This window comes from Pseudomonas sp. F9001, from assembly GCF_013385435.1.
Taxonomy (GTDB): Bacteria; Pseudomonadota; Gammaproteobacteria; order Pseudomonadales; family Pseudomonadaceae; genus Aquipseudomonas.
Genome location: NZ_JACAPX010000006.1, coordinates 242,933 through 300,603 on the forward strand (window position 1 = coordinate 242,933; position 57,671 = coordinate 300,603).

Annotated in this window: 46 protein-coding genes (2 of these 46 running past the window's edge); 28 read left to right on the forward strand and 18 right to left on the reverse strand. The window is 60.6% G+C overall.

Features of this window, described 5'->3' with window-relative positions; all coding sequences use genetic code 11:
• The 6 genes from HX818_RS05415 to gcl form a co-directional block, all read right to left on the reverse strand.
• Positions 1–622, reverse strand: partial view of an urea transporter gene (locus tag HX818_RS05415; protein WP_177019605.1) — the 5' portion only. 254 nt of this gene lie to the left of the window's left edge; the window shows 622 of its 876 coding nt (coding positions 1–622); it begins with the start codon at positions 620–622; the stop codon falls past the left edge of the window.
• 129 nt (positions 623–751) lie between these two features.
• Positions 752–2,167: a pyruvate kinase gene (pyk, locus tag HX818_RS05420; RefSeq protein WP_003210597.1), complete on the reverse strand. Its 1,416-nt coding sequence runs from the start codon at positions 2,165–2,167 to the stop codon at positions 752–754.
• A complete protein-coding gene (locus HX818_RS05425; RefSeq protein ID WP_003210596.1) occupies positions 2,157–3,452 on the reverse strand; it encodes a glycerate kinase in 1,296 nt (431 codons plus the stop codon). The genes pyk and HX818_RS05425 overlap by 11 nt, the downstream gene beginning before the upstream one ends.
• 152 nt (positions 3,453–3,604) lie before the next feature.
• Positions 3,605–4,495, reverse strand: coding sequence for a 2-hydroxy-3-oxopropionate reductase (locus HX818_RS05430; RefSeq protein ID WP_003210595.1), 891 nt, complete (start codon positions 4,493–4,495; stop codon positions 3,605–3,607).
• 163 nt (positions 4,496–4,658) lie between these two features.
• Positions 4,659–5,441: a hydroxypyruvate isomerase gene (gene hyi, locus HX818_RS05435; protein WP_003210594.1), complete on the reverse strand. Its 783-nt coding sequence runs from the start codon at positions 5,439–5,441 to the stop codon at positions 4,659–4,661.
• A 10-nt stretch (positions 5,442–5,451) separates the two neighbouring features.
• A complete protein-coding gene (gene gcl / locus HX818_RS05440) occupies positions 5,452–7,227 on the reverse strand; it encodes a glyoxylate carboligase (RefSeq protein ID WP_003210593.1) in 1,776 nt (591 codons plus the stop codon).
• A gap of 267 nt (positions 7,228–7,494) precedes the next feature.
• On the opposite strand from gcl, the gene HX818_RS05445 reads away from it, so the two are divergent.
• Positions 7,495–7,935 (forward strand): heme-binding protein, encoded by a 441-nt coding sequence (locus tag HX818_RS05445; protein ID WP_003210592.1) that lies wholly within the window; start codon positions 7,495–7,497, stop codon positions 7,933–7,935.
• A gap of 126 nt (positions 7,936–8,061) precedes the next feature.
• Here HX818_RS05445 and HX818_RS05450 read toward each other — a convergent pair whose 3' ends face one another.
• Together HX818_RS05450 and HX818_RS05455 are read right to left on the reverse strand one after the other, a co-directional pair.
• Positions 8,062–8,520, reverse strand: coding sequence for a transposase (locus HX818_RS05450; protein WP_010166218.1), 459 nt, complete (start codon positions 8,518–8,520; stop codon positions 8,062–8,064).
• Between the two features lie 211 nt (positions 8,521–8,731).
• Positions 8,732–9,337, reverse strand: coding sequence for a TetR/AcrR family transcriptional regulator (locus HX818_RS05455; RefSeq protein WP_003210590.1), 606 nt, complete (start codon positions 9,335–9,337; stop codon positions 8,732–8,734).
• Between the two features lie 241 nt (positions 9,338–9,578).
• Between HX818_RS05455 and HX818_RS05460 the strand changes: the two genes are divergently transcribed.
• The 7 genes from HX818_RS05460 (at position 9,579) to HX818_RS05490 (ending at position 22,385) form a co-directional block, all read left to right on the forward strand.
• Positions 9,579–10,706, forward strand: coding sequence for an efflux RND transporter periplasmic adaptor subunit (locus HX818_RS05460; RefSeq protein ID WP_008433882.1), 1,128 nt, complete (start codon positions 9,579–9,581; stop codon positions 10,704–10,706).
• A 13-nt stretch (positions 10,707–10,719) separates the two neighbouring features.
• Entirely contained in the window at positions 10,720–13,782 is a 3,063-nt protein-coding gene (locus HX818_RS05465) for an efflux RND transporter permease subunit (protein ID WP_177019606.1), read from the forward strand.
• A gap of 5 nt (positions 13,783–13,787) precedes the next feature.
• Positions 13,788–16,913 carry an efflux RND transporter permease subunit gene (locus tag HX818_RS05470; RefSeq protein ID WP_177019621.1) on the forward strand — a complete coding sequence of 1,042 codons (3,126 nt, stop codon included), beginning with the start codon at positions 13,788–13,790 and terminating at the stop codon, positions 16,911–16,913.
• Entirely contained in the window at positions 16,910–18,331 is a 1,422-nt protein-coding gene (locus tag HX818_RS05475) for an efflux transporter outer membrane subunit (RefSeq protein ID WP_177019607.1), read from the forward strand. The genes HX818_RS05470 and HX818_RS05475 overlap by 4 nt, the downstream gene beginning before the upstream one ends.
• 67 nt (positions 18,332–18,398) lie before the next feature.
• A complete protein-coding gene (locus HX818_RS05480) occupies positions 18,399–19,304 on the forward strand; it encodes a DUF808 domain-containing protein (RefSeq protein ID WP_177019608.1) in 906 nt (301 codons plus the stop codon).
• A 34-nt stretch (positions 19,305–19,338) separates the two neighbouring features.
• Positions 19,339–20,322 (forward strand): GlxA family transcriptional regulator, encoded by a 984-nt coding sequence (locus HX818_RS05485; RefSeq protein WP_177019609.1) that lies wholly within the window; start codon positions 19,339–19,341, stop codon positions 20,320–20,322.
• Between the two features lie 71 nt (positions 20,323–20,393).
• Positions 20,394–22,385: an FUSC family protein gene (locus HX818_RS05490; RefSeq protein WP_177019610.1), complete on the forward strand. Its 1,992-nt coding sequence runs from the start codon at positions 20,394–20,396 to the stop codon at positions 22,383–22,385.
• Positions 22,386–22,415: 30 nt separating this feature from the next.
• Here HX818_RS05490 and HX818_RS05495 read toward each other — a convergent pair whose 3' ends face one another.
• Positions 22,416–23,204 carry a VacJ family lipoprotein gene (locus tag HX818_RS05495; RefSeq protein WP_003210582.1) on the reverse strand — a complete coding sequence of 263 codons (789 nt, stop codon included), beginning with the start codon at positions 23,202–23,204 and terminating at the stop codon, positions 22,416–22,418.
• Positions 23,197–24,495 carry a hypothetical protein gene (locus HX818_RS05500; RefSeq protein WP_003210581.1) on the reverse strand — a complete coding sequence of 433 codons (1,299 nt, stop codon included), beginning with the start codon at positions 24,493–24,495 and terminating at the stop codon, positions 23,197–23,199. The genes HX818_RS05495 and HX818_RS05500 overlap by 8 nt, the downstream gene beginning before the upstream one ends.
• A gap of 236 nt (positions 24,496–24,731) precedes the next feature.
• Here HX818_RS05500 and HX818_RS05505 point away from each other — a divergent pair, with 236 nt between their 5' ends.
• The gene (locus tag HX818_RS05505) at positions 24,732–25,100 is read left to right on the forward strand and encodes a hypothetical protein (RefSeq protein WP_003210580.1); all 369 of its coding nucleotides are present in this window, start codon (positions 24,732–24,734) and stop codon (positions 25,098–25,100) included.
• Positions 25,101–25,198: 98 nt separating this feature from the next.
• On the opposite strand, the gene HX818_RS05510 is transcribed toward HX818_RS05505, so the two are convergent.
• A complete protein-coding gene (locus tag HX818_RS05510) occupies positions 25,199–26,752 on the reverse strand; it encodes a glycosyl hydrolase family 17 protein (protein WP_177019611.1) in 1,554 nt (517 codons plus the stop codon).
• Positions 26,753–27,082: 330 nt separating this feature from the next.
• Between HX818_RS05510 and HX818_RS05515 the strand changes: the two genes are divergently transcribed.
• From HX818_RS05515 to HX818_RS05525, 3 genes are all read left to right on the forward strand, one after another.
• Positions 27,083–27,934: a glycine betaine ABC transporter substrate-binding protein gene (locus tag HX818_RS05515; protein WP_008433997.1), complete on the forward strand. Its 852-nt coding sequence runs from the start codon at positions 27,083–27,085 to the stop codon at positions 27,932–27,934.
• Positions 27,935–28,173: 239 nt separating this feature from the next.
• Positions 28,174–28,485 (forward strand): DUF485 domain-containing protein, encoded by a 312-nt coding sequence (locus HX818_RS05520; protein ID WP_003210577.1) that lies wholly within the window; start codon positions 28,174–28,176, stop codon positions 28,483–28,485.
• Positions 28,482–30,140 carry a cation acetate symporter gene (locus tag HX818_RS05525; protein WP_003210576.1) on the forward strand — a complete coding sequence of 553 codons (1,659 nt, stop codon included), beginning with the start codon at positions 28,482–28,484 and terminating at the stop codon, positions 30,138–30,140. Before HX818_RS05520 ends, HX818_RS05525 begins: the two co-directional genes overlap by 4 nt.
• A 162-nt stretch (positions 30,141–30,302) precedes the next feature.
• Here the strand turns inward: HX818_RS05525 and gltA are convergent, their stop codons facing one another.
• On the reverse strand, positions 30,303–31,592 hold the full coding sequence (gltA, locus tag HX818_RS05530) for a citrate synthase (protein ID WP_003210575.1): 1,290 nt from the start codon (positions 31,590–31,592) through the stop codon (positions 30,303–30,305).
• A 363-nt stretch (positions 31,593–31,955) separates the two neighbouring features.
• Between gltA and sdhC the strand changes: the two genes are divergently transcribed.
• The 10 genes from sdhC (at position 31,956) to brnQ (ending at position 45,083) form a co-directional block, all read left to right on the forward strand.
• Positions 31,956–32,330 carry a succinate dehydrogenase, cytochrome b556 subunit gene (gene sdhC / locus HX818_RS05535; RefSeq protein WP_008433998.1) on the forward strand — a complete coding sequence of 125 codons (375 nt, stop codon included), beginning with the start codon at positions 31,956–31,958 and terminating at the stop codon, positions 32,328–32,330.
• Positions 32,324–32,692, forward strand: a complete 369-nt coding sequence (gene sdhD, locus HX818_RS05540; protein WP_003210573.1) for a succinate dehydrogenase, hydrophobic membrane anchor protein — start codon at positions 32,324–32,326, stop codon at positions 32,690–32,692. Before sdhC ends, sdhD begins: the two co-directional genes overlap by 7 nt.
• 3 nt (positions 32,693–32,695) lie before the next feature.
• Positions 32,696–34,471, forward strand: a complete 1,776-nt coding sequence (gene sdhA, locus HX818_RS05545; RefSeq protein WP_003210572.1) for a succinate dehydrogenase flavoprotein subunit — start codon at positions 32,696–32,698, stop codon at positions 34,469–34,471.
• Positions 34,472–34,482: 11 nt separating this feature from the next.
• Entirely contained in the window at positions 34,483–35,187 is a 705-nt protein-coding gene (locus HX818_RS05550; protein WP_003210571.1) for a succinate dehydrogenase iron-sulfur subunit, read from the forward strand.
• Between the two features lie 262 nt (positions 35,188–35,449).
• The gene (locus HX818_RS05555) at positions 35,450–38,281 is read left to right on the forward strand and encodes a 2-oxoglutarate dehydrogenase E1 component (protein ID WP_003210570.1); all 2,832 of its coding nucleotides are present in this window, start codon (positions 35,450–35,452) and stop codon (positions 38,279–38,281) included.
• Positions 38,282–38,325: 44 nt separating this feature from the next.
• Complete coding sequence (odhB, locus tag HX818_RS05560; protein ID WP_177019612.1) at positions 38,326–39,558, forward strand: 2-oxoglutarate dehydrogenase complex dihydrolipoyllysine-residue succinyltransferase; 1,233 nt, start codon at positions 38,326–38,328, stop codon at positions 39,556–39,558.
• A 95-nt stretch (positions 39,559–39,653) separates the two neighbouring features.
• Positions 39,654–41,090, forward strand: coding sequence for a dihydrolipoyl dehydrogenase (lpdA, locus tag HX818_RS05565; protein WP_003210568.1), 1,437 nt, complete (start codon positions 39,654–39,656; stop codon positions 41,088–41,090).
• Positions 41,091–41,304: 214 nt separating this feature from the next.
• Positions 41,305–42,471 carry an ADP-forming succinate--CoA ligase subunit beta gene (gene sucC / locus HX818_RS05570; protein ID WP_003210567.1) on the forward strand — a complete coding sequence of 389 codons (1,167 nt, stop codon included), beginning with the start codon at positions 41,305–41,307 and terminating at the stop codon, positions 42,469–42,471.
• Entirely contained in the window at positions 42,471–43,352 is an 882-nt protein-coding gene (gene sucD / locus HX818_RS05575) for a succinate--CoA ligase subunit alpha (RefSeq protein ID WP_003210566.1), read from the forward strand. Before sucC ends, sucD begins: the two co-directional genes overlap by 1 nt.
• A gap of 417 nt (positions 43,353–43,769) precedes the next feature.
• Complete coding sequence (brnQ, locus tag HX818_RS05580; RefSeq protein ID WP_003210565.1) at positions 43,770–45,083, forward strand: branched-chain amino acid transport system II carrier protein; 1,314 nt, start codon at positions 43,770–43,772, stop codon at positions 45,081–45,083.
• Positions 45,084–45,232: 149 nt separating this feature from the next.
• Here brnQ and HX818_RS05585 read toward each other — a convergent pair whose 3' ends face one another.
• Positions 45,233–45,475 carry a hypothetical protein gene (locus tag HX818_RS05585; protein ID WP_003210564.1) on the reverse strand — a complete coding sequence of 81 codons (243 nt, stop codon included), beginning with the start codon at positions 45,473–45,475 and terminating at the stop codon, positions 45,233–45,235.
• Between the two features lie 157 nt (positions 45,476–45,632).
• Here HX818_RS05585 and HX818_RS05590 point away from each other — a divergent pair, with 157 nt between their 5' ends.
• The 4 genes from HX818_RS05590 to HX818_RS05605 all read left to right on the forward strand — a co-directional run bounded on the left by HX818_RS05590 (position 45,633) and on the right by HX818_RS05605 (position 49,347).
• Positions 45,633–46,109: a PaaI family thioesterase gene (locus HX818_RS05590; RefSeq protein ID WP_003210563.1), complete on the forward strand. Its 477-nt coding sequence runs from the start codon at positions 45,633–45,635 to the stop codon at positions 46,107–46,109.
• Entirely contained in the window at positions 46,106–46,558 is a 453-nt protein-coding gene (locus HX818_RS05595) for a PaaI family thioesterase (protein WP_177019613.1), read from the forward strand. The genes HX818_RS05590 and HX818_RS05595 overlap by 4 nt, the downstream gene beginning before the upstream one ends.
• Positions 46,559–46,647: 89 nt before the next feature.
• Entirely contained in the window at positions 46,648–48,552 is a 1,905-nt protein-coding gene (gene htpG / locus HX818_RS05600; protein ID WP_003210561.1) for a molecular chaperone HtpG, read from the forward strand.
• A gap of 66 nt (positions 48,553–48,618) precedes the next feature.
• Complete coding sequence (locus HX818_RS05605; RefSeq protein WP_008434010.1) at positions 48,619–49,347, forward strand: dienelactone hydrolase family protein; 729 nt, start codon at positions 48,619–48,621, stop codon at positions 49,345–49,347.
• A 135-nt stretch (positions 49,348–49,482) separates the two neighbouring features.
• Here the strand turns inward: HX818_RS05605 and HX818_RS05610 are convergent, their stop codons facing one another.
• Positions 49,483–50,355 carry a pirin family protein gene (locus HX818_RS05610; RefSeq protein ID WP_177019614.1) on the reverse strand — a complete coding sequence of 291 codons (873 nt, stop codon included), beginning with the start codon at positions 50,353–50,355 and terminating at the stop codon, positions 49,483–49,485.
• 64 nt (positions 50,356–50,419) lie between these two features.
• The gene (locus tag HX818_RS05615) at positions 50,420–50,836 is read right to left on the reverse strand and encodes an OsmC family protein (protein WP_003210558.1); all 417 of its coding nucleotides are present in this window, start codon (positions 50,834–50,836) and stop codon (positions 50,420–50,422) included.
• A gap of 140 nt (positions 50,837–50,976) precedes the next feature.
• Between HX818_RS05615 and HX818_RS05620 the strand changes: the two genes are divergently transcribed.
• Together HX818_RS05620 and HX818_RS05625 are read left to right on the forward strand one after the other, a co-directional pair.
• The gene (locus HX818_RS05620) at positions 50,977–51,981 is read left to right on the forward strand and encodes an amidohydrolase family protein (RefSeq protein ID WP_003210556.1); all 1,005 of its coding nucleotides are present in this window, start codon (positions 50,977–50,979) and stop codon (positions 51,979–51,981) included.
• A 148-nt stretch (positions 51,982–52,129) separates the two neighbouring features.
• A complete protein-coding gene (locus HX818_RS05625; RefSeq protein ID WP_003210555.1) occupies positions 52,130–53,755 on the forward strand; it encodes a methyl-accepting chemotaxis protein in 1,626 nt (541 codons plus the stop codon).
• Between the two features lie 503 nt (positions 53,756–54,258).
• Here the strand turns inward: HX818_RS05625 and fabB are convergent.
• The 3 genes from fabB to HX818_RS05640 all read right to left on the reverse strand — a co-directional run.
• Positions 54,259–55,479 (reverse strand): beta-ketoacyl-ACP synthase I, encoded by a 1,221-nt coding sequence (gene fabB / locus HX818_RS05630; protein WP_003210553.1) that lies wholly within the window; start codon positions 55,477–55,479, stop codon positions 54,259–54,261.
• Between the two features lie 11 nt (positions 55,480–55,490).
• A complete protein-coding gene (fabA, locus tag HX818_RS05635) occupies positions 55,491–56,006 on the reverse strand; it encodes a 3-hydroxyacyl-[acyl-carrier-protein] dehydratase FabA (RefSeq protein ID WP_003210552.1) in 516 nt (171 codons plus the stop codon).
• A 248-nt stretch (positions 56,007–56,254) separates the two neighbouring features.
• Positions 56,255–57,671, reverse strand: the 3' portion of a protein-coding gene (locus tag HX818_RS05640) for an ATP-binding protein (RefSeq protein WP_177019615.1). 485 nt of this gene lie beyond the right edge of the window; only the last 1,417 of its 1,902 coding nucleotides appear in the window; the start codon falls outside the window, past its right edge; it ends in the stop codon at positions 56,255–56,257.

The following is a 57,671-nucleotide window of genomic DNA, read 5'->3' on the forward strand; positions in this document are numbered from 1 at the left end:
CCATCAACAGGGCGATCAACACGCCGAGGCTCGCGCCGGTCAGCGCCCACAAGGCCGCGCGGCGGCTGGCTATTACAAGACCGAGGGCGATCAGCAGGCCGGCGAGGGGTTGGTCCATCAGGATGACTTGGGCCAGACCTGTGAACGGCGCGCAGAGTAGCGCCCAGGTGCCGGGTTCGCTGGCGGCAAATGCGGCGGGCGCGGTGGTGCCCAGCAGCAGCCAGCCGAGTACCACAAACGGTGCGGTGTAGGCGGGCAGGTCATCGGGGTTGGCGGCGCGTTTGAGCCACTGGCGAGTGAGGATTGCGCTGAGGCCACCGCAGGCGAGAATCAACGGCGGCAGCAGTGCCGACCAGCTGAAGTGCTGGCTGATCAGCAAGCCGAGCAGCACGCCGTTGTAGCTATAGAGACCGGCCTGGCGTTCGGCCTTGGGATAGCCGCGGCGTTGGGCGGTCAGCAAGCCGGCGACACCGCCCAGCAGCGCGCCGCCGAGCAGGGCCGGGGCGCCGACCAGGATCGCCAGCAGGCAGAGCAGGCCACACAGCGGGTGGCGCTGCAGGAATATCTGGCTGAAGCCGTTGAGCAGGGCTTCGGCCCAGTCGGGGCAGGGTTGGTTGGGCATGATCAATAATCTGCAGGAAAGCGCCGAATCTTGTGGCGAGGGAGCTTGCTCCCGCTGGGGCGCGCAGCGGCCCCAAAAGATGGGCCTGCTGCGCAGTCCAGCGGGAGCAAGCTCCCTCGCCACAGGGGATTAGATCAATGTCTCGATCCGCAACGAATTGGTCGACCCTGGCTGCCCGAATGGCACCCCAGCAGTAATCACCAACGTATCCCCACGCTCCGCCATACCCTGTGCCTGGGCAATCTCCAACGCCGTGGAACACACCTCATCCACCTGCCGCAGCCGATCGTTCACCACCGAATGCACGCCCCACGCCACGCTCAAGCGTCGCGCCGTCGACAGGTTCGGTGTCAGGTTCAGAATCGGCACCGCCGGCCGTTCCCGCGCCGCCCGCAAGGTGGAGCTGCCCGACTCGCTGTAGTTCACCAGCACTGCCACCGGCAGGATGCTGCTGATACGGCGGATCGCACAGCTGATGGCGTCCGACACCGTGGCATCCGCCTTGGGCCGGCTGACGTCCAGCTGGGTCTGGTAATCCGGGCCATTTTCCACCTGGCGAATGATCTTGCTCATCATCAGCACGGCCTCCAACGGGTATTCACCGGAAGCGGTTTCCGCCGACAGCATCACCGCGTCCGCCCCTTCCGCCACTGCGTTGGCCACGTCGGTGACCTCGGCACGGGTCGGCGCCGGGGAGAAGCGCATGGATTCAAGCATCTGCGTGGCCACCACCACCGGTTTACCCAACTGGCGGCATACACCAATGATGTCCTTCTGGATTTGCGGCACACTTTCCGCCGGCACTTCCACCCCCAGGTCGCCTCTGGCGACCATGATCGCGTCGCTCAACTCGGCGATTTCCTGCAGGCGCTGCACCGCCGAGGGCTTCTCGATCTTGGCCATCAGGAACGCCTTGTCGCCGATCAACTCGCGGGCTTCACGGATGTCTTCCGGGCGTTGCACAAACGACAGCGCCACCCAGTCCACTCCCAGCTCCAGGCCGAAGCTCAGGTCGCGGCGGTCCTTGGCGGTCAGCGGGCTGAGCTCCAGCAATGCCTGGGGTACGTTCACGCCTTTGCGGTCCGACAGTTCACCGCCATTGAGCACGGTGGTGTCGATGGCATCGGCGTGCTTGGTGATCACCCGCAGGCGCAGCTTGCCGTCGTCCAGCAGCAGGTCCATGCCGGGCTGCAGGGCCGCGATGATTTCCGGGTGGGGCAGGTTGACCCGCCGCTGGTCACCGGGTGTCGGGTCCAGGTCCAGGCGCAGGGCCTGGCCGCGAATCAGTTGCACTTTTCCTTCGGCAAAACGCCCCACCCGCAGCTTCGGCCCTTGCAGGTCCATCAGGATGCCGAGGGGATAATTGAGCTGGCGTTCCACCTGGCGAATCCACTGGTAGCGTTGGGCGTGGTCGGCATGATCACCATGGCTGAAGTTCAGGCGAAAGATATTCACCCCGGCTTCCACCAGCTCGCGAATGTCGTCGATGCTGTCGGTGGCCGGGCCCAGCGTGGCGAGGATCTTGACCTTCTTGTCAGGCGTCATGTTCAGGGGACTCTCTTTCAGGGCTTTCAAGAATCAGAATGGCGCGGAAATCGTTGACGTTGGTGCGGGTCGGCTCGGTGATGATCAAGCCGTCGAGGGCCGCGAAGTAACCGTAGCCATTGTTGTTGTCCAGCTCGTCACTGGCGCTCAAGCCCAGGGCTTCGGCGCGGGCGTAGCTGGTGGGCGTCATGATCGCGCCGGCGTTGTCTTCCGAGCCGTCGATGCCGTCGGTGTCACCCGCCAGGGCGTAGACGCCGGGCAGGCCCTTGAGGCTGTCGGTGAGGCTCAGCAGGAATTCGGCGTTGCGTCCGCCACGGCCATTGCCGCGTACGGTGACGGTGGTTTCGCCGCCGGAGAGGATCACGCAAGGCGCCGCCAGCGGTTGGCCGTGCTGGATGATTTGCCGGGCGATACCGGCGTGCACCTTGGCCACGTCCCGCGCTTCGCCTTCCAGGTCGCCGAGGATCAGCGGGCTGAAACCGGCCTGGCGGACTTTCACCGCCACCGCTTCGAGGGATTGCTGCGGACGGGCGATCAGTTGGAAATGGCTACGGGCGAGCACCGGGTCCCCGGGCTTGACGGTTTCCGACTCCGGGCTTTGCAGCCAGGTGCGCACCGACGCCGGGATTTCAATCTGGTAGCGCTTGAGAATCGCCAGCGCCTGTTGCGAGGTACTGGGGTCGCCAACAGTGGGGCCGGAAGCGATGACCGTGGCCTGGTCGCCCGGTACATCGGAAATCGCGTAGGTGTAGACGGTGGCAGGCCAGCTTGCCTTGGCCAGGCGCCCGCCCTTGATCGCCGAGAGGTGCTTGCGCACGCAGTTCATCTCGCCAATGGTGGCGCCGGATTTGAGCAGGGCCTTGTTGATCGCTTGCTTGTCCGCCAGGGTGATGCCGGCGGCCGGAAGGGCAAGCAGTGCAGAGCCGCCGCCGGAGAGCAGGAAGATCACGCGGTCGTCTTCGCCCAGGTTGCTGATCAGCTCCAGCACACGCTTGGCCACGGCCTGACCTGCGGCATCCGGCACCGGGTGCGCGGCTTCGACCACCTCGATTTTCTTGCAGGGTGCGCCGTGGCCGTAGCGGGTGACCACCAGGCCCGAGACTTCGCCTTGCCAGCAGTTTTCCACCACCAGCGCCATGGCGGCGGCGGCTTTGCCGGCGCCGATCACGATGACACGGCCGCTGCGGTCGGCGGGCAGATAGGGTTCGAGGACTTGCCGGGGGTGGGCGGCGTCGATGGCTGTGGCAAACAGCTCGCGAAGCAGGTGTTGCGGATCGACCGACATAAGCGGGCTCCCGGGGATTCTTGTTATTAGGGGTGCATCAAATCGTTCCCACGCTCCGCGTGGGAATGAATCACTGGACGCTCTGCGTCCGCTGTTGTGACGCGGAGCGTCACGGCTGCATTCCCACGCAGAGCGTGGGAACGATCAGGGGGTTATTTATCGCGAATCGAAAAATTCGCCATATGTTCCAGGCCCTTGATCAGCGCCGAGTGGTCCCAGTTGCCGCCACCGATGGCGGTGCAGGTGCTGAACACCTGCTGCGTGCCGGCGGTGTTCGGCAGGTTGATCCCCAGCTCCTTGGCACCGGCCAGGGCCAGGTTCAGATCCTTCTGGTGCAGGTTGATGCGGAAGCCCGGGTCGAAGGTGCCCTTGATCATGCGCTCGCCATGCACTTCGAGGATTTTCGACGAAGCAAACCCCCCCATCAGTGCTTCACGCACCTTGGCCGGGTCGGCGCCGTTCTTCGAGGCGAACAGCAGCGCTTCCGCCACCGCCTGGATGTTCAACGCAACGATGATCTGGTTGGCCACCTTGGCGGTCTGGCCATCGCCATTGCCGCCCACCAGGGTGATGTTCTTGCCCATGGCCTGGAACAGCGGCAGGGCGCGTTCGAAGGTGTGCGGGTCGCCGCCGATCATGATGCTCAGGGTGCCGGCCTTGGCACCGACTTCACCACCGGACACCGGGGCGTCGAGGTAACGTGCGCCGGTCTCGTTGATCTTTGCGGCGAAGGCCTTGGTGGCGGTGGGCGAGATCGAACTCATGTCGATCACCACTTTGTTCGGCCCAAGACCTGCGGCAACGCCGTCGGCGCGGAACAGCACATCATCGACCTGCGGAGTGTCGGGCACCATGACGATGATGAACTCGGCTTCCTGGGCTACTTGCTGCGGGTTGGCCAGGGCCACCGCACCAGCGCTGATCAGTTCAGCCGGCGCCTTGCCGTGATGCTCGGAAAGAAACAGTTGGTGACCGGCCTTTTGCAGGTTGGCAGCCATGGGTTGGCCCATGATGCCGGTGCCGATAAATCCGATTTTAGCCATGACGAAAATCCTCTCTTTATTCGATGTGAGCGCTGCTTTTTGTGGGAGCTGGCTTGCCTGCGATGGCATCACCTCGGTTTAACTGAGAGACCGAGTTGCCTGCATCGCAGGCAAGCCAGCTCCCACACAAGCCCTGCTTTCACATTGGGTTCTGTGTTGTGGGTTAGATCGCGTTGTGGCTTTTGAGCCAACCCAAACCCGCTTCGGTGGTGGTCAACGGCTTGTACTCACAGCCGACCCAACCCTGATAACCAATGCGGTCCAAATGTTCGAACAGGAAGCGGTAGTTGATCTCACCGGTGCCCGGCTCGTTGCGCCCCGGGTTGTCCGCCAGCTGGATGTGGTTGATCTCACCCAGGTGCGCAGCCATGGTGCGGGCCAGGTCGCCTTCCATGATTTGCATGTGATAGATGTCGTATTGCAGGAACAGGTTGGCACTGCCTACCTGCTCGCGAATCGACAGGGCCTGCGCCGTGTTGTTCAGGTAGAAGCCCGGGATGTCGCGGGTATTGATCATCTCCATCACAAGCTTGATGCCCACCGCCTGCAGCTTGTCGGCGGCGTACTTGAGGTTGGCGACGAAGGTTTTTTCAAGCGTCGCGTCATCCACGCCGGCAGGACGAATCCCCGCCAGGCAGTTGACCTGGGTATTGCCCAGTACCTGGGCGTAGGCGATGGCCAGGTTGACCCCGGCACGGAACTCCTCGACCCGGTCCGGGTGGCAGGCCAGGCCGCGTTCGCCCTTGGCCCAGTCACCGGCCGGCAGGTTGAACAGCACTTGGGTCAGGCCGTGGGCATCGAGTTGCGCCTTGATTTCAGCTGAGCTGAATTCATAGGGAAACAGGTATTCCACACCACTGAACCCCGCGTCGGCGGCGGCTTTGAAACGGGCAAGAAAGTCCTGTTCGGTAAACAGCATGGACAGGTTGGCGGCAAAACGCGGCATGGGGTTCTCCTTAATCGAGCAGTGAAATGGCAGTCGGCGCGTCGTTGCCCACCAGTGCCAGATCTTCGAATTCGTTGACGGCGTTGATCTCGGTGCCCATGGAAATATTGGTCACCCGCTCCAGAATAATCTCAACGATCACCGGAACCTTGAATTCTTCGATCATTTCCTGGGCCTTGCGCAGTGCCGGCTGGATCTGGCCCGGCTCGAACACCCGCAGGGCCTTGCAACCCAGGCCTTCGGCGACGGCCACGTGGTCGACGCCGTAACCGTTGAGTTCCGGTGCGTTGAGGTTGTCGAAGGACAGCTGCACGCAGTAGTCCATTTCAAACCCGCGCTGGGCCTGGCGGATCAGCCCCAGGTAGGAGTTGTTCACCACCACGTGGATGTACGGCAGCTTGAACTGTGCGCCCACGGCCAGCTCTTCGATCATGAACTGGAAGTCATAGTCGCCGGACAGTGCCACGACGTTGCGGGTCGGGTCCGCCTTGACCACACCCAGTGCCGCCGGAATGGTCCAGCCGAGCGGGCCGGCCTGGCCGCAGTTGATCCAGTGGCGTGGTTTGTAGACGTGCAGGAACTGCGCGCCGGCAATCTGCGACAGGCCGATGGTGCTGACGTAGCAGGTGTCTTTGCCGAACACCTGGTTCATCTCTTCGTACACCCGTTGCGGTTTGACCGGCACGTTGTCGAAGTGGGTCTTGCGGTGCAGGGTGGCCTTGCGCTGCTGGCAATCGTGGAGCCAGGCGCTGCGGTCCTTGAGCTTGCCGGCGGCTTTCCACTCGCGGGCCACTTCAATGAACATGGTCAATGCAGAGCCGGCGTCGGAAACGATGCCCAGGTCCGGGGTGAATACGCGGCCGATTTGCGTCGGCTCGATGTCCACGTGAATGAATTTGCGGCCCTCGGTGTACACCTCCACCGAACCGGTGTGACGGTTGGCCCAGCGGTTACCGATGCCCAGCACCACGTCCGATTTCAACATCGTGGCGTTGCCATAACGGTGGGACGTTTGCAGGCCGACCATGCCCACCATCTGCGGGTGATCGTCCGGGATCGTGCCCCAGCCCATCAGGGTCGGGATCACCGGGATGCCGGTCAACTCGGCGAATTCCACCAGCAGTTCGCTGGCGTCGGCGTTGATCACGCCACCACCGCTCACCAGCAATGGGCGCTCGGCCTGGTCCAGCAGGGCCAGGGCTTTTTCCACCTGGATGCGGGTCGCCAAAGGCTTGGCCAGGGGCAGTGGTTGGTAGGCGTCGATGTCAAATTCGATCTCGGCCATTTGTACGTCGAATGGCAGGTCGATCAGCACCGGGCCCGGGCGGCCGGAGCGCATTTCATAGAAGGCTTTCTGGAAGGCATACGGCACCTGGCCGGGTTCCAGGACGGTGGTCGCCCACTTGGTCACCGGCTTGACGATGCTGGTGATGTCGACAGCCTGGAAGTCTTCCTTGTGCATGCGTGCCCGTGGCGCCTGGCCGGTGATGCACAGGATCGGGATCGAGTCCGCCGAGGCGCTGTACAGGCCGGTAACCATGTCGGTGCCCGCCGGGCCCGAGGTGCCGATGCACACGCCGATATTGCCGGCCTTGGTGCGGGTGTAGCCCTCGGCCATGTGCGAGGCGCCTTCAACGTGGCGAGCAAGGACGTGATCGATGCCACCGACCTTCTGCAAGGCCGAATACAGCGGGTTGATCGCGGCGCCCGGGATACCGAAGGCGGTGTCGACCCCTTCACGGCGCATCACCAGGACAGCGGCTTCGATTGCTCTCATTTTGCTCATGGTTTTGGTGCCTCTTGCGTTTTGTAATTGTATACAAGTGGTGTTGGTCCGAAGTGTATTCACGGCGAGCGGGGCAGGTCAATCCATTTTCTTGGGTGGCCTTTACGTTCGTCGGAAGGCTTATGGACGGGAATATTTCGACGTGTGGTGCGTATGATTCGAAATATTGTATACAAAAAATAAATCTATTGTGTTCTATTTGTTTGATCGAGCTTCTGATCAGACAGAGCCCCACGGCTTTCCCATAACAAGATAAGGACGGCACCCATGAGCGCTTTAACCTTGAAAGTCGCAGTCAACCTGGCCAGCCACGCCATCGCGGCAGGCCGCACCATTTCGGCGGCACCGCTGACCGTTGCGGTACTCGACAGCGGCGGGCATTTGATAACGTTGCAGCGCGAGGATGGCGCGAGCCTGCTGCGCCCGCAGATCGCGATTGGCAAGGCCTGGGGTGCGATAGCCCTGGGCAAGGGCTCGCGGCTGCTGGCGCTGGATGCGCAGCAGCGGCCGGCGTTTATTGCGGCGTTGAATAGTTTGGGGCAGGGCAGCGTGGTGCCGGCGCCGGGCGGGGTGTTGATTCGGGATCAGGCGGGCGTGGTGCTGGGCGCAATCGGGATCAGCGGGGATACGTCGGATATTGATGAGCAGTGTGCGATCAGTGCGATCGAGGGGTTGGGGTTGTTGGCGGATGCGGGGGTTACTGCTTGATGTGAGGTGACTGGTCGGGCCTCTTCGCGAGCAAGCCCGCTCCCACATTTGACTGCATTCCAAGGCTGGAACTCGGTCAAATGTGGGAGCGGGCTTGCTCGCGAAAGGGGCGACTCGGTCCCGGACCTAAACCCAAACCGCATCCCACAGCGGATAGTCGCCAATCCGCTCCACCAACCCTGCTCTTAATGGGTTGGCCACGACATACCGAGCCATCTTCACCAGGTCATCGTCCTTGCGCAGTGCACGATCATGAAAGCTGGTTTGCCATAGCCGCCCTTTGCGGCCCGTAGCGCCATTAACGGTTCGAGTGCTTTTGGATTTCACCTGGCACATCAGGTCTCCCAATGAGCCTTTTTGCAGCTCAATCAACCAGTGAAAGTGGTCGGGCATGACCACCCAGGCCAGGGAGTTCGCCAACCCTTGGTATTGGGCGAGCCGGAATTGCCAGACCACCAGCCGACCCAGGTAAAAGTCACTGAAGATTGGCACACGTTCGTGGGTATTGGTGGTGATCAGGTAAATACGGTTGGATTCGCTGAATCGCCCGATGCGCAGGCGATGTGAAGCAGCTGGATCAGGCATTCCTTTGCCTCTCTTCAGGGGGGGTTCTGAGAGGCTAGATCGGGGAATCTGGAGATGATGGTTTGGCTTTGTGCAGGATGTGTCTGGGAGGGCGCTTTCGCGAGCAAGCCCGCTCCCACATTGGATCTGCGGCGTTTAAACAATTTATGTCTGGAACAAATTCAAATGTGGGAGCGGGCTTGCTCGCGAATCTTGAAGACGCTGCGGTCTATCAGTCCCGCTCACACCCCTTCAACACCAACCGAATAATCGTCTGCGCCGCCGCCTCATAATCCGCTTCATCCAACTTCGCCTTCCCGGTCACCGCCGAAATCTGCCAGTCAAAATCCGCATACGTCTGCGTCGCCGCCCAAATGCTGAACATCAGGTGATGCGGATCAATCGGCGCAATCAGCCCACGGTCCACCCAGCTCTGGATGCAGTCGATGTTGTGCTTGGCCTGGGCATTGAGCTGTTCCACCTGCTCGGGGCTCAAATGCGGGGCGCCGTGCATGATCTCACTGGCAAACACTTTCGAGGCAAACGGCAAATCCCGGGAGATGCAGATCTTCGAGCGGATGTACCCGCTCAGCACGGCCGAAGGGTCGCCATCAGGATTGAACGGTGTGGAGGCCGCCAGGATCGGCTCGATAATGCTTTCGAGCACCTCGCGATAGAGGTTGTCCTTGGACTTGAAGTAGTAGTAGACGTTGGGCTTGGGCAGCCCGGCCTTGGCGGCGATGTCGCTGGTTTTGGTCGCGGCGAAGCCCTTGTCGGCAAACTCCTCACTGGCAGCCCGCAGGATCAGTTCTTTGTTGCGCTCGCGAATGGTGCTCATAGACCAGGAGGTTCCTTGCCAAGACAGGCGGTCTGGCATGGTAGCACCGGCTTTGCGCAGGGCTCAAGAATCCCGCCGCAGCCCTTGCATGGCGGGGCGCCCAGCTGACTTTGTCTGTCTTGATGCTGAACGCATTCACGGTCGTACAGGCACAGCTCCAGCGCGCTGCTAGAGTTCAGGCAGCGAGCGGCCATTTAGCCTGGCCGCCCCTTCCTGTTTTCGGCGTTCGAGAGAGAAACCCGTGGAGAAAAGCAGACGACGTACGTTCGCCTGGGCCGTTGGCACGTTGTTACTGGTAGCGTTGTTGATTGCCCTGGGTTTGCACTTCTTTGCAGGCGGGCACAAAGGCCGGCCGGCCGTCACCGGCGAACCGGTGGCCGTGGTGCCGGTGGTGTTGCAGGACGTGCCGGTGTATATCGATGCCCTCGGCACCGTCACCCCCACCCGCAGTGTGACCGTGGTCACCCAGGTCGATGGCATCCTCAGCAGCGTGGAATTCAAGGAAGGCCAGCACGTCAGCAAGGGCCAGGTGATTGCGCGGATCGATGACCGTGCTCTCAAGGCCCAACTGGCCGTGGCCAAGGGTACCCTGGCCCACGACCAGGCTGTGTTGAGCAATGCCCAGCGCGATCTGGTGCGCTACCGCGAACTGGTCAAGGCCGGTTCTACCAGCCAGCAAACCGTCGACACCCAGGCGTCCTTGGTCCAGCAACAACTGGGCACCGTGGCCGCCGACCAGGGCAATGTGCAGAACCTTGAAGTGCAGGTCGGCTACTGCACCATCACTTCGCCGGTCGACGGTGTGGTGGGCCTGCGCCTGGTCGACCCCGGCAATTACGTCACCACCACCAGCACCACCGGCATCGTGGTGATTACCCAGATGAACCCGGCCACCGTGGTGTTCGCGGTCCCCGAGGACGACTTGGGCGCTATCAACCAGGCCCTGGGCCGTGGCGCCGTGACGGTGCTGGCCTACGACCGCAACAAGAAAGCCCTGCTGGCCACCGGCAGCCTGTTGGCCCTGGACAACCAGGTAGACACCTCCACCGGCACCATCAAGGTCAAGGCGCAGTTCGATGATTCGGGCAGTGCGCTGTTCCCCAATCAGTTCGTCAATGCGCGCCTGAAGGCCGACACCCTGGCCCAGGTTGCCGTGGTGCCCACCCGGGCGATCCAGCATGGCAGCAAGGGCGATTTTGTGTTCGTGGTGAATGGCGACAAGGCCAGCCTGCGCAACATCAAGACCGGCCCATCGATGGGCGATGTGTCGGCGGTGCTCGAGAACGGCGTCAAGCCAGGCGAGCAGGTGATCACCGAAGGCGCCGACAAACTGGATGACGGTTCGGCCGTGAAGGTCGTCGCCCAGTGAGGAGCTGCCGAGCATGAACATTTCGCGGCCCTTTATCGAACGTCCCGTCGCCACCACCTTGATGATGGTCGCGGTGCTGTTGCTGGGCATGTTGGGGTATCACCTGTTGTCGGTGTCGGCGTTGCCTGAAGTCGACTACCCGACCATCCAGGTCTTCACCCAATACCCCGGCGCCAGCCCGGACGTGGTCAGCTCCTCGATCACCGCGCCGCTGGAGCGCCAGCTCGGCGAGATGCCGGGCCTCAAGTCGATGAACTCCACCAGCTCCGACGGCGCTTCGGTGGTGACCCTGCAATTCGACCTGTCGCTGTCCCTGGATGTGGCAGAGCAGGAAGTGCAGGCCGCGATCAATGCCGCCGGCACCTTCCTGCCGGCCAACCTGCCGTACCCACCGGTGTACAGCAAGGTCAATCCGGCGGATGCGCCGGTGCTGACCCTGTCCCTGACCTCCGATGTGTTGCCGCTGACCAAGGTCGAGGACCTGGCGGATACACGGCTGGCGCAGAAGATCTCGCAGATCACTGGCGTCGGCCTGGTGACCATCAGCGGCGGCCAACGCCCGGCGGTGCGGGTCGAGGCGAATACCTCGGCGCTCAATAGCCTCGGCCTGTCCATTGATGACCTGCGCACCTCCCTCGGCACGGCCAACGTCAACCAGGCCAAGGGCAATATCGACGGCAAGTTCCAGGCGTATTCGATTGGTGCCAACGACCAGCTGCAATCGGCCGAGGAATACCGCGACCTGGTGATCGCCTATAAAAATGGCGCACCGATTCGCCTGTCGCAGATCGCCAGTTCCACCCAGGGCCCGGAGAACCCGCGCCAGGCAGCGTGGACCAACAGCACGCCGTCGATTGTGCTGAACATCCAGCGCCAGCCAGGCGCCAACGTGATCCAGGTGGTCGACCGCGTGCAGCAATTGCTGCCCAAGCTGCGGGCCAGTTTGCCGGGTACCTTGAAGGTCGATGTGCTGACCGACCGCACGCAAACCATCCGCGCCTCGGTCACCGATGTGCAGTACGAACTGGCGGTGGCGGTGCTGCTGGTGGTGATCGTGATTTTCATTTTCCTGCGCGACGTTGCGGCGACGGTTATTCCGGCAGTCACCGTGCCGCTGACGCTGGTGGGCACCCTGGCGGTGGCTTATGCGCTGGGCTTCTCCCTGAACAACCTGACACTGATGGCGCTGACTATCGCCATCGGATTCGTGGTGGACGACGCCATCGTGATGATCGAAAACATCACACGCTATATCGAGGCGGGCGACTCGCCGCTGGAGGCGGCGCTCAAGGGGTCGGAGCAAATCGGCTTCACGATTATTTCGCTGTCGATTGCGCTGATTGCAGTGATGATCCCGCTGCTGTTCATGGGCGATGTGGTCGGCCGGCTGTTCCGCGAATTCGCCATGACCGTGGCCGTGACCATCGTTATCTCGGCGTTCATCTCCCTGACCCTCACGCCGATGATGTGCGCGCGGATGCTCAAGAATAAGCACCAGGAACGCCGCGCGGATTTCTTCGACCGCATCAACACCCACTACGTGCGTGGCCTTGACTGGGTGTTGGCGCACCGCACCTTGACCCTGATCTCGATAGCGCTCACCGCCGCGCTGACCCTGATGATTCTGGTGATCATGCCCAAGGGCTTTTTCCCCGACCAGGACACCGGGCTGATCCAGGGTATTTCCCAGGCGGCGCCGACGGTTTCGTTCCAGCAGATGCAGACCGAACAACAGCGCCTGGCCGCGCGAATCCTCAAGGACCCGGCGGTGCAAAGCCTGTCGTCCTTTGTGGGTATCGACCAGACCAACCCGACCATCAACCAGGGCAACCTGCTGATCAACCTCAAGCCGCGCGGCGAGCGTGACAGTGCCACCGAGGTGATCCGCCGGCTCTCCGATGCCAACGCCGACGACGCCGGGATCCGCCTGTACCTGCACTCGGTACAGGACCTGACCCTCGACGCCACGGTGTCCACCACCAGCTACCGCCTGGGCCTGCAAGCCACCGATCCGGACGAGCTGGAAACGTGGACCACCAAGCTGCTGGCGGCGATCAAGCAAGACCCGATGTTCACCGACGTGCAAAGCCAGGCGATGCAATTCGGCAATCAGATCCAGCTGACCTTTGACCGCGCCACTGCCTCGCGCCTCGGTATCACGCCCCAGGCGATCGACGACGTGCTGTACGACGCCTTCGGCCAGCGCCAGGTTTCGACGATCTACACCCAGCTCAACCAGTACCACGTGGTGATCGCCACCGACCATCCGCCGCGCAACTTGCCGGACCTGCTCACCGGGTTGTACGTGGACATTCCCGGTGGCGGTGTGGCGCCGCTGTCGAGCATGGCGACCCTGCAGGTGGTGCGTACGCCCGTGACCATCAACCGCCTGGGTCAGTTTCCGTATGCCGACGTGTCGTTCAACCTTGCTCCGGGCCAGACCCTTGGCACGGCAGTGACGCGGCTCAAGGACATCGAGGCCAAGGTCGGCTTGCCGCTGTCGGTGCAGGCCAACCTCGAAGGCGCGGCGGCGACGTTCGAACAGTCGCTGTCCAACCAGGTATTCCTGGTGGTGGCGGCGATTGTGGTGGTGTACCTGATGCTGGGGATTCTGTACGAGAGCTTCGTGCACCCGGTGACGATCCTTTCGACGCTGCTCTCGGCAGCACTCGGGGCCTTGCTGGCGCTGCTGGTGACGGGCACGCAGTTCGACATCATCGGCCTGATCGGCATTGTGTTGCTGATCGGTATCGTGATGAAAAACGGCATCATGATGGTCGACTTTGCCCTGGAGTTGTTACGCGAGGGCGGCCTGAGCCCCACGGCCGCGATCCGCCAGGCGGCAGAGTTGCGGTTCCGGCCGATCCTGATGACCAGCATGGCGTCGCTGTTCGGCGCGGTGCCGCTGGCGCTCGGTACGGGGATTGGTTCGGAGCTGCGTCACCCGCTGGGCATCGCGATTATCGGCGGGTTGTTGCTCAGTCAGTTGCTGACGCTGTTTTCCACGCCGGTGATCTTCCTCGCCATGCACGGCCTGGGGCAGCGCTTCAGCCGCCGCCCGGCTGAAGCGGTCTGATGGCAATGAACCTCAGCGCGCCGTTTGTTCGCCGCCCGATTGCAACCACCTTGATGGCGGCCGGCCTCGCGCTGTTTGGCGCGCTGGCCTTCATGCTGTTGCCGGTGGCGCCGTTGCCGGAGGTGGATTTCCCGACCATCAGCGTCAGCGCCTCGTTGCCCGGCGCCGATCCGACCACCGTCGCCAGTTCAGTGGCCACGCCTCTGGAGCGCCAGTTCGGGCAGATCGCCGGGGTCACGCAGATGACCTCGTCCAGCAGCTTGGGCTCGGCGCGGATCATTTTGCAGTTCGACCTGAATCGCGACATCGACGGCGCCGCGCGGGATGTGCAGGCGGCGATCAATGCCGCCCGCAGCAACCTGCCCAGCGACCTGTCCGGCAACCCGACGTACCGCAAGGTCAACCCGGCGGATTCGCCGATTCTGATCATCAGCCTGACCTCCGACAGCGCCACGCCGGGGCAGATGTATGACGTGGCCTCGACCCTGTTGGAGCAAAAGTTGTTGCAGACCACCGGGGTCGGTGACGTGACGGTGGGCGGCGGCGCGCTGCCGGCGGTGCGGGTGGAATTGAACCCCGATCGGCTCAACCAGTACGGCGTCAGCCTGGAGCAGGTGCGCCAGGTGATCAACGCCTCCAACGTCAACTTGCCCAAGGGCAACGTGGCCATCGGCGACCGTAACTACGGCATTGCGGCGAATGACCAGTTGCTCGATGAAAAGGACTACGGGCCGCTGGTGGTCAAGGCCCACAACGGCGACCTGATCCATATCGCCGACCTGGGCTACGTGCGTGAAGACGTGCAGGACCTGCGCAACTTCGGCCTGTCCAACGGCAAGCCGGCGGTATTGCTGGTGGTGTTCAAGCAGCCGGGCGCCAACGTGATCGAAACGGTGGACGCGGTGAAAGCCTCGCTGCCGTTCCTGCAAAGCTCGATTCCGGCGACGATCAAGCTCAACCTGCTGATGGACCGCACCACCACCATTCGCGCCTCGTTGCATGACGTCGAGATCACGTTGCTGGTGTCGATCCTGCTGGTGACCCTGGTGACCTTCGGCTTCTTCCGCGACTGGCGCAGCACCCTGGTGCCGGCGATTGTGGTGCCGCTGTCGCTGCTCGGCACCTTCGGCGCGATGTACTTCCTCGGCTACAGCCTGAACAACCTGTCACTCATGGCGCTGACGATTTCCACCGGCTTTGTGGTGGACGATGCGATTGTGGTGGTGGAAAACATCATGCGCCACCTGGAGCGCGGCAAGACCCGGGTGGAAGCGGCGCTGGCCGGTGCCCAGGAAGTCGGCTTCACGGTACTGACCATCAGCGTGTCGCTGGTGGCGGTGTTTATTCCGCTGCTGCTGATGGGCGGGATTGTCGGGCGGCTGTTCCGCGAGTTTTCGGTGTCGTTGTCGGTGGCCATTGTGATCTCGATGCTGATCTCGCTGACGGTTACACCGATGCTCGCCAGCGTGCTGCTGCGCGCGCCGAAAGCGATTCATGAAGGCAGTGAACACCCGGACTCGAGCTTTCACCGCTTCTACGATCGCACCCTCGGTTGGGTGATCGACCATACGGTGCTGATGGGTTTTGTGACGGTGTTGGTGATCGTGCTCGCCGGCGTGTTGTACGTGCTGGTGCCCAAGGGTTTTTTCCCCCAGGAAGACACCGGGCGCTTGCAGGGCAGCATCCTGGCGAACCAGAGCATTTCCTATGGGGCGATGCAGAAGGACTTCACCGAGATCAACCGCAAGGTGATGAAAAACCCGAACATCGAAACCGTCGCCGGGTTTGTCGGCGGTGGCGGAGGGGGCGGCGGGGCGGTCAACAGCGCGCAGATGTTTGTATTGCTCAAGCCCCTGGGCGAGCGCAAGGACAACGCCACCGAAATCATCGGCCAGATCCGCCGCAGCCTCGGCGACTTGCCGGGCACCAAGCTGTATTTGCAGTCGGCCCAGGACATCACCGTGGGTGGCCGGCAAAGTGGCGCGCAATACCAATACACCCTGACCGCCGATGACCAGGAGTCGCTGGACGAATGGGTGCCCAAGGTGGTGGCGGTGCTGCGCAAATTGCCGCAACTCACCGACCTCAATACCGACCAGCAAGACAACAGCTTGCTGGCCAATGTGCAAATCAACCGGGATACGGCGGCGCGCCTCGGGGTGAGTGTCTCGGCGGTCGACCAGACGCTGTACGACGCCTTTGGCCAGCGCCAGGTCGCGACTCTGTATCGCGCGGCCAACCAGTACCACGTGGTGATGGAAATCGCGCCGGAATACTGGACCGACCCTTCCGCGCTCAAGGGCATTTATGTGCCGACGGGCACCCAGGCCACGACCACCAAGGGCACCACGGCGGCGCCCAACCTGACCACCGGGCAGACCCTGGTGCCACTCTCGGCACTGGCGGATAACACGGTGGCGCGCACTGCAATTTCCATCAGTCACCAGGGCACGTTCCCGGCGGTGACAGTCTCGTTCAACTTGGCGCCCGGCACGTCCATCGGCCAGGCCACGGCGATGGTGGACGATGCGGTGAAGCAACTGCGCATGCCCGCCAGTGTGGTCGGCCAGTTTGCCGGTACGGCCCAGGTGTTCCAGTCGTCGGTGGCCAGTGAGCCGCTGCTGATCGTCGCTGCGTTGCTGTGCGTGTATATCGTGCTGGGCATCCTCTACGAAAACCTGACGCACCCGCTGACCATTCTTTCGACCTTGCCCTCGGCCGGCGTCGGTGCGTTGATCGCCTTGCTGCTGACCGGCACCGAGCTGTCGATCATTGCGCTGGTGGGGGTGATTCTGTTGATTGGTATCGTGAAGAAAAACGCGATCATGATGATCGACTTCGCGATCACCGAGCGGCGGGAGTTCGGCCTCACGGCCAAGGAAGCGATTCGCCGGGCGTGCCTGATCCGTTTCCGGCCGATCATGATGACCACCCTGGCGGCGATCCTTGGCGCGCTGCCGCTGGTGCTCGGCACCGGCTACGGTTCGGAGCTGCGCCGGCCGTTGGGGATTTCGATTATTGGTGGCCTGCTGTTCAGCCAGGTGCTGACGCTGTACACCACCCCGGTGATCTACCTGTGGCTCGACCGGGCGTCACAGCGCCTGGGTCGGCGTAAGGAAGCAAGGTTATGAACGTGAAATACAGCGTGCTTTGCATCAGCCTGCTGCTCGGCGGCTGCATGGTCGGGCCCGATTACCAGAAGCCCGCCATGGAGCTGCCGCAGTCGTTCAAGGAAGGCGCGCAGTGGCAACGCGCGGCGGCCAATCCCCAGGGGGCAATGGACAGCCAGTGGTGGCTGGCCTATCAGGACCCGGTACTGAACGATTTGGTGGCGCGCTCGGCCAAGGCCAACCAGTCGATCATCGCGGCGGAGGCCGCGTACCGTTTGGCCCAGGCGCAGGTGGCGTCCAGCCGGGCCGGTTTGTGGCCAACGGTGGGCGTAGGGTTGTCGGGTTCGCGGGGAACGGCAGGCAGTGGTAGCGGCACGTCCACCACCGGTACCACGGCGGGCGGCGTGCAGAACAGTGTCAGCGCAACCTTGACCGCCAGTTGGGAGCCGGACCTGTGGGGCCTGGTGCGGCGCGGGATAGAGTCCAGCCAGGCGACGGCCCAGCAATCGGATGCGTTGCTGGCCGGGGTGCGGCTGTCCATCAGTTCCAGCGTGGCGAGTAACTACCTCGCCCTGCGGCAGATGGACATCGACGTGCGCCTGTTGCAGCAACAACAGAAGATCAACCAGCAACTGCTGGACATGATCCAGGTGCAGTTCACCCAGGGCGTCGCCACCAACGACCAGTTGCTGGTGGCGCAGGACCAGTTGACAACCTCGATTGCCGACTTGCAGACCTCCCTGCGCGACCGCGAGCAATACGAACACGCGCTGGCGGTGCTGGTGGGTGTGGCGCCGAGTGAATTCAGCGTGGCGGTGCGCAATGACTACAGCTTCGTGGTCCCGCGGCCACCGTTGACCTTGCCGTCGACCCTGCTGCAACGGCGTCCCGATGTGGTGGCGGCGGAGCGCTCGGCAGCGGCGGCCAACGCGAAAATCGGCGTGGCTGAAGCCGCATTCTTCCCGACCCTGGATCTTACTGCCGAGGCCGGTTACCGCGGCAGTGCGTTGGGCGGGTTGTTCTCCCTGCCCAATCGCATCTGGACGTTGGGCCCGGCGCTGGCGGAAACCCTGTTCGATGGCGGCGCCCGCGAAGCGGCGGTCAAGCAGGCCGAGGCCAGCTATGACCAGATCGCCGCGACCTACAAGGGTACCGTGCTCAGCGCCTTGCAGAACGTTGAAGATAACCTGTCGGCAATCAACCACCTGCAAACCCAGGCCGATGCGTTCCAGCAGGTGTACCAGCGTAATCAGCAACTGTTCGGCAGCCAGGAAGCACAGTTGCGCGCCGGCACTGTGAGCCAGGAGGCCGTGCTGACCCAGCAACTGGTGTTGCTGCAAGCCGAGCAGAATCTTCGCGACACCCAGGGCCAGCTCAGCCAGGGCAGTGTGGCGCTGATCCAGAGCCTTGGCGGGGGCTGGCAAACGCCTGCGCGCTGAACGGCTCGCTAACCCGGTGTGCGCCGCGTTATTCTCGGCGCACTTTGAATCACGGGAAGCCTGAGCCATGGCAGGAAGCAGTTTGCTGGTATTGATCGACGACATCGCTGCGGTGCTCGACGATGTAGCGTTGATGACCAAGATGGCCGCGAAGAAAACCGCCGGCGTGCTGGGGGACGACCTGGCGCTGAATGCCCAGCAAGTCTCCGGGGTGCGCGCCGAGCGGGAAATTCCGGTGGTGTGGGCGGTGGCCAAGGGCTCGTTCGTCAACAAGCTGATTTTGGTGCCGGCTGCGTTGCTGATCAGCGCATTTGCGCCGTGGGCGGTGACACCGCTGTTGATGCTGGGCGGCGCTTATTTGTGTTTTGAGGGCTTCGAAAAGCTCGCCCATAGCTTCTTCCACAAGCGCACCGAAGAGCAGGCGCACCTGGTGGAAGCCGTGGCGGATCCGGCCACGGACCTGGTGGCCTTCGAGAAGGACAAGATCAAGGGCGCGATCCGTACCGACTTCATCCTCTCCGCCGAAATCATCGCCATCACCCTCGGTACCGTGGCCGATGCACCGCTGATGCAGCAAGTGATCGTGCTGTCGGGTATCGCCATCGTCATGACCATCGGCGTCTACGGCCTGGTGGCGGGTATCGTCAAGCTCGACGACCTGGGCCTGTGGCTCACCCAGAAGCCCGGCCAGGCGGCGCGCAGCATTGGCGGGGCGATCCTGCGGGCGGCGCCGTACATGATGAAAAGCCTGTCGGTGATCGGTACGGCGGCGATGTTCATGGTCGGCGGTGGCATCCTGACCCATGGTGTGCCGGTGGTGCATCACTGGATCGAGACCGTGAGCCAGAGCACTGGCGGCCTGGCGTGGTTGATGCCGACGTTGCTCAATGCAGTGGCGGGGATCATTGCCGGGGCCGTGGTGTTGGCGGTGGTCAGCGTGCTGGGTAACCTCTGGAAGCGGGTGAGGGCATAGGCATTTGATCGAGCGACGGCAATTCAGCGGGGGCATGAAAGGCAAGAACCTCCGCTACCTGAATGAAAATCCCGGCGACGCCCGCCAGACGGTGCGTGCGGGATTTGTGTTGCTCGAACATTTCTCGCTGCCGGCGTTTACCCAGGCGCTGGATACGCTGATCACCGCCAACCTGCTGCGGCCCGCTTCTTTTTCTACGTCGACCTTCGGCTTGCGGGAAGGCGAGGTGATCAGTGACCTGGGGCTGGTGATCCGGCCCGATGCGCGGCTTGAGTCTTCGGTGCTTAAAGAGTTGGACCTGTTGGTGATATGCGGTGGCTATCGCACTGAACTGAAGGCTGCGGAGGAGTTTATCCACCTGCTGAAAAGCGCCTCGGAGCAGGGTGTGAGCCTGGCCGGTTTGTGGAATGGTGCGTGGTTCCTGGGGCGTGCGGGATTGCTGGGCGGCTACCGCTGCGCCGTGCACCCGGAACATCGCCCGGCCCTGGCCGAGTTCTGCAAGGCGACGCAGGTCAGCAGCGAACCCTATGTGATTGATCGCGACCGGCTGACGGCATCGAGCCCTTCCGGTGCGTTTCATATGGCGCTGGACTGGATCAAGGGGCTGTACGGCAAAGCGTTGGTGGAGGGAATCGAGGACATCCTGGCGTTTGAGGAGTCGCGCTACCGGCGGGTGAAACCCACGGAAAACGTGTGCTTGAGCGCACCCCTGCGCGAGGTGGTCAACCTGATGGACGCCAACCTCGAAGAGCCTCTGGAGCTTGAGCAACTGGCCGTTTATGCGGGCCGTTCCCGACGCCAGTTGGAGCGTTTGTTCAAGGAGCAGCTTGGCACCACGCCCCAGCGTTATTACCTGGAACTGCGCATCACCGAGGCCCGTCGGCTGCTGCAACACACCGAGCTGTCCCAGGTGGACGTGCTGGTGGCCTGCGGGTTTGTCTCGCCGAGCCATTTCAGCAAGTGCTACAGCGCCTACTTTGGCTACAGGCCATCCAAGGAAAAGCGCCTGGTCAAATAGCCTGAGATTGGCATTCGCCACAAATATAGATACGATGCTAATCATTAGCTTGCTATCTATATGTAGGTTTAATGAAATCCTCCACCTTCCAGCTCCCTGATTTCTGGCAGGCGACGTTGACCCCGTCCCGTAGCGATCTGCTGTTTGCCTTGCGCAACATGATCGCCGGCGGGGTCGCGTTGTACCTGGCCTTCTGTTTTGACTTGCAGCAACCGCAATGGGCCCTGACCACCGTATTTATCGTGGGCCAGTCCACCAGCGGCATGGTCCTGGCCAAAGGCGCCTATCGGCTGGTGGGTACGTTTGTCGGGGCCATGGTTTCCATTGCGATGATCGGCGTGTTTGGCCAGGCGCCGCTGCTGTTCCTGCTGTGCATGGCGCTGTGGCTGGCGTTCTGCACCACGGGGGCATCCTTGCTGCGCAATCATGCGTCCTATGGGTTTGTGCTGGCGGGTTACACCACGGCGATTATTGCGCTGCCCGCTACGGCGGCACCGCTGGGAGTGTTCGATGAGGCGGTGGCACGCTGCCAGGAGATCAGCCTGGGGATTCTTTGTGCCTCCATCGCCAGTACGATTCTGTGGCCGCGCCGGGTCGAGCAGGTGCTGGCGGTTCAGGCGCGCGCCGCCTGGCAGGCCGGGGTGCGGGCTGCCGCTTCGGAGCTGTTGGGTACCGACCAGCGTAAAGGCTTGCTCGAAGCATTGAGCCGCCTGGTGGCGGTGGACAGCCAGCGCGACCATGCCTGGTTTGAAGGGCCCAAGGGCCGGCGCCGCTCCCAGGCCTTGCGGGTGCTCAGCCGTGATCTGCTTAGCCTGCTGCGGGCGGCGCGGGGCGTGGCGCGACAGCGGATGATGCTCGATGAAACGGCGGCGGTCGGGCCACTGATTGAAGCGGTGGCTTCGGCGTTGCAGCAGGAGCGTCTTGATGAACTGCCCGAGTTGTCACAACGGCTTGGCCTGGCGTTGCAGGATCCGCAGCTTGGCCAGGAGGCGCACTTTTGCCTGGTGCAACTGGCGCAGGTGTTGCGCTTGATTGAGCGGGGTGCATTGACGCTGTCGGCGGTCGAGCAGGGCAGGGTGCCGCCCGGCGCACCGGGGGCGATGTCCTGGCACCGGGATATCGAGCAGGGGGTGCTTGGCGGGCTGCGCAGTGCGTTGGCGTTTCTGGCGGTCGCGGCGTTCTGGATCTTTACGGCATGGCCTTCGGGTTTGGGCGCGGTATCGATTTGTGGCGTGGTGTTGAGCCTGTTTGCAGCGCGGGAAAACCCGTCGGCCTCCAGCCTGAATTTCCTCAAGGGCATAGCGCTGTCGATCCCGGTGGCCGGTTTTGTGTGCTTCGTGCTGTTGCCCGGCTTCGATGGCTTTCCCCTGTTATGCCTGGCGTTGGGAGTGCCGCTGTTTTTCGCCTCGTTGTGCATGAGCCGCCTCAAGCTAGCGGCCACGGCCTCGGCGTTCTGCATCTTTTTCGTCAACAACGTCGGGCCCAGCAATGTGATGACCTATGACTTCGCCGCGTTCCTCAACAAGGCCATCGCGACGTTGGTGGGTGTCGGGATTGCCGTGGTGGTGTTTCGGCTGATCCAGCTCAATCCCGGCGAGCATCACTATCGGCGGATGTTCAAGGCTTCATTGTTCGACCTGGCGCAATTGACTTCCCGTCCCCTGGAGCAGGCTGAAAGCTGGTTTGGCGGGCGCATGGCGGACCGGCTGATTCGCTTGTCGCGCTACAGCGAAACCTTGCCTGCCGATCGCCGTGTCCACTGGGATAACGGATTGCTGGGGCTGGACCTGGGGGATGAGTTGCTGGAGTTGCGCGCCTGCCTGGCGGACAGCCGGGGTGCGTTGGCGATTGAGCGCGATCGCTATTTGCGGGCATTGGAGTCGGTGTTGGAGGAGGGTGGACCGAGCGTGGCGAATGAGTCGCTGATGGATGCGGCCAGCGTTGCGATGCTTGAAGCGCTTGAACAGCCTTCGGGATTGGCGGAGCAGGATCGGGAAATGGCCAGGGCGGCGGTGCTGCAACTGCGGTTTACGTGGCGTAAGTGGTGTCGGCGGGGGATGTAGGCGCTGGCAAGCCAGCGCCTACACGGGGCATTACTCGGCGATCTGCAACTTGCGCGCCTCGGTGTACACGTAGCGCACCTTTTCATACTCGAACGGCGAGTTCATCTGGCCGTAGCGGAAGCTGGTCTGGTAGCGCTTGTCGACGGCGCGCAGGGCCCAGATTTCCGGGTGGTTTTCGCTGACCTTGGACACGTTCAGGAAGTTGATCTCGGTCTCGGCGCCGTAGTCCACCAGCAGGCCGGTGGTATCCCGCAGGTTCGACGGACCAAACAGCGGCAGCACCAGGTAGGCGCCGCCCGGTACACCGTAGAAGCCCAGGGTCTGGCCGAAGTCTTCGCTCTGGCGCGGCAGGCCCATGGCGGTGGCCGGGTCCCACAGACCGGCGATGCCGATGGTGGTGTTGAGCAGCAGGCGGCCGGTGGTTTCCAGGGAACGATGGCCCTTGAGCTGCAGCAGGCTGTTCAGCAGGTTGGGTACATCCCCGAGGTTGTTGAAGAAGTTGCTGACGCCGGTACGCAGGAAGCTCGGGGTGACATAGCGGTAACCGTCCACCACGGGCAGGAACACCCACTGGTCGAAGCGGTAGTTGAAGTGGTAGACCCGGCGGTTCCACGACTCCAGCGGGTCGTAGACATTCAGCGCGTTGACCGACGAGCGCTCGAACTCACGCTGGTCCAGGCCAGGGTTGAACTTGAGGTGGCTCAGGGGCTCCTTGAAGCCGTCGGAGTCCACTACGGTCGGCGTGTGGGCCTTGCTGTTGTCGGCATTGGCCACGCCCGCGCACATCAGGGCGGCGAGCAGCAGAAGATATTTAGCCACGGAAGAACTCCAGCATGGCGTCGGCGTTGACGCGGTAGTTGAGGTTGCCGCAATGGCCGCCCAGGGGGTAGACGGTCAAGCGATCGCCGAAGGTTTTACGCAGGAAGCCAAGGTCGCCCGGGCCCAGGATCACGTCGTCGGCGTTGTGCATGACGGCAATTTTCGGGCTGTCGTGCAGGTAGTCCTTGAGGGCATACAGGCTGACCTGGTCAACCAGTTGCAGCAGGCTGCCGCCGTCGGAACGGGCGCGCCACATCGGGATCACCTGTTCGGTGAGGTAGCAGTCGAAGTCGCACTGCAGCGCACGCTTGAGGAACGGCGTGAGGCTGGTGCCTTCGCTGATCGGGTACTTGGGCGGGATGATCAGGCCGCGACGGTTGATCAGGTCCGAGGTGAAGGCAATGTCGGCCGCCGAGAAGCGGAACGAGGTGCCGATCAGCATCGCCATCTGTTCGTTGGTCAGGTGTTCCTTGGAGTTCTGGAAGTCGTAGAGCAGGGCATCGTTGAGGTCGATGTAGCCCTTTTGCTGGAAGTAGCGGGTCAGTTTGTTCAACACCAGCTCATAGAAGGTGGTGCTGTTGTTGATGCCCTTGACCTCGGTCTGCACCAGTTTGTCGAGGTTGGTGATCGAGGTATAGAGGTTGACCGGCGGGTTCAGCAGCAGGACTTTCTTGAAGTTGAAGCTGCGACGGGTTTCGTCCAGCTTGCTGACAAAGGCTGCGTCGAGGGCGCCGAGGCTGTAGCCGGTGAGGTAGAAGTCGGTCACGGGCAGCGTCGGGTTTTGCGCGCGTACGGCCTGCATCACGCGGTACATGTCTTCGGCGTCTTCCTGGCTGATGCCGGGAGTGGCGAAGCGCGAGGCGGCGGCGATGAAGTCGAAGCTGGTGGGGGACGACAGCTGGACGACGTGGTAACCGGCCTTGTAGTACAGCTTTTTCAGGTATTCGTTGATGGTGCTGTCAAAGCGTGCGCCGGTGCCGGCGATCAGGAAGATCAGCGGTGCGGCACGGTCCTGCTTGGCGATGCGGTAGGTGAGTTTCTTCACCGCCCAGAAGTTGTCAGGCAGGCTGAACTCGCGCTCGGGGCGCATCGTCAGGGTGTAGTCGGACTGATTGATTTGATCGTCCGATGGCAGTTCCGGCCGCAGGTTCGGCGGGGTGGTGGCGATGGTCGCTTCAAACGGGTTGGTCAAAGGGTAGCCATAGCTGGCCTGGTCGATATCGACCGCCAGTGCTGACGCACTCAGAAAAAGGCTGCCCAACAGGGCCGCACAGCGCAAGGAACGGAGCATGACTAAATCCCTAAGAGGAAAACGTGCTGAAGTGGAGTTCGCAGGCTATGACCACCGCGTTGCTGCCGAAGTGCCAGCCTTCGGCACTAAAAGTCGGAAAAAACGTCGGAATCGGGGTAATAGTAGCGAGACGATACACTTTGGCACGCCTTAATGAACACTTATCTGTTTGCAAAACTTGCCAACGGCCACCGGGGGATTAAGCTGGGCGCCGTTTTCGCCTATCGGAGTGCCCCATGTCCCGCCGTTTTCCGCTGATCCTGTTGCTTATTGCCCTGCCGCTTTGGCTGGCCGCCAGTTATGGCGCGCGTTACGGATTCATGGAGGATGGCCGTTGGGTGGGCATTTGCGCTGACGAAGCCAGCCGCTGGGAATGCCAGGTGCGTTCCAACCTGGGGTTGATGATTCACTTCAAGGTGCTGGGCTGGGCGGCGCTGGTCACGGCGGTGCTGGCGTTTTTCGTGCCGGGCCGGGCCGGGTGGGGTTTGGCGGTGTTGGCGCTGGTGTTCGGGTTTCCGGCGTTGGCGTTGTACAACACGACCTTTGCGGTGTTTGCGGTGGTGATTGCGGGGTTGCGGTTGGTCCGTAAGCCTCGCGTTGCCTGACAGGGCCTCTTCGCGAGCAAGCCCGCTCCCACATTTGACCGAGTACATTCCTTGGAATGCGGTCGAGTGTGGGAGCGGGCTTGCTCGCGAAAGCGGTCTTAAGCCTTGCGCACCCGCAAGCAACGCCACAATGCTAGGACCATGAGCAGGCTCACCACCGCCCAACCCCACGCCTGCTGGTTCATCACCCCTTCACGGAACAACTGCGGCGCAATACCGGCACCGATGATGAACGCCAGCAACGCAATCTCCCGCCGCAGCCCGCTCACCGGACGCACCAGGTACACCAGCGCCGGCAGCACCAGCGCGGCACTCGGGAAGCTGCGGTAACGCGGGTCAAATACCAGCGCCAGCATCATTACCGCACCGGCAAACCCGGCGATTGCCACCAGCCAGCCAGCGCGCTGCTCCAGCCAGTTGAAGGCGCGTTCGCGCCAACCTTCTCGCGTACTCAACGCCAGGGCGGCGTGAGCCAGTACCGCAAGGTTCAAGGCCACCAGCAATCCAGCCCACACCCACTCATCCGTGAAGCGCGCGGTGACCCGGTTCAACTCGGCCCAGGTGCCGATCGAGCAGGCCGCCACGGCGCCCAGCAATGGCAACAACAACGCAGCCCGGGCCGTGCGCACGCGGCCACCCAGCAGCAGCGTGCCCAGCAGGATAATCCCGCCAACCCCCAGCCACAGCGGCCAGTACGGCACATTGGTCACCGGGCCGGCGAGCACGCCCTTGTCCTGGCGGTCCGCATCAAACAGGCCCCAGTAACCACCCACCGCCCCTTCACTGGCACGTTTCCACGGCTGGTCAAAGGCTTCGATCAGGTTGTAGTGCCAGCCATTGGCCTCGGCCATGGCCACGAACCCGCGCATGAATTTCGCTTCGTTGACCCGGCTCGGCACCGCCGTTTCCCGCTGGCGGCCTTCGCTCGGCCAGCCGGTCTCGCCGATCATCACGTCCTTGGGGGCGAACTTGTTGCCGAAGGTCTGGCGCACATCGCCCACGTGCTTGAGCGCCTGGTCGATGCCCGAGGGGTCATCTTCCCAGTACGGCAGCAGGTGGATGGTCAGGAAGTCCACGGCCGGGGCGATTTCCGGGTGTTGCAGCCAGAACTCCCACACATCGGCGTAGGTGACCGGTTGCTTGATATGGTCCTTGACGTGATGGATCAACTTGACCAACTGCGCGGCAGTGACTTCCTTGCGCAGCAGGGTTTCGTTGCCGACGATCACCGAGGTGACGACGTCGGGGTTGGCATTGGCCGAAGCGATCAGTGCCTCGACTTCCTTGGCGGTGGCCACCGGATCACTGCTGACCCATGCGCCGCTCATCAGCTTCAGGCCGTGTTTGCGCGCCAGTGCCGGCAAGTCTTCAAGGCCGGTCTGGGAGTAGGTGCGAATGCATTCGAAGCGGGTGGCCAGCAACGCCAGGTCGGCGTCCATGCGCTCGGGGCGCAGTTTGAACGGCTGGTCGAACGGCGACTGGTCTTTGTCGAAGGGCGTGTAGGACGCACATTGCAGCTTGTGGCTGGCGCTGGCCACGTCCGGCAGCACCACCGGTTGGCCAAGGCCGTACCAATAGCCACCGAGGGCCAGCACACCGAGGATCAGGGCAAATAAATAGGGCAGGAGCGGGAAACGTGCAGTCGCGGGCATGATCAGGCCGTCTGGGGGCAAAGGCGCGCATCTTACCCGGATTTGAGCCGTCCCAGTGGGGCCGCATAATTTTGACATGCAAAGTTCGGGCGGGATCGTCGGTGAATGTCCTACAAATCATCCTGCTGGCGATGTGATGTCGTTTCTTGCTTACCTGAGGTCGCAGTCAGAGCAGGTCGCTTGTGGCAGCAGGTTGATGATCGAAGTGTCAGCCCTCCACTGATGAGGCAACCACGTGATCGATGCGCGTGAAGGGGGCGCGGTGCACCACATAACAACAGGTTGACGTCGCTCGGCATCCGCCGGGCGCAGCACTTTCGGGGAAGCACTATGAAGATGCGACGACTCTTGGGCGCAGCTGCCACTCTGGTAGTTGCGATGAGCTCCACACTGGCCAGCGCCGACAGCAAAACCCTGAGCATCGGCTATGTGGATGGCTGGTCGGACAGTGTCGCCACCACCCACGTGGCGGCAGAAGTGATCAAGCAAAAGCTCGGTTATGACGTGAAACTGCAAGCGGTCGCCACCGGGATCATGTGGCAAGGCGTGGCCACCGGCAAACTCGACGCCATGCTCTCCGCCTGGTTGCCGGTGACCCACGGTGAATACTGGGCCAAGAACAAGGACAAGGTGGTCGACTACGGCCCCAACTTCAAGGACGCCAAGATCGGCCTGATCGTGCCTGAGTACGTGAAAGCCAAATCCATCGAAGACCTCAAGACCGACACCACCTTCAAGAACAAGATCGTGGGTATCGACGCCGGTTCAGGTGTGATGCTCAAGACCGACGAAGCAATCAAGGCCTATGGCCTGGACTACAAGCTGCAAGCCAGCTCGGGCGCGGCGATGATCGCCGAGTTGACCCGTGCCGAAGACAAACAGGAATCCATTGCGGTCACCGGCTGGGTGCCACACTGGATGTTCGCCAAGTGGAAACTGCGTTTCCTGGACGACCCAAAAGGAATTTATGGTGCTGCTGAGACCGTCAACAGCATCGGCAGCAAAGGCCTGGAAAAGAAAGCCCCGGAAGTCGTGGCGTTCCTGAAGAAATTCCAGTGGGCCTCCAAGGATGAAATCGGCGAAGTCATGCTGGCGATCCAAGAGGGCGCCAAGCCTGAAGCGGCGGCCAAGGACTGGGTGGCCAAGCACCCTGAGCGCGTCGCCGAGTGGACTGCTAAGTAAGTCTCTTGTGGGAGCTGGCTTGCCTGCGATGCAGACGCCTCGGTGCACTTGATGTATCGAGGTGATCCCATCGCGGGCAAGCCCGGCTCCCACATTATTTCGCCCCCGCAATTATTCCTGCACCTTCAATATCCCTCGCTACACTCCTTCTACTACTAAGGTCGTCTGGAACCTGTTCCTCAGCCGCATACAGTGGATATGTTCCAATAATAAAAAGCTGTGCTGCGAGGATAAAAACAATGAACGACAGCATTTACCTCTCGATTCAAAACAGCCCGCGTTTCAAGGAGCTGGTTAGTAAAAGGGAAAGATTCGCCTGGATTCTCTCGGCAATCATGCTTGGGCTTTACTCCGCTTTCATTCTTCTGATTGCCTATGGGCCGCAAATACTGGGGGCCAAGATCAGCCCCGGTTCGTCCATCACGTGGGGGATCCCTATCGGGGTCGGGCTGATTGTGTCGGCCTTCGTCCTCACCGGCATCTATGTACGACGCGCCAACGGCGAATTCGACGACTTGAACAATGCGATTCTCAAGGAGGCTGCGCAATGATCCGTCGTCTATTGGCTGTACTCGGCGCTTCGGCCTTTGCACCTGCCGTTTGGGCGGCCGATGCACTGACCGGCGAAGTGCATAAACAACCGCTGAATATCGCAGCGATCCTGATGTTCGTGGCCTTCGTCGGCGCGACCTTGTGCATCACCTACTGGGCGTCCAAGCGCAACAAGTCGGCGGCCGACTACTATGCGGCCGGCGGCAAGATCACCGGGTTCCAGAACGGTCTGGCGATTGCCGGTGACTACATGTCGGCAGCCTCCTTCCTGGGGATTTCTGCGCTGGTGTTCACCTCCGGCTACGACGGCCTGATCTACTCGATCGGCTTCCTGGTGGGCTGGCCGATCATTCTGTTCCTGATCGCCGAGCGCCTGCGTAACCTGGGCAAATACACCTTTGCCGACGTGGCGTCCTATCGCCTGGGGCAAACCCAGATCCGCAGCCTGTCGGCCTGTGGCTCTTTGGTGGTGGTGGCGTTCTACCTGATCGCGCAGATGGTCGGCGCGGGCAAGCTGATCCAGCTGCTGTTCGGCCTGGATTATCACGTCGCGGTGATCCTGGTAGGCATCCTGATGTGCCTCTATGTGTTGTTCGGCGGCATGCTGGCGACCACCTGGGTGCAGATCATCAAGGCAGTGCTGTTGCTGTCCGGTGCCTCGTTCATGGCGCTGATGGTGATGAAACACGTCAACTTCGACTTCAACATGCTGTTTGCCGAGGCGATCAAGGTTCACCCTAAAGGTGAAGCGATCATGAGCCCGGGCGGCCTGGTGAAAGACCCGATTTCGGCGTTCTCCCTCGGCCTGGCACTGATGTTCGGTACCGCCGGCCTGCCGCACATCCTGATGCGCTTCTTCACTGTGAGTGACGCAAAGGAAGCGCGCAAGAGCGTGCTGTATGCCACTGGCTTCATCGGCTACTTCTATATCCTGACCTTCATCATCGGCTTCGGCGCGATCCTGCTGGTCAGCACCAACCCGGCGTTCAAGGATGCTGCAGGTGCCTTGCTCGGCGGTAACAACATGGCGGCGGTGCACCTGGCCAACGCGGTGGGCGGCAGTATCTTCCTGGGCTTCATCTCGGCCGTGGCGTTTGCCACCATCCTGGCAGTGGTTGCCGGTTTGACCCTGGCGGGTGCTTCGGCGGTGTCCCATGACCTGTACGCCAGCGTGATCAAGAAAGGCAAGGCCAACGAGAAGGATGAGATTCGCGTATCGAAGATCACCACCATCGCCCTGGCAGTACTGGCGATTGGCTTGGGCATCCTGTTTGAAAGCCAGAACATCGCGTTCATGGTGGGCCTGGCGTTCTCCATTGCGGCCAGCTGTAACTTCCCGGTGCTGCTGCTTTCCATGTACTGGAAAAACCTCACCACCCGCGGTGCGATGATTGGTGGCTGGCTGGGCTTGATCAGTGCCGTTGGCCTGATGATCCTCGGCCCAACCATCTGGGTCTCGATCCTGCACCATGAGAAGGCGATCTTCCCTTACGAGTACCCGGCGCTGTTCTCGATGATCATTGCGTTCATCGGCATCTGGTTCTTCTCCATCACCGACAAGTCGGCGGCGGCAGAGAAGGAACGTGCGCTGTACTTCCCGCAGTTTGTGCGTTCGCAGACTGGCCTGGGGGCGAGTGGGGCGGTTAGCCACTAAGCCCGTAACAGTTACAAAAAAATGCCCCGGTCGTGAGATCGGGGCTTTTTTTTGCCTTTATTGGTAACAGATACGACAAAACTGTTTCTCAAATCCGGCACAAATAAAAACGGCCTCCCTATCAAAGGAGGCCGTTTTCGGTGTAGCCAAGTAGCGGTTAGCTTACTTGCGGTCTTCCAGCTTGGTGATGTCACGCGACTCGTAGCCAGTGTACAGCTGGCGCGGACGGCCAATCTTGTACGGGCTGGAGAGCATTTCTTTCCAGTGGGAGATCCAGCCCACGGTCCGCGCCAAGGCGAAGATCACGGTGAACATGCTGGTTGGAATGCCGATCGCCTTGAGGATGATCCCCGAGTAGAAGTCGACGTTCGGGTACAGCGAGCGCTCGATGAAGTACGGGTCGGTCAGGGCGATCTCTTCCAGGCGCATGGCCAGTTCGAGTTGCGGATCGTTCTTGATGCCCAGTTCCTTCAACACTTCGTCGCAGGTCTTCTTCATTACGGTGGCGCGCGGGTCGCGGTTCTTGTAGACCCGGTGACCGAAGCCCATCAACTTGAACGGATCGTTCTTGTCCTTGGCCTTGGCGATGAACTTGTCGATGTTCGAGACATCGCCGATTTCATCGAGCATGGTCAATACGGCTTCGTTCGCACCGCCGTGGGCAGGGCCCCACAGTGCGGCGATACCGGCGGCGATACAGGCGAACGGGTTGGCACCCGAGGAGCCCGCCAGGCGCACGGTAGAGGTCGAGGCGTTCTGTTCGTGGTCGGCGTGGAGGATGAAGATCTTGTCCATCGCGGCGGCCAGCACCGGGCTGATCGGTTTGATCTCGCACGGGGTGTTGAACATCATGTGCAGGAAGTTTTCCGCGTACGTCAGGTCGTTGCGCGGGTACATCATGGGTTGGCCCATGGAGTACTTGTAAACCATTGCGGCCAGGGTCGGCATCTTGGCAACCAGGCGGATCGCGGAGATTTCGCGATGCTGCGGGTTATTGATGTCCAGGGAGTCGTGATAGAAGGCCGACAGGGCGCCGACTACGCCGCACATGACGGCCATCGGGTGGGCGTCGCGACGGAAGCCGTTGAAGAAGGTCTTCAACTGCTCGTGAACCATGGTGTGGTTCTTCACGGTGCTGACAAACTGGGCCTTTTGCTCAGCTGTTGGCAATTCGCCATTAAGCAGCAGGTAGCAGGTTTCCAGGTAGTCCGACTGTTCAGCAAGCTGTTCGATCGGGTAGCCGCGGTGCAGCAGGATACCGTTATCACCGTCGATATAGGTGATCTTCGACTCGCATGAGGCGGTCGACATGAAGCCTGGGTCGAATGTAAAACGGCCCGTGGCCGTCAGGCCCCGTACGTCGATAACATCGGGACCAACGGTGCCGGTTAAAATGGGCAGCTCGACGGGGGCTGCGCCCTCGATGATCAACTGCGCTTTTTTGTCAGCCATGTGGCCTCCTATTTATGCTTCAAATCATCAGACAGACCCCCCACGCAGGGCCCGCACCACTATAGTGAGATAAATTCAGATGTCAATTTGCCTAAAGTCTTGCTCCAGAAGGCTTTAACCGTACTTTTTCCTCGAAATTACCTGCCATTTACGCCTTTTATGCCGCCAGCGCAATGCGCTATTAGGGTGAGGAGTGCGCGTTGTCATTAGTTGCCTAACTGTCTATACTCGGCCTCCGACCGCCAGGGGCTTTTGGGCCCGTTTTGATGGGGGTCGCACTCCCTGGGTGGTGGTTACCTGACCAGTGCACTCCCCAACAACTTTGCCCTGATTGTTAGGGGCTCTTCAGTGTGAAAAAAAGCCGTGAATAGCCAACGACCTGTAAACCTAGACCTAAGGACCATCAAACTCCCCATCACCGGCGTAACGTCGTTCCTGCACCGTGTATCCGGCATCATCCTGTTTCTTGGCCTGGGCATCATGCTTTATGCATTGAGCAAATCCCTGGGTTCGGAAGAAGGGTACGCCGAGGTGAAGGCATGCTTGACCAGTCCGCTGGCCAAATTCGTCGCCTGGGGCCTCCTGTCCGCTCTGCTTTATCACCTTGTGGCCGGTATTCGCCACTTGATCATGGACATGGGTATCGGTGAGACGCTGGAAGGCGGCAAGCTGGGCTCGAAAATCGTCATCGCCATTTCCGTGGTGCTGATCGTTCTGGCGGGAGTTTGGATATGGTAACCAGCGTTACGAACCTGTCGCGTTCGGGCCTCTATGACTGGATGGCGCAACGTGTGTCTGCGGTTGTTCTCGCGGCTTATTTCATCTTCCTGATCGGGTACCTCGCGGCGAACCCTGGCATTGGCTACGCCCAATGGCACGGCCTGTTCGCTCACAACGGGATGCGCATCTTCAGTCTGCTGGCCCTTGTAGCCCTGGGCGCTCACGCCTGGGTTGGCATGTGGACCATCGCGACCGACTACCTGACGCCGATGGCGCTGGGCAAGTCCGCGACAGCAGTACGGTTTCTCTTCCAGGCAGTATGCGGCGTCGCGATGTTCGCTTACTTCGTCTGGGGTGTGCAGATTCTTTGGGGTATCTGATTCATGGCTAACACAGTTAATACGCTTTCATTCGACGCCATCATCATTGGCGGCGGCGGTGCCGGCATGCGCGCTGCGCTGCAACTGGCCCAGGGCGGTCACAAGACTGCCGTGATCACCAAGGTGTTCCCGACCCGTTCCCACACCGTTTCGGCCCAGGGTGGCATCACGTGCGCCATCGCCTCCGCCGATCCAAACGATGACTGGCGCTGGCACATGTACGATACCGTCAAGGGTTCCGACTATATCGGTGACCAGGACGCTATCGAATACATGTGCTCCGTAGGCCCGGAAGCGGTCTTCGAGCTGGAGCACATGGGGCTGCCGTTCTCCCGTACCGAACAGGGTCGCATCTACCAGCGTCCGTTCGGCGGCCAGTCGAAAGACTTCGGTAAGGGTGGCCAGGCCGCTCGTACCTGTGCCGCAGCCGACCGTACCGGTCACGCGCTGTTGCACACCCTGTACCAGGCCAACCTGAAGGCCGGCACCGTATTCCTCAACGAATACTACGGCGTCGACCTGGTGAAGAACGAAGACGGTGCCTTTGTAGGCATGATCGTTATCTGCATCGAAACCGGCGAAACCTCCTACGTGCGGGCTAATGCCACCGTATTGGCGACCGGCGGTGCAGGCCGTATCTACTCTTCGACTACCAACGCCCTGATCAACACCGGTGACGGTATCGGCATGGCCCTGCGTGCAGGCGTTCCGGTACAAGACATCGAAATGTGGCAGTTCCACCCGACCGGCATCGCCGGCGCCGGTGTACTGGTTACAGAAGGTTGCCGTGGTGAAGGTGGTTACCTGATCAACAAGAACGGCGAGCGCTTCATGGAGCGTTATGCTCCGAACGCCAAAGACCTTGCCGGTCGTGACGTTGTAGCCCGTTCCATGGTTAAAGAGATCATCGCCGGTAACGGCTGTGGTCCCGATGGCGACCACGTAATGCTGAAGCTCGATCACCTCGGTGAAGAAGTGCTGCACAGCCGTCTGCCAGGCATCATGGAGCTGTCCAAGACCTTTGCCCACGTTGACCCGGCTGTTGCGCCGATCCCGGTTGTTCCAACTTGCCACTATATGATGGGCGGCGTTGCCACCAACATTCATGGCCAGGCGATCACCCAGGACGCCGACGGTGTCGACCAGATCATCCCTGGTCTGTTCGCGGTAGGTGAAGTGGCGTGCGTATCGGTTCACGGTGCCAACCGCCTGGGCGGCAACTCGCTGCTCGACCTGGTGGTATTCGGTCGTGCCGCCGGCCTGTTCCTGGAGCAGACCCTGAAGGAAGGCGTTGATTACGCTCGTCCACGCCAGTCCGACATCGACGCTGCCCTGGCACGTCTGGATGGCCTGAACTCGCGTACCGATGGCGAAGACGTCGCCTCCCTGCGCAAAGAGCTGCAAAGCTGCATGCAGAACTACTTCGGTGTGTTCCGTACCGGCGAATACATGCAGAAAGGTATCGCCCAGCTGGCTGACCTGCGTACGCGCATTGCCAACGTCAAGATCAACGACAAGAGCCAGGCGTTCAACACCGCTCGAATCGAAGCCCTTGAGCTGCAAAACCTGCTGGAAGTGGCTGAAGCGACTGCGATCGCCGCCGAGGTTCGTAAAGAATCCCGTGGTGCTCACGCTCGTGAAGACTATGAAGACCGCGACGACGAAAACTGGTTGTGCCACACCCTGTACTTCCCGGGTGACAAGCGCGTAACCAAGCGTGCCGTGAACTTCTCGCCGAAGACGGTTCCGACGTTTGAACCGAAGATTCGGACTTACTAAGGGTGGCTGCCATGTTGAAAGTCAGTGTTTATCGCTACAACCCTGATCAGGACGCTGCGCCGTTCATGCAGGAATTCCAGGTCGATACCGGTGGTAAGGACCTGATGGTGCTGGACGTGCTGGCCCTGGTTAAAGAGCAGGACGAAGGTTTCTCCTATCGTCGCTCTTGCCGTGAGGGTGTTTGCGGCTCCGACGGCATGAACATCAACGGCAAGAACGGCCTGGCGTGCATCACGCCGCTGTCTTCCGTGGTGAAAGGCAACAAGTTGGTTGTTCGTCCGCTGCCAGGTTTGCCGGTTATCCGTGACCTGGTCGTCGATATGAGCATCTTCTACAAGCAATACGAGAAGGTTAAGCCATTCCTGCAGAACGACACGCCGGCTCCGGCCATCGAGCGTCTGCAGACTCCGGAAGAGCGCGAGAAGCTGGACGGTCTGTACGAGTGCATCCTGTGCGCTTGCTGCTCGACTTCCTGCCCGTCCTTCTGGTGGAACCCCGACAAGTTCCTGGGCCCAGCTGCCCTGCTGCAAGCGTACCGCTTCCTGGCAGACAGCCGTGACACCAAGACTGCCGAGCGTCTGGCTTCGCTGGATGACCCGTTCAGCGTATTCCGCTGCCGCGGGATCATGAACTGCGTCAACGTATGTCCCAAAGGCCTGAACCCGACTAAGGCCATTGGTCACGTACGTAGCATGCTGCTGCAAAGCGGCGTGTAACCGACGTTGTAGTAAAAGCAGGACCGTTGTGCCCGTAGATGCTACGGCGCAGGCTTCAACCGGCGCCGTAGTTTTAACTTGAGCAGCGACTTACAAAGACGCGGCTCTTATTTTGAAGAAATGAGACAAGCAGGGGCATTCGGGTTGGTACCCGAACTATCAGCGTGATCCTAAGTGGCTTGTTTTGGTCGCTGCACTTGGCCTTTTGCAAGCAAACTCGGTGTTTTCGCCGGTGGTGTCCCCAAATCGAGGGTGACCAAGCATGCAAGAAAGCGTGATGCAGCGCATGTGGAACAGCGGCTATCTTTCAGGTGGTAACGCTGCCTATGTGGAAGAGCTTTATGAGCTCTACCTGCACGACCCTAACGCTGTGCCAGAAGAATGGCGCACCAAATTTCAGACGTTGTCTTCAGACGGCAACGCTGCCACCGATGTATCGCACGCAACAATTCGCGATCAGTTCGTGCTGCTGGCAAAGAACCAGCGCCGCGCCCAGCCGGTTTCTGCCGCAAGCGTGAGCAGTGAGCACGAGAAGAAGCAAGTTGAAGTACTGCGACTGATCCAGGCCTACCGTATGCGTGGCCACCAGGCAGCCCAGCTTGACCCGCTGGGGCTGTGGCAGCGTCCTGCACCTGCAGACCTGTCGATCAATCATTACGGCTTGACCAATGCCGATCTTGATACGACCTTCCGTGCCGGCGACCTGTTCATCGGCAAAGAGGAAGCGAGCCTACGCGAAATTCACGAAGCGTTGCAGCAGACATATTGCCGCACCATCGGTGCCGAATTTACGCACATCACTGATTCCGAGCAGCGCCACTGGTTCCAGCACCGCCTTGAAGGCGTGCGTGGTCGCCCGGTGCTGTCTGCGGACGTCAAGAGCCACTTGCTCGAGCGCGTCACTGCAGCGGAAGGCCTGGAAAAATACCTGGGCACCAAATACCCGGGCACCAAGCGTTTCGGCCTGGAAGGCGGCGAAAGCCTGATCCCGATGCTCGACGAGCTGATCCAGCGTTCCGGTTCCTACGGCACCAAGGAAATCGTGATCGGCATGGCCCACCGTGGCCGCTTGAACGTGCTGGTCAACACCTTCGGCAAGAACCCGCGCGAGCTGTTCGACGAGTTCGAAGGCAAGAAGAAGGTCGAGCTGGGTTCCGGTGACGTTAAATATCACCAGGGCTTCTCGTCCAACGTAATGACCACCGGCGGTGAAGTTCACCTGGCCATGGCGTTCAACCCATCCCACCTGGAGATCGTTTCTCCAGTGGTCGAGGGGTCGGTACGTGCGCGCCAGGATCGTCGTAACGATTCCACCGGTGAGAAGGTCCTGCCGATTTCCATCCACGGTGACGCGGCGTTCGCCGGTCAGGGCGTGGTCCTGGAAACGTTCCAGATGTCGCAGACTCGCGGCTTCAAGACCGGCGGTACCGTTCACATCGTCATCAACAACCAGGTGGGCTTCACCATCAGCAACCCGCTGGACGCACGCTCTACCGAGTACGCGACCGACGTTGCCAAGATGATTCAGGCGCCGATCCTCCATGTGAATGGTGATGATCCGGAAGCCGTGTTGTTCGTGACCCAGTTGGCCATCGATTACCGCATGCAGTTCAAGCGTGACGTGGTCATCGACCTGGTCTGCTACCGTCGTCGCGGTCACAACGAAGCGGATGAGCCTAGCGGCACCCAACCGTTGATGTACCAGCAAATCACCAAGCAGCGCACCACCCGTGAGCTGTATGCCGATAGCCTGATCAAGGCCGGCGTGGTGGACGATGCACGTGTTCAGGCGAAGATCGATGAATACCGCAACGCGCTGGACAACGGCCTGCATGTCGTGAAAAGCCTGGTCAAGGAGCCGAACAAAGAGCTGTTCGTTGACTGGCGTCCGTACCTGGGCCACGCCTGGACTGCGCGTCACGACACCTCGTTCGATCTGAAGACCCTGCAGGAACTGTCGGCCAAGCTGCTGGAAATCCCAGACGGTTTCGTCGTACAGCGCCAGGTTGCGAAGATCTACGAAGACCGTCAGAAGATGCAAGCCGGCGGCCTGCCGATCAACTGGGGTTACGCTGAAACCATGGCGTACGCGACCCTGGCGTTCGAAGGTCACCCGATCCGCATGACCGGCCAGGACATCGGCCGCGGTACGTTCTCGCACCGTCACGCTGTGTTGCACAACCAGAAAGACGCGGGCACCTACATCCCGTTGCAGAACCTGTACGAAGGCCAGCCACGTTTCGACCTGTACGATTCGTTCCTGTCCGAAGAAGCCGTACTGGCGTTCGAATACGGTTACTCGACCACCACGCCTCAGGCGCTGGTGATCTGGGAAGCCCAGTTCGGCGACTTCGCCAACGGTGCCCAGGTGGTTATCGACCAGTTCATCACCAGCGGCGAGCACAAGTGGGGCCGTCTGTGCGGTCTGACCATGCTGCTGCCACACGGTTATGAAGGTCAGGGTCCGGAGCACTCCTCGGCCCGTCTGGAGCGTTACCTGCAATTGTGCGCCGAGCACAACATCCAGGTGTGCGTGCCGACTACCCCGGCCCAGATCTACCACTTGCTGCGTCGCCAGGTGATCCGCCCGCTGCGCAAGCCGCTGGTAGTGCTGACGCCGAAATCGCTGCTGCGTCATAAATTGGCCATCTCGACCCTGGAAGATCTGGCGGATGGTTCGTTCCAGACCGTTATTTCAGAAATCGATACCCTCGACGCGGCCAAGGTTACTCGCCTGATCCTGTGCAGCGGCAAGGTTTACTACGATTTGCTGGAAAAACGCCGTGCCGAAGGCCGCGAAGACATCGCCATCGTGCGGATCGAGCAGCTTTACCCGTTCCCGGAAGACGACCTGATGGAGGCCATCGCGCCTTACACCAACCTCACCAATGTGGTGTGGTGTCAGGAAGAACCGATGAACCAGGGCGCGTGGTACAGCAGCCAGCATCATCTGCGTCGCAGCATCGGCAATCACAAACAGGCACTGGGCCTGGAGTACGCCGGTCGTGATGCTTCTGCTGCACCTGCGTGTGGTTATGCGTCGATGCACGCCGAACAGCAGGAAAAACTGCTGCAAGATGCTTTCACTGTTTAACGCCTTCGCGCTGACTGAAACCGAATTTTAAGGACCCACAGATAATGGCTATCGAAATCAAAGCCCCGTCATTCCCGGAATCGGTTGCCGATGGCACCGTTGCCACCTGGCACAAGAAACCAGGCGAGGCCGTCAAGCGTGACGACCTGATCGTCGACATCGAAACCGACAAGGTCGTGCTCGAAGTGTTGGCTGAAGCTGACGGCGTGCTGGGCGCAATCGTTGCCGAAGAAGGCGCTACCGTCCTGTCGAACCAGGTACTGGGCTCGATCGAAGAGGGCGGTGCTGCTGCCGCTGCTCCTGCTCCTGCCGCCGCTGCGGCACCGGCTGCTGCCGCAGCTCCAGCTGCTGCACCGGCTGCGGGTGGTGAAGATCCAATCGCTGCACCGGCTGCGCGTCAGCTGGCTGACGAAAACGGTATCAAACTGGCGTCCATCAAGGGCACCGGCAAAGATGGCCGTGTGACCAAGGAAGACGTGGTTGCCGCCGTTGAAGCCAAGAAAAACGCTCCAGCTGCTGCGCCTGCCAAGGCTGCCGCCCCGGCTGCCGCTGCTCCTGTGTTCGCCGCTGGCGACCGCACCGAGAAGCGCGTACCGATGACCCGCGTGCGTGCCACCGTGGCCAAGCGCCTGGTTGAAGCACAGTCGAACATGGCGATGCTGACCACGTTCAACGAAGTCGACATGACCGAAGTCATGGCCCTGCGTTCGAAGTACAAGGACCTGTTCGAGAAGTCCCACAACGGCGTACGCCTGGGCTTCATGTCGTTCTTCGTGAAAGCGGCCACCGAAGCGCTGAAACGCTTCCCGGCAGTCAACGCTTCCATCGACGGCGGCGACATCGTTTACCACGGTTATGCTGACGTCGGCGTTGCCGTCTCCAGCGACCGTGGCCTGGTGGTACCGGTTCTGCGTAACGCCGAGCTGATGAGCCTGGCTGAAATCGAAGGCGGCATCGCCAACTTCGGCAAGAAGGCCCGTGACGGCAAACTGACCATCGACGAGATGACCGGTGGTACCTTCACCATCACCAACGGTGGTACTTTCGGTTCGATGATGTCGACTCCGATCGTCAACCCGCCACAAGCTGCGATCCTGGGCATGCACAACATTCTGCAGCGTCCTATGGCGATCAACGGCCAAGTGGTTATCCGCCCGATGATGTACCTGGCGCTGTCGTACGATCACCGCCTGATCGATGGTAAAGAAGCCGTGACTTTCCTGGTGACCATCAAGAACCTGCTGGAAGACCCGGCTCGTCTGCTGCTGGATATCTGATAAAGCGGCGGTGCGCCGTACCACCCGGTCTGCCGCGAGGCAGGCCGGAGTGCGGCTCACGGCTTGAAGCTTTTAGCTAAAGAGGATTTTTTTTCATGTCGCAGAAATTTGACGTTGTAGTGATTGGCGCAGGCCCTGGCGGCTACGTTGCCGCCATCAAGGCCGCACAACTGGGCCTCTCGACTGCTTGCATCGAAAAATACACCGACAAGGAAGGCAAACTGGCGCTGGGCGGTACTTGCCTGAACGTTGGCTGCATTCCTTCCAAGGCGCTGCTGGACAGCTCCTGGAAATTCCACGAAGCGCAAGACGGTTTTGCCATCCACGGCATCAACCACGCTGGCGTGACCATGGACGTGCCAGCGATGGTCGGCCGCAAGGCCAACATCGTTAAAGGCCTGACTTCCGGCGTTGCTACCCTGTTCAAGGCCAACGGCGTTACTTCCCTGCAAGGCCACGGCAAACTGCTGGCCGGCAAGAAAGTTGAAATCACCAAGCCTGACGGTTCGACCGAAATCATCGAAGCCGAGAACGTGATCCTGGCTCCAGGTTCGCGTCCAATCGACATTCCACCGGCTCCGGTTGACCAGAACGTGATCGTTGATTCGACCGGCGCCCTGGAATTCCAAGCGGTTCCAAAACGTCTGGGCGTGATCGGCGCTGGCGTGATCGGCCTGGAACTGGGTTCGGTCTGGTCCCGCCTGGGTTCCGAAGTGACCGTGCTGGAAGCCCTGGACACGTTCCTGCTGGCTGCCGACACCGCAGTGTCCAAAGAAGCGCTGAAAACCCTGACCAAACAAGGTCTGGACATCAAGCTGGGCGCTCGTGTTACCGGTTCCAAGGTTAACGGCGAAGAAGTTGTCGTGACCTACACCGACAAGGATGGCGAACAGACCATCACTTTCGACAAGCTGATCGTGGCCGTTGGTCGCCGTCCGGTGACCACTGACCTGCTGGCTTCCGACAGCGGCGTGAACATCGACGAGCGTGGTTTCATCCACGTTGACGATCACTGCGCTACCACCGTGCCGGGCGTCTACGCCATTGGCGACGTGGTTCGCGGCATGATGCTGGCGCACAAGGCTTCCGAAGAAGGCATCATGGTTGTCGAGCGCATCAAGGGTCACAAGACCCAGATGAACTACGACCTGATCCCGTCTGTTATCTACACCCACCCGGAAATTGCATGGGTCGGCAAGAACGAACAGCAGTTGAAAGCTGAAGGCGTTGAAGTTAACGTCGGCACCTTCCCGTTTGCCGCTTCTGGCCGTGCCATGGCAGCCAACGACACCGGTGGTTTTGTCAAAGTCATCGCTGATGCCAAGACTGACCGCGTATTGGGCGTCCACGTGATTGGCCCAGGCGCAGCAGAACTGGTTCAGCAAGGCGCAATCGGTATGGAATTTGGCACCAGCGCCGAAGACATCGGCATGATGGTTTTCTCCCATCCGACCCTGTCCGAAGCGCTGCACGAAGCCGCGTTGGCAGTGAATGGCCATGCCATCCACATCGCCAACAAGAAGAAGCGCTAAGCGAGATAATAAGAAACCACGGCGGTTGCCCGTCGTGAGCCTTGTGCGCAAGACTCACCGCGGAATATCCGCTGGACGCAGTCTTGCGCAGTTTCACCACCCAGGGTTCAGGCCTTTGGTGGTTTGACTGTGCAAGCAGCAGTCACAGGTGGCGCGGCACTCAATAAAGAGCGCAGCGCCGAATGCGCAGTACCTAACGAAGACGGTAATAAGCATGAATCTTCACGAGTATCAGGGTAAGCAGCTGTTCGCTGAATACGGCCTGCCAGTATCCAAGGGTTACGCAGTAGACACCCCGGAAGCAGCAGCAGAAGCTTGCGACAAAATCGGCGGCACCGAGTGGGTTGTCAAAGCCCAGGTCCACGCTGGTGGTCGCGGTAAAGCGGGCGGCGTTAAGCTGGTTCGCAGCAAAGAAGACGCCAAAGCCTTCGCTCAGCAGTGGCTGGGCAAGCGTCTGGTGACTTACCAGACTGATGCCAATGGCCAGCCAGTCACCAAGATCCTGGTTGAATCGTGCACTGATATCGCTAAAGAGCTGTACCTGGGCGCTGTCGTTGACCGTTCGAGCCGTCGCATCGTGTTCATGGCCTCCACCGAAGGTGGCGTGGACATTGAGAAGATCGCTGAAGAAACCCCAGAAAAAATTCTGAAAGCCACTATCGATCCACTGGTTGGCGCTCAGCCATTCCAGGGTCGCGAGCTGGCATTCCAGTTGGGTCTGGAAGGCAAGCAAGTTGCCCAGTTCGCCAAGATCTTCGTAGGTCTGGCCAAACTGTTCCAGGATCACGATCTGGCCCTGCTGGAAGTGAACCCGCTGGTGATCAAGGCTGACGGCGATCTGCATTGCCTCGATGCCAAGATCAACATCGACGCCAACGCCATGTACCGTCAGCCTAAGCTGAAGACTTTCCACGATCCGTCGCAAGACGATCCGCGCGAAGCGCACGCTGCCAAGTTCGAACTGAACTACGTAGCCCTGGAAGGTAACATCGGTTGCATGGTCAACGGTGCTGGCCTGGCCATGGGTACCATGGACATCGTCAACCTGCATGGCGGCAAACCAGCCAACTTCCTCGACGTAGGCGGCGGTGCCACCAAAGAACGCGTTACCGAAGCGTTCAAGATCATCCTGTCCGACTCCAACGTCGCTGCAGTACTGGTCAACATCTTCGGCGGCATCGTTCGTTGCGACATGATTGCCGAAGGCATCATCGGTGCAGTGAAAGAAGTCGGCGTTAAAATCCCGGTTGTTGTGCGCCTTGAAGGTAACAACGCTGAACTGGGCGCTAAAGTACTGGCAGAAAGCGGTTTGAACATCATCGCTGCTACCAGCCTGACCGACGCTGCTCAACAAGTTGTCAAAGCTGCGGAGGGCAAATAATGAGCGTCCTGATCAATAAAGACACCAAGGTTATCTGCCAGGGTATTACCGGTTCCCAAGGTAGTTTCCACACCCAGCAAGCCATCGAATACGGCACCAAGATGGTGGGTGGCGTTACTCCTGGTAAAGGCGGCACCGAGCACCTGGGCCTGCCAGTGTTCAACACCGTGAAAGATGCTGTAGCTGCCACTGGCGCCACCGCCAGCGTGATCTACGTTCCAGCTCCTTTCTGCAAGGACTCCATCCTGGAAGCAGCATTCGGCGGCATCAAGCTGATCGTTTGCATCACCGAAGGCATTCCTACCCTGGACATGCTGGACGCTAAAGTTAAGTGCGACGAGCTGGGCGTAGTCCTGATCGGCCCTAACTGCCCAGGCGTGATCACTCCAGGCGAATGCAAGATCGGCATCATGCCAGGTCACATTCACTTGCCAGGTAAAGTCGGTATCGTTTCCCGTTCCGGCACCCTGACCTACGAAGCTGTCAAGCAGACTACTGACGCCGGTTTCGGTCAGTCGACTTGCGTCGGCATCGGCGGTGACCCGATCCCAGGCTCGAACTTCATCGACATCCTGAAGCTGTTCCAGGAAGACCCGAAGACCGAAGCGATCGTAATGATCGGTGAGATCGGCGGTTCGGCTGAAGAAGAAGCGGCTGCCTACATCAAGGCACACGTGACCAAGCCGGTTGTTTCCTACATCGCTGGTGTGACTGCCCCTGCTGGCAAGCGCATGGGCCATGCTGGCGCAATCATCTCTGGCGGCAAGGGTACTGCAGACGAGAAGTTTGCTGCCCTGGAAGACGCAGGCGTTAAAACCGTGCGTTCGCTGGCAGACATCGGCAAGGCTTTGTCCGAGCTGACCGGTTGGGCTGTCAAGTAAGCCTCGCGCTTAACTGACGCTTCACCCCACAAAGGCCACCTTCGGGTGGCCTTTGTGCATTCTGAAGGTTGGTGGAGATCAAAATGTGGGAGCGGGCTTGCTCGCGAAAGCGGTGTGTCAGTCAGCTCATGAGTGGCTGATACACCGCTTTCGCGAGCAAGCCCGCTCCCACATTCGATCGTATTTCAAAATTTAGATATAAAAACGCGACATAAAAATGTCGCTTATCGGACAGTTCGCCCCGCAACAGTGCGTTTGACCCGCAAATTCGTTAGGCTAGCCGCCTCTTTATGCGTGTGCCTCCCAAAAGGAAGCCTCGCGCCAGACCGGTCGGTCCCCATCCGGACCGGCAGTATTTCCCTCATCCATAGGGAAGCCCTCTCTAAATTCCGATTCAGTAGTGTGGTATTTCCTCAAATGAAAGTGTTGAAAAGCCAGGACATCCTGGCGTTGGGCTTTATGACTTTTGCCCTGTTCGTGGGCGCCGGCAACATCATCTTCCCGCCAATCGTCGGTTTGCAGTCCGGGCCTCATGTCTGGATGGCGGCGCTGGGCTTCCTGATCACCGCGGTCGGTTTGCCGGTGATCACCGTGGTCGCCCTGGCCAAGGTCGGTGGTGGCATGGACGCGTTGAGCAGTCCGATCGGCAAGATCGCCGGTGGCTTGCTGGCAGCGGCGGCCTACCTGGCTGTCGGCCCGTTGTTCGCCACCCCGCGAACCGCCACCGTTTCCTTTGAAGTGGGCCTGGCGCCGCTGACCGGTGAAAGCCCGCTGGCGCTGTTCCTCTACAGCTCGGTGTACTTCCTGCTGGTGTTCTTCATCTCCCTGTACCCGGGCCGTCTGCTGGATACAGTCGGTCGTTTCCTGGCACCGTTGAAGATCATCGCCCTGGCCGTATTGGGCATTGCTGCCTTTGCCTTGCCGGCCGGCGATGTGGGTGTTGCCACCCCTGAGTACGTGGCTGCACCGTTCTCCCAGGGCTTTATCAATGGTTACCTGACCATGGATACCCTCGGCGCCCTGGTGTTCGGCATTGTGATCGTCAACGCGATCCGCTCCCGTGGCGTCGAGTCGCCGAAGCTGATCACCCGCTACGCGATCATCGCCGGGCTGATTGCCGGTGTGGGCCTGGCGCTGGTGTACATCAGCCTGTTCCGCCTCGGTTCGGGCAGCCATGAAGTGGCGGCCGGCGCCGCCAACGGCGCCGCCGTGCTGCACGCCTACGTCCAGCACACCTTCGGCTCCCTGGGCAGCGGCTTCCTCGCCGTGCTGATTTCCCTGGCGTGCCTGGTAACCGCGGTGGGCCTGACCTGCGCCTGCGCCGAGTACTTCAGCCGCGTACTGCCGCTGTCCTATAAGACCCTGGTGGTGATCCTGGCGGTATTCTCGCTGTTTGTGTCCAACCTGGGCCTGACCAAGCTGATCGCGTTCTCGATCCCGGTGCTGACCGCCATTTACCCGCCGTGCATCGTGCTGGTGGCCCTGAGCTTCTGTAAGGACTTCTGGCAGGAGCAGGGCCGGATCGTTGGCCCGGTGATGCTGGTGTCGTTCATCTTCGGTTGCATTGACGCGCTGAAGGGCGCGGGCCTGGCTGACTGGATGCCATCGCAACTGGCTCACCTGCCGCTGAGCGAGCAGGGCCTGGCGTGGCTGGTGCCTTCGGTGATGACGCTGGTGGTTGCGGTGGTGATTGACCGCCTGCTGGGCAAACGCAGTGAAGCGATGGCTTAAACGTTTAGCCATTAACTTGTGCCGAGGTTTAGTTCGAAGTTTCGAGCTGCCCGGCCGGGTTAAAAACACCGGACAAAGTAAAGCCCGCTATTAAGCGGGCTTTCTTTTGCAACATGACTTTTCAAGTCACAGTGTTCAAGTCGTCAGACTCAAGAACCGGTTGCAGGTGTTGCTTCTTTCGCAGCAGCTTCGTTCGATTCAGCCTGAGCTTTGGCAGCATCGGCGTTTTCTTTCGCAGCGTCGTTCACTTTATCCTGTGCTTTCGCCATGTCTTTTTGAGCTTGCTCAGAGTGGGCTGCGGCGTCTTGGGCTTTGTCTTCGGATTTTTTGTCGCAGGCAGCGAGGCCGAGGGCAGCAGCCAGCATCATGGAAATAGCTAAAGTCTTGCGCATGGGGTGTTTCTCCTTATTGAAGATATCTACTGGCCTTTCGAGCCTATGCCCAACGCTTAGTTCCTTAAATCTCACAGATATATAAGGCTTTTCCCTAGGGAACTTTCAGCAAGGTTGTCTACTCCGCCGGCTCCACACTAATAAGAGTCTTGAACGAATGACCGAAAATCCTCTTTTATCCCGTGCCACGCGCTTTGTTTCAGCCTTGCGCCACTGCCAGGTGCTGGGCATCCAGGTGCACGCCGCCAGTGAGGACGGCATGACGCTGGTGTTGCCCTATGCTCCGCATATCGTCGGTGACCCGCAGACCGGCGTGATCCACGGCGGCGCCATCACATCCTTGATGGACACCGCCTGTGGCATGGCTACCTTGTGCGTACTGCCGGAGTTCGAGGTTTGCCCGACCCTGGACCTGCGCATCGACTACATGCACCCGGCCGAGCCCCATAAACCGGTATTCGGCTTTGCCCAGTGCTACCGGGTGACCACCGACGTGATCTTCACCCGCGGCTTCGCCTACCAGGACGATCCGCAGCAACCGATTGCCCACGTGGTGGGCACGTTCATGCGCATGGGCAAGCGCCTCAAGGGCAGCCAGGGCCTGGGCAATGCAATCAAGGGAGAACAGGCATGACCCATCAATTCAAGACCCGTCTGCAGCAAGCCCACGAGCGCGGCAACTATGACGCGCTGCTCAACCTGATTCCCTACGCCAGGCTGATCGGTATCGAATGCACGCGCCTGGGGGATGAATTGCTGTTCCGCATGCCGGCCAACAAGGACAACATTGGTAACCCGATATTGCCGGCGATCCACGGCGGGGTGATCGCGGGCTTCATGGAGCTGTCCGCAGCCTTGCATTTGCTGGTATTCACCGGTGCGCCTGGTGTTCCCAAGATCATCGATTTCTCCCTGGATTACCTGCGCGCCGGCCAGTTTCGCGACACCTACGCCAAATGCCAGGTGTGGCGCCAGGGCCGGCGGGTGGCCAACGTGGCGATCACCGCATGGCAAAGTACCCAGGCCGAACCGATTGCCACCGCCCGTGCGCATTTCAAGATTGAGGAACCTGCTCGCCCTTGAAATCCTGGTCTTAGCCCCCAACTTTGATGACAACCCGCCGCCAACCCTCAAGGGCGCGGCCACTGCCATCCAATTGGAGTTTGATGACCATGAGTGTGGAAACTCAAAAGGAAACCCTGGGCTTCCAGACCGAGGTGAAGCAACTGCTGCACCTCATGATCCATTCGCTGTATTCCAACAAGGAAATTTTCCTTCGCGAATTGATCTCGAACGCCTCTGACGCTGTCGACAAATTACGTTTCGAAGCCCTGTCCAAGCCTGAGTTGCTGGAAGGTGGCGCGGAACTGAAAATCCGTGTGAGCTTCGACAAGGACGCGAAAACCGTCACCCTCGAAGACAACGGTATCGGCATGAGCCGTGACGATGCGATCACCCACCTGGGGACCATCGCCAAATCCGGCACCGCTGATTTCATGAAGAACCTGTCGGGCGACCAGAAGAAAGATTCGCACCTGATCGGCCAGTTCGGCGTGGGCTTCTACTCGGCCTTCATCGTTGCCGACAAGGTTGAAGTATTCAGCCGCCGTGCCGGCCTTGCCGCCAGCGAAGGCGTGCACTGGTCTTCCAAGGGCGAGGGCGAATTTGAAATCGCCACTGTCGACAAGGCTGATCGTGGTACCCGCATCGTCCTGCACCTGAAGTCCGGTGAAGACGAGTTCGCCGATGGCTGGCGTCTGCGCAATATCATCAAGAAGTACTCCGACCACATCGCGTTGCCGATCGAGTTGCCGAAAGAACAAGCGGCGGCCGAAGGCGAAGAAGCCCCGGCCCAGGAATGGGAAGTGGTCAACCGCGCCAGCGCCCTGTGGACCCGTCCTCGTACCGAAGTCAAGGACGAGGAATACCAGGAGTTCTACAAGCACATCGCCCACGATTACGAAAACCCGCTGAGCTGGAGCCACAACAAGGTCGAAGGCAAGCTGGAATACAGCTCGCTGCTCTACGTACCGGCCCGTGCTCCGTTCGACCTGTACCAGCGTGAAGCGCCGAAAGGCCTGAAGCTGTATGTGCAGCGCGTGTTCGTGATGGACCAGGCGGAATCGTTCCTGCCGTTGTACCTGCGCTTTATCAAGGGCGTGGTTGACTCCAACGATCTGTCGCTGAACGTGTCGCGGGAAATCCTGCAGAAAGACCCGATCATCGACTCGATGAAGTCGGCGCTGACCAAGCGTGTCCTCGACATGCTGGAAAAGCTGGCGAAAAACGAGCCTGAGCAATACAAGGGCTTCTGGAAAAACTTCGGCCAGGTCATGAAAGAAGGCCCGGCAGAAGATTTCGCCAACAAGGAAAAAATCGCCGGCCTGCTGCGTTTCGCATCGACCAACGGTGACGACGGCGAGCAGAACGTTTCCCTGGCTGAATACCTGGCGCGCGCCAAGGAAGGTCAGGACAAGATCTACTACCTGACCGGTGAAACCTACGCTCAGGTCAAGAACAGCCCGCACCTGGAAGTCTTCCGCAAGAAAGGCATCGAAGTGCTGCTGCTGACCGACCGCATCGACGAGTGGCTGATGAGCTACCTCAGCGACTTCGACGGCAAGAGCTTTGTTGACGTCGCCCGCGGCGACCTGGACCTGGGCAACCTGGATTCCGAAGAAGACAAGAAAGCCGCTGAAGAAGTGGCCAAGTCCAAAGAGGGCCTGGTTGAGCGAATCAAGACCGCCTTGGGCGATGCCGTCAGCGAAGTGCGGGTTTCCCACCGTCTGACCGATTCCCCGGCGATCCTGGCCATCGGCGAGCAGGACCTGGGCATGCAGATGCGTCAGATCCTGGAAGCCAGCGGTCAGAAGGTTCCGGATTCCAAGCCGATCTTCGAATTCAACCCGGCTCACCCGCTGATCGAGAAACTCGACGGCGAGCAGAGCGAAGAGCGGTTTGGCGACCTGTCGCACATCCTCTTCGACCAGGCAGCCCTGGCTGCCGGCGACAGCCTGAAAGACCCGGCCGCTTATGTGCGCCGACTGAACAAGCTGTTGGTTGAACTGTCGGTTTAACACCGTTGTAGAAAAACCCGCTTCGGCGGGTTTTTTCGTTCTGGAGCCTTTCACCTGGAGTAAATGATGAGCCAAATCACCGTGCGTTCCGTGGTCTATCAGATTGATGGCCAGTCTTATGAAAGCCGCCTGGCATTTGATGCCAGTCATAAGGGCCCGCTGCCAGGGTTGTTGATGGCGCCGAACTGGATGGGTGTCAGTGCCGGCGCTGAAGAGATCGCCAAGAGCGTGGCCAGCAAGGGCTACGTGGTGCTGCTTGCCGACCTGTACGGGCAAACCGTCCGCCCTTCGAACGGCGATGAAGCGGGTGCGGCGATGATGCCGTTGAAGAATGACCGGCCGCTGTTGAACAAGCGCATGCAGGTCGCGCTTGATCACCTGAAAACCCAGACTGAAGCGGCGGTGGATACCTCGAAGCTGGCGACCTTTGGTTTCTGCTTCGGTGGTTGCTGCTCCCTGGAGCTGGCACGTACCGGTGCACCGTTGAAAGCTGCCGTTTCGTTCCACGGCAGCCTCGACACGCCGAACCCGGCCGATGCAAAAAACATCAAGGGTTCCGTGCTGGTGTTGCACGGTGCTTCCGACCCGTTGGTGCCGAAGGAGCAACTGCCGGCGTTTGAAGACGAAATGAACGCCGCCGGTGTGGATTGGCAATTGCTGAGCTACGGCGGTGCGGTGCACTCGTTTACCGACCCGCACGCGAATGTGCCGGGCAAGATGATGTATGACGCGAAGACCGCTGCGCGGGCCTTTCAGTCGATGCATAACTTGCTGGATGAAGTGTTCAAGGGCTGATAGTTCGGTTGCCTGAGCTGGCCCCTTCGCGAGCAAGCCCGCTCCCACATTTTAACCGTGTAAATCCTGAAGGAACGCGGTCGAAATGTGGGAGCGGGCTTGCTCGCGAAGGCTGTTTCACAGGCAATAAAGCGCTTAAGCCTTGCCTAGAGGCAACTCGATCCGCTCACTTTCCCCCGGCACTGTCGGCCAATCCCCAGCCGCCCAACGCTGCCGAGCCTGCTCGATCAACGCCGGATCACTCGCGACAAAATTCCAGTTAATCCGCCGTGGCCCATCCAGCGCCGCGCCGCCGAACACCACCAGGTGGCAATCGGTCTCGGCAAACAGCCCCATGCTTGCGCCTGCCGGCAACACCACCAGGCTATGCACCTCCAGCGCTTCGCCATCCAACTGCGCCTCACCCTCCAGCACATACACCGCCCGTTCTTCATGCTCATCCGGGATCAGCAGGGTGGTAGCCGTCTGCATCCGCACCTCGGCATACAAGGTGGGCGACAACACCGGCACCGGCGATTCGAGGCAAAAGCCACTGCCGGCAATCAGGCGAATCTGCACGCCGAGGTTATCGCTCACCGGCAAGCTGGCGGCCGGATGATGGCTGTAATGCCCAGGCCCTTGTTCATGTTCCTTGGGGGAGGCCAGCCACACTTGCAACCCGTGCAGGCTGAAACCACTGGCCTTCAACGCCTCGGGGCTGCGTTCAACGTGGGCAATGGCACTGCCGGCTGTCATCCAGCTGACGTCCCCGGCCTTGACCACCTGATCGGAGCCGAGGCTGTCCTTGTGCAGGAGTTCGCCTTCAAACAGGTAGGTCAGGGTAGAGAGGCCGATGTGCGGGTGTTGGCGAATGTTCATGCCGGTACCCGGGGCATAACGGGTTTGCAGCATATGGTCGAAAAACACGAAAGGCCCGACGCTGCGGCATTGCCTGGAGGGCAGTGGGCGCAGGATCGGTTGGCCTTCCACATCTTCGGCGCGCGGGCGAATCACGGTCACGGTGGTCATGGTGCTTCCCAGTCTGAGCGGGTCTGATGGTACTGAGCATAACCCGCTCGACGGGAGGTTGCCGCTACTGGCTGAAGGCGCCTTCGGAGAGCCGGGTCTCAATGGTAACTTCGGCCGTGGTCATCAGCTTGTGCACCGGGCAGCGATCCGCCACGCGGTGCAGCTCGTCGCGCTGCTCGTCAGTGAGTACGCCCTTGAGGGTCAGTTTGACGTTGAGCTTGTATTTGCCCTTTTGCTCTTCGGTGCTGTCATGGGTGACTTCCACGGTCACGCCGGTCAGCGGTATGTCTTTTTTCTGCGCATAGAGCTTGACGGTCAGGGCCTTGCAGGACGCCAGTGCGGCGTCGAAGTAATCGTGGGGGGAGGGCGCCGAATCGTCGCCGCCCAGGCTCTTGGGCAGGTCGGTAAACAGCTCGTGGTTATTGATATTGACGCTGTGGCGGAAGTTTTCGGCGTTCAGCGTGTTCACGGTAACAGGCATGGCAAACCTCACAGGGTGGCAGGAAGAAGCTCATGCAGTTATAGAGCATGCTGGCACGTTGGTGTTCCCCGTTGTTTACCGCTGAACCCGCAGGCGCGGCCCGAGGTCTACCGGCATTAGCCCTTGTTTGAGATACCCCCGTGCGCCGGACCCGCCTGAGTATTGCCCTGTTGCTGACCGCCGCAAGCCTTGCGGTGCAGGCTCGCGACTATGCCTACAGCGATGCACACCTGCATTACGTCGATTTCTTCCAGGAGTCGGCGGGCATGGATAAATTACTCAAGGCCATGGCCGATAATCGCATCGAGCATGTGATGATTTCCGGCATACCGGTGGCCAAGAAATGGCATGAGGACGAACCCAAGCGGCCGCGCTATTACGCCGGGGACGACGCCGACGCCTATTGGTACAGCGCCACCGACGTGTTCGTCGCCGATGCGGTCAATAAATTGAGCCCGGAGCAACGTCAGCGCTTTCATCCGTTCCTCAGTGGTTTCAATCCCAACGATAAAAATGCCGCATCCCATATCCAGCGCATGCTCGACCTCAATCCTGGGCTCTGGCAAGGCATCGGCGAAGTCTTCACCCGTCACGACGACCTGACCGCGCTGACCTCCGGCGACACCCCAAGGGCCAACAATGAGGCGATGACCCGCATCTATCACCTGGCCGCGGAGAATGATCTGCCGGTGATGGTGCATTCCAACATCACCTCCAAGCGTGAGAAAAATCCGTTGTACCTGGCGGAAATGGAAGAGCCGCTGCGTAATCACCCGCACACCCGGTTTATCTGGGCCCACGCGGGCAGCAGCATGGAGATCCATCGGCACCAGACGCAGATGGATTTTTTGCTGCCGACCCTGGCGCGCATGCTGGAGGCTTACCCCAACCTTTACGTCGACCTGTCCTGGAGCGTGCTCACGCCTTACTTGCTGGATGAGGCGGGAAAGCCACGCCCTGAGTGGGTAAAGCTGGTGGAGCGCTTCCCGGACCGCTTCATGCTTGGCTCAGACGTGGTAGGACGCTTCAACAAGCTCGGTAAGGAAATGCGCAGCTTTGACCCGTTCCTCGATGCGTTGCCTGAGGATGTGGCCAGAAAGGTCGCGCGGGACAATTTCCTGGCGATTCTGCCCAAGCCCAGGTGATGGGTTTAGCTGAATCGCTACAGCCGGGGCGGGGCGATCGTAAGGCGTTTTGATATCGCGTTTTCGTCTTAGGCAAAAGTCTCAACTCGCCGATACCTTTCAAGAGCCCGCTGCAGGTGGATGCAGCGCTTTTGGAAGGATTCCGAGCATGAATATCAGAAGTCTGAATATCGCCCCTCGCGCCGGCCTGGGGTTTGGTTTGCTGGCGCTGATGGTGTTTGCCCTGGGCGGGTTCGCCTTGTTGCAGATGGGCAATATGCGCCAGCAGTCTGACCAGGTGGAAAACAACTGGCTGCCCAGCGTGATGGCGGTCGGCGAGATGAATCAGGACCTGCTGCGGGTGCGGGCCCTGACGTTGCGGCTGCTGCTTAACCGCGACCCGCAGGCGATCACGCAGAATGAGCAGAAAATCACCGAGCTGAAAAGCGGCCTGCACAAGGCTCAGTCCCTCTATGAAGGTTTGATCGTGCTGCCTGAAGAGCGGGTGCTGTTCGATCGCTTTAAAACCGAGGAAGAGCGTTACCTGCAGCGCCAGGAACAGGTGATGGCGTTTTCCCGGGCGAATCAGTTGGAAGACGCGATCAAGGTGGTCAACGGCGAGATGAACCAGTTGGCCGACGAACTGGCCGGCACCCTGCGTGAGCTGGTGACGTTGAACAAGGTCAGTGCCAATCAGGCGGCGAGCCTGGCGCAAAGTGTGTTCACGCAATCGCGCAGTTGGGTGGTTGGCATGATTGCCGTGACGGCGCTGATCACCATCGGCCTGGCATTGTTGCTGACCCGCAGTATTGTGCTGCCGTTATCCCAGTCTTTGAAAGTCGCCCAGGGTGTGGCCAGTGGCGATCTGACCGGGGTGATTACTGTCAGCGGCCAGGATGAGCCGGCGCGTTTGCAGCAGGCGCTGAAAAGCATGCAGGAGAGCCTGCGGGAAACCATTCGGCGTATTTCCGATTCGTCCAGCCAGTTGGCGTCGGCTTCCGAAGAGCTTAGTTGCGTGACCGAAGATGCCACCCGTGGGTTGCATCAGCAGAGTCAGGAAATCGAGCAGGCGGCTACTGCGGTGAACCAAATGACGGCGGCGGTGGAGGAGGTGGCGAGCAACGCGGTGGCTACGTCCCAGGCATCGCGGGAGTCGGACCGTATTGCCCAGCATGGTCGCGAGCAGGTGCATCAGACGGTGTTGTCGATTGAGTCCCTGGCGGATGATGTGACGGCCAATGCGACTCAGGTGGAGGACCTGGCGCAGAAGGTATATGGCATCAGTAAGGTGCTGGATGTGATTCGTTCGATTGCCGAGCAGACCAATTTGCTGGCGCTGAATGCCGCCATCGAAGCGGCGCGAGCTGGGGATGCCGGGCGTGGGTTTGCGGTGGTGGCGGATGAGGTGCGGGCCTTGGCGCATCGTACGCAGCAGTCGACCCAGGAAATCGAGCAGATGATCAGTGGGATTCAGCAGGGGACTGATCAGGCTGTCAGCTCCATGCAGCAGAGCAATACTCGGGCGCGTTCGACGCTGGATATCGCTAAGTCGGCGGGGACGGCGCTGGAGGAGATTGCTTCGGCGTTTACCCTGATCAATGAGCGCAACCTGGTGATTGCCAGTGCCTCGGAAGAACAGGCGGCGGTGGCGCGGGAGGTGGATCGCAATTTGATGAATATTCGCGATTTGGCACAGCAGACGTCGGCGGGGGCGAACCAGACCAGTGCGGCGAGCCAGGAGTTGTCGCGGTTGGCGGTGGATCTCAACACGATGGTGGCTAGGTTTTCGGTTTAGGTTGTTGGGGGAGTATGCCCGTTGCTGTGGTAGGGGCTACTTATGGTTTCGCTCTCGCAGCGAGTCACTTTGCAAAAGCGGCAAAGTAAGCAAAGCGCTCTGCCTCGCCTGTCGGCGGGGCGCCTAAGATCAAAAGCAAGAGCACGGCGGCCTGGAAGCCGACCTGAGTGTTAGAAGCAAAAGCAGAACCGCTTTTCTGTCGGAGCCGGCTTGCCGGCGAAAACCTGAGAACGCCGCGTTGAATCAGGATGCCAGCGTCATCGTTAACGACCTTCGCGAGCAAGCCCGCTCCCACATTCGACCGTGCCCGTTTTAGCTTTTGATTTTGCTTCTAAACACTCAAGCCTGAGCGAGGTGCCGAGTGATCGGGCAAGAGCGTTTTGCTTACTTTTGACTGGGCACGCATTCCGGCTTTCAAAAGTGAGCCACTGTAAGCGCGGTAAACGGGTAAAAAAACGCCCCGAACCAGTCGGGGCGTTTTCAGGCGATCAAGCTGCGAGAGCTTACTTACCCTGCCAGCGTTTCAGCACCAGGGTGGCGTTAGTGCCACCAAAGCCGAAGCTGTTGCTCATCACTGTATTGATGGTCGCATCTTCACGAGTCTTGGTCAGGATAGGCATGTCAGCCACGTCCGGGTCCAGTTCCTCGATGTTGGCAGAACCTGCCATGAAGTTGCCTTCCATCATCAGCAGGCAGTAGATCGCTTCGTGAACGCCAGCGGCGCCCAGGGAGTGACCCGACAGGCTCTTGGTAGAGCTGATCGCCGGAGCCTTGTCGCCGAATACCGCACGCACGCCTTCCATTTCCTTGGAGTCGCCGACCGGAGTCGAAGTACCGTGGGTGTTCAGGTAGTCGATCGGGGTATCAACGGTGGACATGGCCATCTGCATGCAGCGGATGGCGCCTTCGCCGCTTGGCGCAACCATGTCGTAGCCGTCGGACGTCGCGCCGTAGCCGACGATTTCCGCGTAGATCTTCGCACCACGGGCCAGGGCGTGTTCCAGCTCCTCGACCACCACCATGCCGCCACCGCCGGCAATGACGAAGCCATCACGGTTCTTGTCATAGGCGCGGGAGGCTTTGTCCGGGGTTTCGTTGTACTGGGTCGACAGGGCGCCCATGGCGTCGAACAGGAACGACTGGCTCCAATGTTCTTCTTCACCGCCGCCGGCAAACACGATGTCCTGCTTGCCCAACTGGATCTGCTCTACAGCGGTACCGATGCAGTGAGCACTGGTGGCGCAAGCGGAGGAGATCGAGTAGTTCACGCCCTTGATCTTGAACGGCGTGGCCAGGCAGGCGGAAACGGTGCTGCCCATGGTCCGCGTGACGCGGTACGGGCCAACGCGCTTGACGCCTTTCTCGCGCAGGATGTCCAGCGCTTCCATCTGGTTCAAGGTCGACGCGCCACCGGAACCGGCGATCAGGCCGGTGCGCACGTTGGATACCTGGTCTTCGCTCAGGCCGGAATCGGTGATCGCGTCCTTCATGGCCAGGTAGGCGTAAGCGGCTGCGTGGCCGACGAAGCGATAGATCTTGCGATCGATCAGTTCTTCGAGGGGCAGGTCGATGGAGCCGGAAACCTGGCTACGCAGACCCATTTCGGCATATTCCGGGTTGAAGCGGATGCCAGGGCGACTTGCACGCAGGTTAGCGGAGACGGTCTCTTTGTCATTGCCCAGGCACGAAACAATGCCCAGACCAGTGATAACGACGCGGCGCATGCGGATAACCCTTAAAAGTTGTCAGTGGAAGTGAATACGCCGACCCGAAGGCCTTCGGCAGTATAAATCTCGCGACCGTCGACAGTCACCGAACCATCGGCAATGGCCAGGTTCAGCTTGCCCTTGAGGACGCGCTTGATTTGAATGTTGTAAGTGACTTTCTTGGCGGTCGGCAAGACCTGGCCAAAGAACTTCACTTCGCCCGAACCCAGGGCGCGACCGCGGCCCGGCAGGCCTTGCCAGCCCAGGTAGAAACCGACCAGCTGCCACATGGCGTCAAGGCCCAGGCAGCCCGGCATCACCGGATCGCCTTCGAAATGGCAGGCGAAAAACCACAGGTCAGGGGTGATATCCAGCTCGGCGACCAATTCACCTTTGCCGTACTTGCCACCCTCTTCGCTGATATGGGTGATGCGATCCACCATCAGCATGTTCGGGGCGGGCAGTTGCGCGTTACCTGGGCCGAACAGCTCACCGCGACTGCAGCGCAGCAGGTCTTCCCGAGTAAAGGCGTTTTGTTTGGTCATGCGAGCTCCTCAATAATCCCATGCGGCAGGGCAGGGCAAATCTTCCCGGCCGACTGAAGCGTTCATGCCTCATATCGGCAGCCTACACATAGACTATTGCGTTGTAGTGAAAGTCACAGCGTCAAGGTCATGAATGTACACTTGTGCACTGAAATTATAAACCGGGCCGGTTTACGGGCCCGTTCGGGTGCCTAAGACTGCCGCACTTTCGTCTTTCACGCCAGTCGCAGTTGGCTGATGGCACCGTGTTACTGCACCCATCTCTGCAGGATTTGCTGCAAATCCGTGCGTTTGAACGGCTTTGCCAGGTAATCGTTCATTCCAGCTGCCAGGCAGGCTTCGCGATCGCCCTGCAAGGCATTGGCCGTGAGGGCAATGATTGGCAGCTCGGCGCAACCGGGCAACTGGCGAATCTGCCGGGTAGCCTCGTAGCCATCGATGCCCGGCAGTCGGCAGTCCATCAGGATTGCGGTAAAAATCAGGCTTTCGGCGCTGCGAATCGCTTCGGCGCCGTCGGTGGCGATGCTCACCTCGAACCCCAGGCTGCGCAGCATGGCTTCGACCACCGTGCGATTGACCGGGTTGTCTTCCACCAGCAACACGTTGCGCCCTTCGCCCGCACGGGCATTGCCTTCGGTATTCGGCGCGAGCACCGGCAAGCTCTGCTGGTAGATCGCCAGCGGGATTTCCAGGGTGAACACCGAGCCGTGGCCTTCTTCGCTCTGGGCGCGCAGGGTGCCGCCCATGCGTTCGGCCAGGGTGCGTGCGATAGGCAGTCCCAGTCCGGTGCCGCCGTAACGTCTTGAAATGGAACTGTCGGCTTGCTGGAACGCATCGAACATCAGTTCCAGGCGCTCGGCGGAAATGCCAATCCCGCTATCGCGCACGGTGCAGGTGAACCACAGCAATTCATGGTCCAGGGTCTGCCAGTGGGGTTCGACGGTGACGGTGCCCTGCTCGGTGAACTTCAGGGCATTGCCGATCAGGTTCACTAAAATCTGCCGGATGCGGGTCGGGTCGCCCTGTACCTGCAGCGAGCCCAGGCCCTGGGGGATCGGCACTTCGAGCGCCAGCCCGCGTTGTTGGGCGGCGTGCTGGAAGGCCTGGGCGCAACTGCTGATCAGCTCCACCAGGTCGAACGGAATGTGCTCAAGCTCCAGGGCCGCGCGCTCGATGCGCGAGAAGTCGAGGATGTCGTTGATCACCTTCAGCAGGTGTTCGGTGGACTCCGAGGCCAGCGCCGCGTATTCGGTCTGTTCCTCGGTCATGTCGGTGGTTTCCAGCAGTTGCAGCATGCCCAGCACCCCGTTCATCGGCGTGCGCAATTCATGGCTCATCATTGCCAGGAAGTCCGACTTGGCATTGTTCGCCCGCTCGGCTTCTTCGCGGGTCTGGATCAACTGGGCCATGGCCTGGTGCTGTTCACGACTGGCCTGGTTCAAGCCATCGGCGAGGTTATTGATGTGGCGCGACAGGTCGCCCAGCTCCGAGTCATCCACGATGGGCAGCGGCGTCTGGTAATCGCCCTGCTGGATCGCCTTGACCGCATTGCCCATGGCGCTGATCGGTTGCGACAGGCTGGCCGCCAGGCGCCGGGCCAGCAGGAAGGTAAACAGCAGGGCGAACAGCGCGAGAATCCCGGCCTTGAACAGGATTTCCTGCTGG

Coding starts and splice junctions, on each gene's coding strand:
- pyk (WP_003210597.1), bottom strand. CDS start 2,167: ATGACGCCTGACAAGAAGGTCAAGATCCTCGCCACGCTGGGCCCGGCC.
- HX818_RS05425 (WP_003210596.1), bottom strand. CDS start 3,452: ATGTCGGTCGATCCGCAACACCTGCTTCGCGAGCTGTTTGCCACAGCC.
- HX818_RS05430 (WP_003210595.1), bottom strand. CDS start 4,495: ATGGCTAAAATCGGATTTATCGGCACCGGCATCATGGGCCAACCCATG.
- hyi (WP_003210594.1), bottom strand. CDS start 5,441: ATGCCGCGTTTTGCCGCCAACCTGTCCATGCTGTTTACCGAACAGGAC.
- gcl (WP_003210593.1), bottom strand. CDS start 7,227: ATGAGCAAAATGAGAGCAATCGAAGCCGCTGTCCTGGTGATGCGCCGT.
- HX818_RS05445 (WP_003210592.1), top strand. CDS start 7,495: ATGAGCGCTTTAACCTTGAAAGTCGCAGTCAACCTGGCCAGCCACGCC.
- HX818_RS05450 (WP_010166218.1), bottom strand. CDS start 8,520: ATGCCTGATCCAGCTGCTTCACATCGCCTGCGCATCGGGCGATTCAGC.
- HX818_RS05455 (WP_003210590.1), bottom strand. CDS start 9,337: ATGAGCACCATTCGCGAGCGCAACAAAGAACTGATCCTGCGGGCTGCC.
- HX818_RS05465 (WP_177019606.1), top strand. CDS start 10,720: ATGAACATTTCGCGGCCCTTTATCGAACGTCCCGTCGCCACCACCTTG.
- HX818_RS05470 (WP_177019621.1), top strand. CDS start 13,788: ATGAACCTCAGCGCGCCGTTTGTTCGCCGCCCGATTGCAACCACCTTG.
- HX818_RS05475 (WP_177019607.1), top strand. CDS start 16,910: ATGAACGTGAAATACAGCGTGCTTTGCATCAGCCTGCTGCTCGGCGGC.
- HX818_RS05480 (WP_177019608.1), top strand. CDS start 18,399: ATGGCAGGAAGCAGTTTGCTGGTATTGATCGACGACATCGCTGCGGTG.
- HX818_RS05485 (WP_177019609.1), top strand. CDS start 19,339: ATGAAAGGCAAGAACCTCCGCTACCTGAATGAAAATCCCGGCGACGCC.
- HX818_RS05490 (WP_177019610.1), top strand. CDS start 20,394: ATGAAATCCTCCACCTTCCAGCTCCCTGATTTCTGGCAGGCGACGTTG.
- HX818_RS05500 (WP_003210581.1), bottom strand. CDS start 24,495: ATGCTCCGTTCCTTGCGCTGTGCGGCCCTGTTGGGCAGCCTTTTTCTG.
- HX818_RS05505 (WP_003210580.1), top strand. CDS start 24,732: ATGTCCCGCCGTTTTCCGCTGATCCTGTTGCTTATTGCCCTGCCGCTT.
- HX818_RS05510 (WP_177019611.1), bottom strand. CDS start 26,752: ATGCCCGCGACTGCACGTTTCCCGCTCCTGCCCTATTTATTTGCCCTG.
- HX818_RS05515 (WP_008433997.1), top strand. CDS start 27,083: ATGAAGATGCGACGACTCTTGGGCGCAGCTGCCACTCTGGTAGTTGCG.
- HX818_RS05520 (WP_003210577.1), top strand. CDS start 28,174: ATGAACGACAGCATTTACCTCTCGATTCAAAACAGCCCGCGTTTCAAG.
- HX818_RS05525 (WP_003210576.1), top strand. CDS start 28,482: ATGATCCGTCGTCTATTGGCTGTACTCGGCGCTTCGGCCTTTGCACCT.
- gltA (WP_003210575.1), bottom strand. CDS start 31,592: ATGGCTGACAAAAAAGCGCAGTTGATCATCGAGGGCGCAGCCCCCGTC.
- sdhD (WP_003210573.1), top strand. CDS start 32,324: ATGGTAACCAGCGTTACGAACCTGTCGCGTTCGGGCCTCTATGACTGG.
- sdhA (WP_003210572.1), top strand. CDS start 32,696: ATGGCTAACACAGTTAATACGCTTTCATTCGACGCCATCATCATTGGC.
- HX818_RS05550 (WP_003210571.1), top strand. CDS start 34,483: ATGTTGAAAGTCAGTGTTTATCGCTACAACCCTGATCAGGACGCTGCG.
- HX818_RS05555 (WP_003210570.1), top strand. CDS start 35,450: ATGCAAGAAAGCGTGATGCAGCGCATGTGGAACAGCGGCTATCTTTCA.
- odhB (WP_177019612.1), top strand. CDS start 38,326: ATGGCTATCGAAATCAAAGCCCCGTCATTCCCGGAATCGGTTGCCGAT.
- lpdA (WP_003210568.1), top strand. CDS start 39,654: ATGTCGCAGAAATTTGACGTTGTAGTGATTGGCGCAGGCCCTGGCGGC.
- sucC (WP_003210567.1), top strand. CDS start 41,305: ATGAATCTTCACGAGTATCAGGGTAAGCAGCTGTTCGCTGAATACGGC.
- sucD (WP_003210566.1), top strand. CDS start 42,471: ATGAGCGTCCTGATCAATAAAGACACCAAGGTTATCTGCCAGGGTATT.
- brnQ (WP_003210565.1), top strand. CDS start 43,770: ATGAAAGTGTTGAAAAGCCAGGACATCCTGGCGTTGGGCTTTATGACT.
- HX818_RS05585 (WP_003210564.1), bottom strand. CDS start 45,475: ATGCGCAAGACTTTAGCTATTTCCATGATGCTGGCTGCTGCCCTCGGC.
- HX818_RS05590 (WP_003210563.1), top strand. CDS start 45,633: ATGACCGAAAATCCTCTTTTATCCCGTGCCACGCGCTTTGTTTCAGCC.
- HX818_RS05595 (WP_177019613.1), top strand. CDS start 46,106: ATGACCCATCAATTCAAGACCCGTCTGCAGCAAGCCCACGAGCGCGGC.
- htpG (WP_003210561.1), top strand. CDS start 46,648: ATGAGTGTGGAAACTCAAAAGGAAACCCTGGGCTTCCAGACCGAGGTG.
- HX818_RS05605 (WP_008434010.1), top strand. CDS start 48,619: ATGAGCCAAATCACCGTGCGTTCCGTGGTCTATCAGATTGATGGCCAG.
- HX818_RS05610 (WP_177019614.1), bottom strand. CDS start 50,355: ATGACCACCGTGACCGTGATTCGCCCGCGCGCCGAAGATGTGGAAGGC.
- HX818_RS05615 (WP_003210558.1), bottom strand. CDS start 50,836: ATGCCTGTTACCGTGAACACGCTGAACGCCGAAAACTTCCGCCACAGC.
- HX818_RS05625 (WP_003210555.1), top strand. CDS start 52,130: ATGAATATCAGAAGTCTGAATATCGCCCCTCGCGCCGGCCTGGGGTTT.
- fabB (WP_003210553.1), bottom strand. CDS start 55,479: ATGCGCCGCGTCGTTATCACTGGTCTGGGCATTGTTTCGTGCCTGGGC.
- fabA (WP_003210552.1), bottom strand. CDS start 56,006: ATGACCAAACAAAACGCCTTTACTCGGGAAGACCTGCTGCGCTGCAGT.